The sequence below is a fragment of the Streptomyces griseocarneus genome (genome assembly GCF_014655595.1).
In the GTDB taxonomy this organism is placed as follows: Bacteria; Actinomycetota; Actinomycetes; order Streptomycetales; family Streptomycetaceae; genus Streptomyces; species Streptomyces griseocarneus.
This window is the reverse complement of record NZ_BNBL01000006.1, coordinates 56,653-113,017: the sequence shown is the minus strand read 5'-3', so window position 1 is coordinate 113,017 and position 56,365 is coordinate 56,653. Positions and strand designations below refer to the sequence as shown.

Annotated in this window: 54 protein-coding genes (2 of these 54 running past the window's edge); 28 read left to right on the top strand and 26 right to left on the bottom strand. The window is 71.8% G+C overall.

Annotation, left to right across the window (positions count from 1 at the left end; translation table 11 throughout):
- Positions 1-230 carry the 5' portion of a two-component system sensor histidine kinase PhoR gene (gene phoR, locus IE295_RS17085; RefSeq protein WP_190064517.1) on the bottom strand. 1,060 nt of this gene lie to the left of the window's left edge, so the window shows 230 of its 1,290 coding nt (coding positions 1-230); it begins with the start codon at positions 228-230; its stop codon lies beyond the left edge, outside the window.
- A gap of 223 nt (positions 231-453) precedes the next feature.
- On the opposite strand from phoR, the gene phoU reads away from it, so the two are divergent.
- Positions 454-1,149 (top strand): phosphate signaling complex protein PhoU, encoded by a 696-nt coding sequence (gene phoU / locus IE295_RS17080; RefSeq protein WP_190064516.1) that lies wholly within the window; start codon positions 454-456, stop codon positions 1,147-1,149.
- A gap of 316 nt (positions 1,150-1,465) precedes the next feature.
- On the opposite strand, the gene IE295_RS17075 is transcribed toward phoU, so the two are convergent.
- Positions 1,466-2,227, bottom strand: coding sequence for a phosphoglyceromutase (locus tag IE295_RS17075; RefSeq protein WP_099199152.1), 762 nt, complete (start codon positions 2,225-2,227; stop codon positions 1,466-1,468).
- Positions 2,228-2,366: 139 nt separating this feature from the next.
- On the opposite strand from IE295_RS17075, the gene IE295_RS17070 reads away from it, so the two are divergent.
- A complete protein-coding gene (locus IE295_RS17070) occupies positions 2,367-3,647 on the top strand; it encodes an MDR family MFS transporter (RefSeq protein WP_190064515.1) in 1,281 nt (426 codons plus the stop codon).
- Between the two features lie 32 nt (positions 3,648-3,679).
- On the opposite strand, the gene IE295_RS17065 is transcribed toward IE295_RS17070, so the two are convergent.
- Positions 3,680-4,183: a type III secretion system chaperone family protein gene (locus IE295_RS17065; protein ID WP_190064514.1), complete on the bottom strand. Its 504-nt coding sequence runs from the start codon at positions 4,181-4,183 to the stop codon at positions 3,680-3,682.
- Positions 4,176-5,537 carry a D-inositol-3-phosphate glycosyltransferase gene (gene mshA / locus IE295_RS17060; RefSeq protein WP_372478822.1) on the bottom strand — a complete coding sequence of 454 codons (1,362 nt, stop codon included), beginning with the start codon at positions 5,535-5,537 and terminating at the stop codon, positions 4,176-4,178. The genes IE295_RS17065 and mshA overlap by 8 nt, the downstream gene beginning before the upstream one ends.
- 235 nt (positions 5,538-5,772) lie before the next feature.
- Between mshA and IE295_RS17055 the strand changes: the two genes are divergently transcribed.
- Positions 5,773-6,570 (top strand): class I SAM-dependent methyltransferase, encoded by a 798-nt coding sequence (locus tag IE295_RS17055; RefSeq protein ID WP_190064513.1) that lies wholly within the window; start codon positions 5,773-5,775, stop codon positions 6,568-6,570.
- A 51-nt stretch (positions 6,571-6,621) separates the two neighbouring features.
- Here IE295_RS17055 and IE295_RS17050 read toward each other — a convergent pair whose 3' ends face one another.
- The 7 genes from IE295_RS17050 to mshD all read right to left on the bottom strand — a co-directional run bounded on the left by IE295_RS17050 (position 6,622) and on the right by mshD (position 14,110).
- Positions 6,622-7,038, bottom strand: a complete 417-nt coding sequence (locus IE295_RS17050; RefSeq protein WP_190064512.1) for an NUDIX hydrolase — start codon at positions 7,036-7,038, stop codon at positions 6,622-6,624.
- A gap of 32 nt (positions 7,039-7,070) precedes the next feature.
- A complete protein-coding gene (locus IE295_RS17045) occupies positions 7,071-8,141 on the bottom strand; it encodes a CHAD domain-containing protein (RefSeq protein WP_372478829.1) in 1,071 nt (356 codons plus the stop codon).
- Between the two features lie 55 nt (positions 8,142-8,196).
- Positions 8,197-10,434: an RNA degradosome polyphosphate kinase gene (locus IE295_RS17040; protein WP_224323081.1), complete on the bottom strand. Its 2,238-nt coding sequence runs from the start codon at positions 10,432-10,434 to the stop codon at positions 8,197-8,199.
- 276 nt (positions 10,435-10,710) lie between these two features.
- Positions 10,711-11,736 carry an ABC-2 membrane transporter-related protein gene (locus IE295_RS17035; RefSeq protein ID WP_190064509.1) on the bottom strand — a complete coding sequence of 342 codons (1,026 nt, stop codon included), beginning with the start codon at positions 11,734-11,736 and terminating at the stop codon, positions 10,711-10,713.
- Complete coding sequence (locus IE295_RS17030) at positions 11,733-12,674, bottom strand: ABC transporter ATP-binding protein (protein WP_190064508.1); 942 nt, start codon at positions 12,672-12,674, stop codon at positions 11,733-11,735. Before IE295_RS17030 ends, IE295_RS17035 begins: the two co-directional genes overlap by 4 nt.
- Positions 12,671-13,099 carry a GntR family transcriptional regulator gene (locus IE295_RS17025; protein WP_190064802.1) on the bottom strand — a complete coding sequence of 143 codons (429 nt, stop codon included), beginning with the start codon at positions 13,097-13,099 and terminating at the stop codon, positions 12,671-12,673. The genes IE295_RS17030 and IE295_RS17025 overlap by 4 nt, the downstream gene beginning before the upstream one ends.
- Positions 13,100-13,186: 87 nt before the next feature.
- Positions 13,187-14,110 carry a mycothiol synthase gene (mshD, locus tag IE295_RS17020; protein ID WP_190064507.1) on the bottom strand — a complete coding sequence of 308 codons (924 nt, stop codon included), beginning with the start codon at positions 14,108-14,110 and terminating at the stop codon, positions 13,187-13,189.
- Positions 14,111-14,256: 146 nt separating this feature from the next.
- On the opposite strand from mshD, the gene IE295_RS17015 reads away from it, so the two are divergent.
- Positions 14,257-16,077, top strand: a complete 1,821-nt coding sequence (locus IE295_RS17015; protein ID WP_190064506.1) for a bifunctional metallophosphatase/5'-nucleotidase — start codon at positions 14,257-14,259, stop codon at positions 16,075-16,077.
- Between the two features lie 17 nt (positions 16,078-16,094).
- On the opposite strand, the gene IE295_RS17010 is transcribed toward IE295_RS17015, so the two are convergent.
- Positions 16,095-18,731, bottom strand: a complete 2,637-nt coding sequence (locus IE295_RS17010) for a hypothetical protein (RefSeq protein ID WP_190064505.1) — start codon at positions 18,729-18,731, stop codon at positions 16,095-16,097.
- 479 nt (positions 18,732-19,210) lie between these two features.
- Positions 19,211-21,862, bottom strand: a complete 2,652-nt coding sequence (locus IE295_RS17005; protein ID WP_190064504.1) for a hypothetical protein — start codon at positions 21,860-21,862, stop codon at positions 19,211-19,213.
- 361 nt (positions 21,863-22,223) lie between these two features.
- Here IE295_RS17005 and IE295_RS17000 point away from each other — a divergent pair, with 361 nt between their 5' ends.
- The 3 genes from IE295_RS17000 (at position 22,224) to IE295_RS16990 (ending at position 23,475) form a co-directional block, all read left to right on the top strand.
- Positions 22,224-22,448: a hypothetical protein gene (locus IE295_RS17000; RefSeq protein ID WP_190064503.1), complete on the top strand. Its 225-nt coding sequence runs from the start codon at positions 22,224-22,226 to the stop codon at positions 22,446-22,448.
- Between the two features lie 86 nt (positions 22,449-22,534).
- Positions 22,535-22,732 (top strand): hypothetical protein, encoded by a 198-nt coding sequence (locus tag IE295_RS16995; RefSeq protein WP_190064502.1) that lies wholly within the window; start codon positions 22,535-22,537, stop codon positions 22,730-22,732.
- A gap of 227 nt (positions 22,733-22,959) precedes the next feature.
- The gene (locus IE295_RS16990) at positions 22,960-23,475 is read left to right on the top strand and encodes a GNAT family N-acetyltransferase (protein ID WP_190064501.1); all 516 of its coding nucleotides are present in this window, start codon (positions 22,960-22,962) and stop codon (positions 23,473-23,475) included.
- 36 nt (positions 23,476-23,511) lie between these two features.
- Here the strand turns inward: IE295_RS16990 and IE295_RS16985 are convergent, their stop codons facing one another.
- Positions 23,512-24,153: a TetR/AcrR family transcriptional regulator gene (locus tag IE295_RS16985; RefSeq protein ID WP_190064500.1), complete on the bottom strand. Its 642-nt coding sequence runs from the start codon at positions 24,151-24,153 to the stop codon at positions 23,512-23,514.
- A gap of 146 nt (positions 24,154-24,299) precedes the next feature.
- Between IE295_RS16985 and IE295_RS16980 the strand changes: the two genes are divergently transcribed.
- Together IE295_RS16980 and IE295_RS16975 are read left to right on the top strand one after the other, a co-directional pair.
- Positions 24,300-24,689, top strand: a complete 390-nt coding sequence (locus IE295_RS16980; RefSeq protein ID WP_190064499.1) for a VOC family protein — start codon at positions 24,300-24,302, stop codon at positions 24,687-24,689.
- A gap of 175 nt (positions 24,690-24,864) precedes the next feature.
- On the top strand, positions 24,865-25,761 hold the full coding sequence (locus IE295_RS16975) for an MBL fold metallo-hydrolase (protein WP_224323080.1): 897 nt from the start codon (positions 24,865-24,867) through the stop codon (positions 25,759-25,761).
- 27 nt (positions 25,762-25,788) lie between these two features.
- On the opposite strand, the gene IE295_RS16970 is transcribed toward IE295_RS16975, so the two are convergent.
- Positions 25,789-26,643 (bottom strand): LysR family transcriptional regulator, encoded by an 855-nt coding sequence (locus IE295_RS16970; RefSeq protein WP_190064497.1) that lies wholly within the window; start codon positions 26,641-26,643, stop codon positions 25,789-25,791.
- Positions 26,644-26,711: 68 nt separating this feature from the next.
- Between IE295_RS16970 and IE295_RS16965 the strand changes: the two genes are divergently transcribed.
- Positions 26,712-27,698, top strand: coding sequence for an EamA family transporter (locus IE295_RS16965; protein WP_190064496.1), 987 nt, complete (start codon positions 26,712-26,714; stop codon positions 27,696-27,698).
- Positions 27,699-27,736: 38 nt separating this feature from the next.
- Here the strand turns inward: IE295_RS16965 and IE295_RS16960 are convergent, their stop codons facing one another.
- Entirely contained in the window at positions 27,737-28,168 is a 432-nt protein-coding gene (locus tag IE295_RS16960; RefSeq protein WP_190064495.1) for a hypothetical protein, read from the bottom strand.
- A gap of 404 nt (positions 28,169-28,572) precedes the next feature.
- On the opposite strand from IE295_RS16960, the gene IE295_RS16955 reads away from it, so the two are divergent.
- A complete protein-coding gene (locus IE295_RS16955; protein ID WP_190064494.1) occupies positions 28,573-29,970 on the top strand; it encodes an LmeA family phospholipid-binding protein in 1,398 nt (465 codons plus the stop codon).
- A gap of 15 nt (positions 29,971-29,985) precedes the next feature.
- On the opposite strand, the gene IE295_RS16950 is transcribed toward IE295_RS16955, so the two are convergent.
- From IE295_RS16950 to IE295_RS16920, 7 genes are all read right to left on the bottom strand, one after another.
- The gene (locus IE295_RS16950; protein WP_190064493.1) at positions 29,986-31,380 is read right to left on the bottom strand and encodes a sensor histidine kinase; all 1,395 of its coding nucleotides are present in this window, start codon (positions 31,378-31,380) and stop codon (positions 29,986-29,988) included.
- Complete coding sequence (locus IE295_RS16945) at positions 31,377-32,111, bottom strand: response regulator transcription factor (RefSeq protein ID WP_190064492.1); 735 nt, start codon at positions 32,109-32,111, stop codon at positions 31,377-31,379. The genes IE295_RS16950 and IE295_RS16945 overlap by 4 nt, the downstream gene beginning before the upstream one ends.
- Positions 32,112-32,302: 191 nt before the next feature.
- Complete coding sequence (locus IE295_RS16940; RefSeq protein WP_190064491.1) at positions 32,303-33,307, bottom strand: S1C family serine protease; 1,005 nt, start codon at positions 33,305-33,307, stop codon at positions 32,303-32,305.
- Positions 33,308-33,426: 119 nt separating this feature from the next.
- The gene (locus IE295_RS16935; RefSeq protein ID WP_190064490.1) at positions 33,427-34,419 is read right to left on the bottom strand and encodes a LacI family DNA-binding transcriptional regulator; all 993 of its coding nucleotides are present in this window, start codon (positions 34,417-34,419) and stop codon (positions 33,427-33,429) included.
- A 24-nt stretch (positions 34,420-34,443) separates the two neighbouring features.
- Complete coding sequence (locus IE295_RS16930; protein WP_224323077.1) at positions 34,444-35,259, bottom strand: response regulator transcription factor; 816 nt, start codon at positions 35,257-35,259, stop codon at positions 34,444-34,446.
- 423 nt (positions 35,260-35,682) lie between these two features.
- Positions 35,683-37,704, bottom strand: coding sequence for an ABC transporter ATP-binding protein (locus IE295_RS16925; protein WP_372478821.1), 2,022 nt, complete (start codon positions 37,702-37,704; stop codon positions 35,683-35,685).
- Positions 37,701-39,434, bottom strand: coding sequence for an ABC transporter ATP-binding protein (locus tag IE295_RS16920; protein WP_190064489.1), 1,734 nt, complete (start codon positions 39,432-39,434; stop codon positions 37,701-37,703). The genes IE295_RS16925 and IE295_RS16920 overlap by 4 nt, the downstream gene beginning before the upstream one ends.
- Before the next feature lie 165 nt (positions 39,435-39,599).
- On the opposite strand from IE295_RS16920, the gene IE295_RS16915 reads away from it, so the two are divergent.
- The 6 genes from IE295_RS16915 to IE295_RS16890 all read left to right on the top strand — a co-directional run bounded on the left by IE295_RS16915 (position 39,600) and on the right by IE295_RS16890 (position 44,202).
- On the top strand, positions 39,600-39,887 hold the full coding sequence (locus tag IE295_RS16915) for a MoaD/ThiS family protein (RefSeq protein ID WP_190064800.1): 288 nt from the start codon (positions 39,600-39,602) through the stop codon (positions 39,885-39,887).
- 10 nt (positions 39,888-39,897) lie between these two features.
- Positions 39,898-41,277: a hypothetical protein gene (locus IE295_RS16910; RefSeq protein WP_190064488.1), complete on the top strand. Its 1,380-nt coding sequence runs from the start codon at positions 39,898-39,900 to the stop codon at positions 41,275-41,277.
- 191 nt (positions 41,278-41,468) lie between these two features.
- Positions 41,469-42,182: an LmeA family phospholipid-binding protein gene (locus tag IE295_RS16905; RefSeq protein WP_190064487.1), complete on the top strand. Its 714-nt coding sequence runs from the start codon at positions 41,469-41,471 to the stop codon at positions 42,180-42,182.
- Between the two features lie 470 nt (positions 42,183-42,652).
- Positions 42,653-43,495 carry a sulfurtransferase gene (locus IE295_RS16900; protein ID WP_190064486.1) on the top strand — a complete coding sequence of 281 codons (843 nt, stop codon included), beginning with the start codon at positions 42,653-42,655 and terminating at the stop codon, positions 43,493-43,495.
- 32 nt (positions 43,496-43,527) lie between these two features.
- Entirely contained in the window at positions 43,528-43,818 is a 291-nt protein-coding gene (locus IE295_RS16895; protein ID WP_190064485.1) for a DUF1416 domain-containing protein, read from the top strand.
- Positions 43,819-43,929: 111 nt separating this feature from the next.
- Positions 43,930-44,202 (top strand): DUF3099 domain-containing protein, encoded by a 273-nt coding sequence (locus IE295_RS16890; RefSeq protein WP_190064484.1) that lies wholly within the window; start codon positions 43,930-43,932, stop codon positions 44,200-44,202.
- Between the two features lie 25 nt (positions 44,203-44,227).
- Here IE295_RS16890 and IE295_RS16885 read toward each other — a convergent pair whose 3' ends face one another.
- Entirely contained in the window at positions 44,228-44,593 is a 366-nt protein-coding gene (locus IE295_RS16885; protein WP_190064483.1) for a DsrE family protein, read from the bottom strand.
- Positions 44,594-44,907: 314 nt separating this feature from the next.
- Between IE295_RS16885 and IE295_RS16880 the strand changes: the two genes are divergently transcribed.
- The 6 genes from IE295_RS16880 (at position 44,908) to ygfZ (ending at position 50,043) form a co-directional block, all read left to right on the top strand.
- Entirely contained in the window at positions 44,908-45,504 is a 597-nt protein-coding gene (locus tag IE295_RS16880) for a heme-binding beta-barrel domain-containing protein (protein ID WP_086569295.1), read from the top strand.
- A 259-nt stretch (positions 45,505-45,763) separates the two neighbouring features.
- The gene (locus tag IE295_RS16875; protein ID WP_190064799.1) at positions 45,764-46,774 is read left to right on the top strand and encodes a FecCD family ABC transporter permease; all 1,011 of its coding nucleotides are present in this window, start codon (positions 45,764-45,766) and stop codon (positions 46,772-46,774) included.
- Positions 46,774-47,541, top strand: coding sequence for an ABC transporter ATP-binding protein (locus tag IE295_RS16870; protein ID WP_190064482.1), 768 nt, complete (start codon positions 46,774-46,776; stop codon positions 47,539-47,541). The genes IE295_RS16875 and IE295_RS16870 overlap by 1 nt, the downstream gene beginning before the upstream one ends.
- A 7-nt stretch (positions 47,542-47,548) precedes the next feature.
- Positions 47,549-48,595, top strand: a complete 1,047-nt coding sequence (locus IE295_RS16865; RefSeq protein WP_190064481.1) for an ABC transporter substrate-binding protein — start codon at positions 47,549-47,551, stop codon at positions 48,593-48,595.
- A gap of 19 nt (positions 48,596-48,614) precedes the next feature.
- Complete coding sequence (locus IE295_RS16860) at positions 48,615-49,052, top strand: Fur family transcriptional regulator (RefSeq protein WP_190064480.1); 438 nt, start codon at positions 48,615-48,617, stop codon at positions 49,050-49,052.
- Between the two features lie 10 nt (positions 49,053-49,062).
- Positions 49,063-50,043 carry a CAF17-like 4Fe-4S cluster assembly/insertion protein YgfZ gene (gene ygfZ / locus IE295_RS16855; protein ID WP_190064479.1) on the top strand — a complete coding sequence of 327 codons (981 nt, stop codon included), beginning with the start codon at positions 49,063-49,065 and terminating at the stop codon, positions 50,041-50,043.
- Between the two features lie 45 nt (positions 50,044-50,088).
- Here ygfZ and dtd read toward each other — a convergent pair whose 3' ends face one another.
- Positions 50,089-50,514, bottom strand: coding sequence for a D-aminoacyl-tRNA deacylase (gene dtd / locus IE295_RS16850; RefSeq protein ID WP_190064478.1), 426 nt, complete (start codon positions 50,512-50,514; stop codon positions 50,089-50,091).
- 207 nt (positions 50,515-50,721) lie between these two features.
- Between dtd and IE295_RS16845 the strand changes: the two genes are divergently transcribed.
- The 4 genes from IE295_RS16845 (at position 50,722) to IE295_RS16830 (ending at position 54,451) form a co-directional block, all read left to right on the top strand.
- Positions 50,722-51,294: an RsiG family protein gene (locus IE295_RS16845; protein WP_190064798.1), complete on the top strand. Its 573-nt coding sequence runs from the start codon at positions 50,722-50,724 to the stop codon at positions 51,292-51,294.
- 53 nt (positions 51,295-51,347) lie between these two features.
- Positions 51,348-52,358 (top strand): asparaginase, encoded by a 1,011-nt coding sequence (locus IE295_RS16840; protein WP_190064477.1) that lies wholly within the window; start codon positions 51,348-51,350, stop codon positions 52,356-52,358.
- 193 nt (positions 52,359-52,551) lie between these two features.
- Positions 52,552-53,802, top strand: a complete 1,251-nt coding sequence (locus IE295_RS16835; protein ID WP_190064476.1) for a GNAT family N-acetyltransferase — start codon at positions 52,552-52,554, stop codon at positions 53,800-53,802.
- Between the two features lie 58 nt (positions 53,803-53,860).
- Complete coding sequence (locus tag IE295_RS16830; protein WP_190064475.1) at positions 53,861-54,451, top strand: NADPH-dependent FMN reductase; 591 nt, start codon at positions 53,861-53,863, stop codon at positions 54,449-54,451.
- Between the two features lie 70 nt (positions 54,452-54,521).
- Here the strand turns inward: IE295_RS16830 and IE295_RS16825 are convergent, their stop codons facing one another.
- Positions 54,522-55,283 (bottom strand): SDR family oxidoreductase, encoded by a 762-nt coding sequence (locus tag IE295_RS16825; protein WP_190064474.1) that lies wholly within the window; start codon positions 55,281-55,283, stop codon positions 54,522-54,524.
- 85 nt (positions 55,284-55,368) lie between these two features.
- On the opposite strand from IE295_RS16825, the gene IE295_RS16820 reads away from it, so the two are divergent.
- Positions 55,369-56,365 carry the 5' portion of an AfsR/SARP family transcriptional regulator gene (locus IE295_RS16820; protein ID WP_190064473.1) on the top strand. It continues 2,246 nt past the right edge of the window, so the window shows 997 of its 3,243 coding nt (coding positions 1-997); the start codon lies at positions 55,369-55,371; the stop codon falls past the right edge of the window.

Below are 56,365 nucleotides of genomic sequence, written 5' to 3'. Positions count from 1 at the left end.
GCCGAGCTGGCCTTGACGACGGCGTCGGCCTCGTCGAGGACGACGGCCGAGGAGCGCAGGACCGACAGCACGGTGTCCACGCCGGGCGGCAGGACGGCGTCGGTGTGCAGGGAGCTGCGGGTGGGGCGGGCCTGGTCACGCTCGCTCCAGCGGAACGCCAGCATGGCGATCACGCCGGTGCACACTCCGGCGATCGCCGCCGCTGCGGCGAGTGCCGCGTCCAGGTTCATGTCTCCAGGTTATGCGGGTGGCGGGCCCCGGCCACAGCCAAATGGGTACCGCCTCGAACACACGTTGCCGAGAGTTCACCTTGAGGTCGGCGCCGGTTCACTCCTGCGGTCTTCGGGCGTCGGGTTCCGGCCGGAACGTGGAGACTACGGGGAAGGCTGCCGGACGAACGCGGTCCTCTCCACGGCAGTACCGGTAGTACTCGAGGCGAGAGAAGGTCAGGCAATGCGGGACGCGTACCACGAGGAGCTGGATTCGATCGGCGAAGGCCTGGTCGAGATGGCCCGGCTCGTCGGCTCCGCGATCGGGCGCGCCACCACGGCGATCCTGGACGCGGACCTCAAGCTGGCGGAGTCCGTGATCGCGGCGGACACCAAGGTCGACGACCTGCAGCGGGACCTCGAGGCGCGGGCGATCGCGCTCCTGGCCCGCCAGCAGCCGGTGGCCACCGACCTGCGGATCGTCGTCACCTCGCTGCGCATGAGCGCGGACCTGGAGCGCTCGGGCGACCTCGCCCAGCACGTGGCCAAGCTGGCCCGGCTGCGCTTCCCCGCGACGGCGGTGCCGCGCGACCTGCACGCCACGATCCTGGAGATGGGACAGCTGGCGCAGCGGCTGATGGCCAAGGCGGCCGAGGTGATCATCACCAAGGACGTCGACCTCGCGCTGCAGCTGGAGCAGGACGACGACGCGATGGACCTGCTGCACCGGGCCCTGTTCCAGCACCTGATGGACGACCGCTGGCAGCACGGCATCGAGACGGCCGTCGACGTCACGCTGCTGGGCCGCTACTACGAGCGCTTCGCCGACCACGCGGTCTCGGTCGCCAAGCGCGTGGTCTACCTGGTCACCGGCGAACACGCGGACGAGCTCACCCAGGACGCCGGCCGCCCCGGGGCGGGCCAGGCGGAGCCCGCGTAGCGGCACGCGCCCCCGTCGCCCGGGCGGAATGCTCCAACGCGCCCCCGGCGCGCCCGTACATGCGTACGCGAAGGGCATTGACGGTCGGAGCGTGCGGTCCTTGACTGGTGGACAGGCAGACACCCTTCTAGGAGGTAACCGAATGAGCGGCTGTCAGTGTGGTCCCGGGTGCTCGTGCGGCTGCCAGAACGGCGGCTCCTGCCAGTGCGGCGGAAGCTGCAGCTGACGCGTCCGGCATGTCACTCACACGTACGAGGTCGGCCCCCGTCCGGTTAGCTACCGGACGGGGGCCGACTTTCTGCGCACGTGAGTGCGGCTACTTCTTCTTGCCCTGGTTCTTCACGGCCTCGATGGCGGCCTTGGCGGCCTCCGGGTCGAGGTACGTGCCGCCGGGGACGACCGGGCGGAAGTCGGCGTCGAGCTCGTAGGCGAGCGGGATGCCGGTGGGGATGTTCAGGCCCGCGATGTCGGCGTCGGAGATGCCGTCGAGGTGCTTGACCAGGGCGCGCAGGCTGTTGCCGTGGGCGGCGACCAGGACCGTGCGGCCGGCGAGGAGGTCCGGGACGATGCCGTCGTACCAGTACGGCAGCATGCGGACGACGACGTCCTTGAGGCACTCGGTGCGCGGGCGCAGCTCGCTCGGGATCGAGGCGTAGCGCGGGTCGTCGCTCTGCGAGAACTCGGTGCCGTCCTCGAGCGCCGGCGGCGGGGTGTCGTACGAGCGGCGCCAGAGCATGAACTGCTCCTCGCCGAACTCGGCCAGGGTCTGGGCCTTGTCCTTGCCCTGCAGGGCGCCGTAGTGGCGCTCGTTCAGGCGCCAGGAGCGGTGGACCGGGATCCAGTGGCGGTCGGCGGCCTCCAGGGCGAGCTGCGCGGTGCGGATCGCGCGCTTCTGCAGGGAGGTGTGGACCACGTCCGGGAGCAGGCCGGCGTCCTTGAGCAGCTCACCGCCCCGGACTGCCTCCTTCTCGCCCTTCTCGTTGAGGTTGACGTCCACCCAGCCGGTGAACAGGTTCTTCGCGTTCCATTCGCTCTCGCCGTGGCGGAGGAGGATCAGCTTGTACGGTGCGTCGGCCATGCCCTTGAGCGTAATCGACGCGCCGAGGCGCCCGCGCCCGGGACGTTTGACGGCAATCGTCAATTCATTGGCGTGCACACGCCCACGTGAGTAAGTTGCGGAGAGTTAGAGAGCCACTTACGCCCGGGGGGCCCGCGGAATGTCCGTAGCAAGCGTCAGACAGGCCGTGAGAAGGAGCGTCGCGGGGCTGCCCCGCGAGTTCTGGTGGCTGTGGACCTCCACGCTGATCAACCGGATGGGCGCGTTCGTCGCCACCTTCCTGGCCCTCTACCTCACCCTCGACCGCGGCTACTCGGCCGTCTACGCCGGCCTCGTCGCGGCCCTCCACGGCCTGGGCGGGGTGATCTCCTCCCTCGGCGCCGGCGTGATGGCCGACCGGCTGGGGCGGCGGCCCACGCTGCTGATATCCCAGCTCTCCATGGGCGTCTCCGTGGCGCTGCTGGGCTTCATGGAACACCCGGTGGCCATCGCGGCCGTCGCCTTCCTGGTGGGCATGGCCAGCGCCGCCTCGCGCCCGCCCGTGCAGGCGATGATGGCCGACATCGTCGCCCCCAAGGACCGGGTACGGGCCTTCGCCCTGAACTACTGGGCCATCAACATCGGCTTCTCCATCTCCTCGCTCGCCGCCGGCCTCGTCGCCGAGCACAGCTACCTGATCGGCTTCCTCGGCGAGGCCGCGATGACCCTCGCCTGCGCCCTCCTGGTCTTCTGGAAGCTGCCCGAGTCCCGGCCGGAGCCGACGGCCGTCAAGGACGGCGCCGCGGCGGACGAGGAGCCCATCAGCCTGATGACGGTGCTGCGCGACCGGCGCTACATGGGCGTGGTGTTCCTGTCGTTCCTGATGGCCTTCATCTTCATGCAGCACTCGGTCGCCCTGCCGGTGGCCATGGGCGCCGACGGCTTCTCCCCCGGCGACTACGGCACCGTCATCGCGGTCAACGGCGTGCTGATCGTGGCCCTGCAGATCCCCGTGACCCGCTTCATCGAACACCGCGACCCGCGCACGCTGCTGATGGTCTCCGCGCTGCTCGCGGGGTACGGCTTCGGGCTCACCGCCTTCGCCGGATCGGTCGGCGTCTACGCGCTGACCATCGTCGTCTGGACGCTGGCCGAGATCATCAACTCCCCCACCCAGATGGGCCTCGTCGTGCGGCTCTCCCCGGCCCAGGGCCGCGGGCGCTACCAGGGCATGTTCACGCTGTCGTGGCCGGCGGCCGCGCTCGTCGCCCCGCTGGTGGGCGGCTGGCTGATCGATCAGTACGGGGCGGACACCCTGTGGGCGACGTGCGCCGCCGTCGGCACCGTAGCCGCCGCCGGGTACTGGCTGCTGATGCGCGACCTTCCGCCGGCCGACGCCGCTGCGGGCGACACCACCGCGAGCCCGGCCGCCGCGGGGGAGGCGGAGCCGGCGGCGGTCTGAGCCGCCACGCCGTACGAGGAGGGCGACGGGTCCTACGACCCGTCGCCCTCCTCGCGCGTCAGGCGCGCGAAGGCGTCCAGGTTGCGCGTCGACTCGCCGCGCGACGTGCGCCACGCGTACTCCTTGCGGATCGCGCTCGCGAAGCCCATCTCCAGCAGCGTGTTGAAGCTGCCGTCCGCGTGCTCCAGCACCTGGCCCAGTATCCGGTCGATCTCCTGCGGGGTCACCGCGGCCAGCGGCAGCCGCCCCACCAGGTAGACGTCACCGAGCCGGTCGACGGCGTAGGCCAGGCCGTAGAGCTTGGTGTTGCGCTCCAGCAGCCAGCGGTGCACGGCCTCGTGGTTCTCGTCGGGACAGCGCACGACGAAGGCGTTGACGGACAGCGAGTGGTTGCCGACGACCAGGGAGACGGTCGTCGAGAGCTTGCGCGTGCCGGGGAGCTTCACGACGTACGTGCCGTCGGCGCCGGCCGGGCTCTCCCACTCGAGCTCCGCCTCCCGCAGCGCCTGCTCGATGGTGGTCTTCGCGTCAGACATGAGCAGAGCGTAGGCGACGCCGCCGCTCGGCCATCGCCGCGGTGTACACCTCGGCCGTGCCGGCGGCCGCCGTGTCCCAGCCGAAGGAGCGCGCGTGCCGGGCGGCCGCCTCGCCCATCCGGTCCGCCAGGTGCGGGTCGTCGGCGAAGCGGCCGAGGGCGGTGGCGTAGTCGGCGGGGTCGTGGCCGTCGACGAGGAAGCCGCTGACCCCGTCGCGCACGGCCACCGGCAGGCCGCCGACCGCCGCCGCGACGACCGGTGTGCCGCAGGCCTGGGCCTCGGCCGCCACCAGCCCGAAGGACTCGCTGTGGGAGGGCATCACGAGCACGGACGCGGCCCGGTACCAGTCGGCGAGGCTCTCCTGGCCGACCGGCGGGCGGAAGCGGACGACGTCGGCGATGCCGAGGCGGGCGGCCAGCTTCTGCAGGCCCTCGGGCCGGGCGAGGCCGCTGCCGCTGGGGCCGCCGACGACGGGCACGACCATCCGCGAGCGCAGCTCGGGCCGCCGCTCCAGCAGCTCGGCCGTCGCGCGCAGCAGCACGTCGGGCGCCTTGAGGGGCTGGATGCGGCCGGCGAAGAGGGGGATCAGGGCGTCGGCCGGCAGCCCGAGCCGCTCACGGGCGGCGGCGCGGCCGTCGGCGGGACGGAAGCGGTCGAGGTTCACGCCGGGGTGCACGACGGCGACCTTGGCGGGGTCGGCCTGGTAGTGGTGGACGAGCTCGGCGGCCTCGCCCTCGGTGTTGGCGATGAGCCGGTCGGCGGCGCGGACGATCTGGGTCTCGCCGATCACCCGGGCGGTGGGCTCGGGGGTGTCGCCCTCGGCGAGGGCGGCGTTCTTGACCTTGGCCATGGTGTGCATGGCGTGGACGAGCGGGACGCCCCAGCGTTCGGCGGCGAGCCAGCCCACGTGGCCGGAGAGCCAGTAGTGGGAGTGCACGAGGTCGTAGTGGCCGGGCCGGTGGCCGGCCCAGGCCTGCATCACGCCGTGCGTGAAGGCGCACAGCTGCGCGGGCAGCTCCTCCTTGGCCAGCCCCTCGTAGGGGCCCGCGTCGATGTGCCGCACGAGCACGCCGGGGGCCAGCTCCACGGTGGGCGGGAGGGCGCCGGTGGTGGCGCGGGTGAAGATCTCGACCTCGATGTTGATCGCGGCGAGCCGCTTCGCCAGCTCCACGATGTACACGTTCATGCCGCCCGCGTCGCCCGTGCCGGGCTGGTGCAGGGGGGAGGTGTGCACGCTGAGCATGGCCACGCGCCGGGGGCGCCGGGGACTGCCCAGACGCAGTCGCTGGGGCTTGGGGAAGGGGCCGAGCGTACGGCCGCGGCGGGCGCCGAGCCGGGTTGCGTACTGGCTCACCGTGCGTATCCTCCGTCCACCGTCGAGGGCTGTCCGCCCCTGGGGACGTGCTCCGTGCCGTGCTGCGTGCTGGTCCTGCGTGCTCTCCCCCCTGCCAACGCGACGAGGGCGGGCTGCCATTTCCACTTTGCCAAAGCGTGATGAAGCCCGGCGCACCGGCCACCGTGCCGGCCCTCCCGGCGGGCACCGTCCGGCGGCCGGAGGGCCCGTTCCGGGCGCCCGGTACGGTATTCGCATGATGTCCGTCCGGTCCCGCCCGATCGGTTCCGCCACCCGGGGGACCACCAACCCCAACCGGCTGCGCCGCATGGACCGCTGGATCGCCGCCGCCCACGCGGGCGCGCTGCGGCGGGCGGCCGACCCGGTCGCCGTGGACCTCGGGTACGGCGCCGCGCCCTGGACGGCCGTCGAGCTGCTCGGGCGGCTGCGGACCGTCCGGCCGGACGCGCAGGTCGTGGGCGTCGAGATCGACCCGGCCCGGGTCGCGGCCGCCAAGCCCTACGAACGCGACGGCCTGTCCTTCGCGCACGGCGGCTTCGAGGTGCCGCTGCCGGGCGGGCGGCGGCCGCTGCTGATCCGGGCCGCGAACGTCCTGCGGCAGTACGACGAGGACCAGGTCGACGAGGTCTGGGCGCGGCTGTGCGCGCGCCTCGCACCGGGCGGCCTGGTCGTCGAGGGCACGTGCGACGAGATCGGCCGCCGCCACGTGTGGGTGGCACTCGGCCCGGAGGGCCCCCGCACGCTGACCTTCGCGGCGCGGCTGGGCTCCCTCGGCACCCCCTCCGACCTCGCCGAACGCCTGCCGAAGGCGCTCATCCACCGCAACGTCCCCGGCGAGCCCGTGCACGCCTTCCTGCGCGACTTCGACCGGGCGTGGGCGGCGCTGGCTCCGTACGGGGCGCTCAGCGCGCGCCAGCGGTGGATCCGCACGGCCGCCACGCTGCGCGCCGACTGGCCCGTCGTGGACGGCCCCCACCGGTGGCGCCAGGGGGAGCTGACCCTCCGCTGGGACGCGCTGGCGCCCCGGGGCTGAGGCCGGTTCCAGGGCTGAGCCCGGTCCCGGGGCCGGGGATCGGGCCGGGGTTCAGCCCAGCTCGGCGAGCAGCGCGTCGACCAGCGGCCGGTCCCGGTCGTGGGTGAGCCACAGCCTCGCGTCGGCCGGCGGCAGCCACACCACCTCGTCCACTTCCTTGTTCGGGGCGAACGCACCGCCCACCGCCTCCGCCAGCCAGTAGTGGACCTCCTTCGGCCGGCCGTCCACCAGATACCGCGACGTCTCCAGGGCCGCCCCCGGCACGCACCGCATCCCGGTCTCCTCCAGCACCTCGCGCACCGCACACCGCAGGGGGTCCTCGCCGCGCTTGAGCTTTCCCTTCGGCCAGGACCAATCATCATATTTCGGCCGGTGTACCAGCGCGACCTCGATGGGGTGCCTCTCGCCGCGCCGCCACAGCACGCACCCCGCCGCGCGCACCAGGCCGCCGCCGCCCCGCTCGTTCACGCCGTCACCCCGGCACACGTCGTCACCCCGCCTCACGTCGCCACCCGCTGCCAGATCCGCCCGAAGGCGTAGCGCGCCGACTCCACCTCGTGCCGCTGGTCGGCGTGCAGGACGCCGAGGGCGTACGCGGTGGCGGGGGCGATGCGCGGGGTGCGGGCGGCGGACGCCGCGGCCGCGGCCGCCTCGGCGGCGTCGCGGTGCCGGTCCAGCGCCTGCCCCGCGCCCAGCAGCCGTACCGACAGCGAGGGCTCCGCCTCGCCCTGCTCGTGCTCGTCGAGCACCTCCTGGGCGTAGCGCCGCAGCCGGATCAGCCGGCGCGCCTGGTGCCAGGGCGCGTCCTGGCGCGACTCGGCGGGCGGCGAGTCGGCGGACGGCGTCGCCGCCAGGCCGTGCACCAGCGCCTCCGCGTTGTACGGGCGGCCGGCCACGCCCAGGGGCAGCGTCTCCACCGCGTCGGTCAGCCGCCGCTGCGTCTGTTCGACCAGGCAGGGCAGCGCCTCCCGGGCGAGCAGGTCGCGGGCCGCCGGGTCCAGCGGTACTTCGGAGGCCAGCACGGCGACCGCGTCGGCCAGGGCGTGGAAGCGGGACGAGCCCAGGGCCTGCAGGGCCGCCGAGTGGGAGCGGGTGCGGGCGAGGCTGAGCTGGCGGTCCAGCAGGGCGCCGGCCCGCGCCGCCCCGACCGTCAGCGTTCCGGGGCCGTCCGGCTCCCCGTCCGCCCCCGACAGCCGGTGCAGCGCCCCCCGAAGTCGCGCGAGTCGCGCCGCGTACGCGTGCTCGCGCCCCAGCACGCCGGTCAGCCACACCAGTTCGCCGCGGAGCTGGTCCGTCCACGCGGTGTCGGTGAGGGGGCGGTAGACGTGCAGCACCCCGGCGATGCGGCGGGCGGAGCGCCGCAGCATCCGGGCGGCCTCGCTCGCGTCCTCCGCGGCCGCGCCGCTCTCCGCGTGCAGCCGCAGGCTGCGCAGGAACTCCGCGGCCTGCCCGTGCAGATACCCCGAGAGCACGTCCCCGGCGGTCGCCGTGCCCGCGGCCACGGACACCGACACGGGTACGGACACGGGCACTCCGGCCGGCCCGGCCGGACCGTACGGATTCGTCATCATCATTTCCTGCCCCCCAGCGGCAGCGGCGGCCGGTACCGCGCCCGTAACCGGCGGGTCATGAGGTCGCTGAGCCACGCCGGCGCCTCCGGGCGTCAATGAGCATTTCCTGCACGTTCCGCAGCGGCTGCCCGTCGGCGTCCGTGGCGTGCCGCGTCCAGTTGCCGTCCGGGCCCAGGTGCCAGGAGGCGGTGCGGTCGGACACCCCGAGCTCCAGCAGCTTGCTGAGCGAGGTGCGGTGGGCGGGGTCGTTGACCCGCACCAGCGTCTCGATGCGCCGGTCGAGGTTGCGGTGCATCATGTCCGCGCTGCCCAGCCAGACTTCCGGCTCGCCGCCGTTGCCGAAGGCGAAGACGCGCGAGTGCTCCAGGAACCGTCCCAGCACGCTGCGCACCCGGATGTTCTCCGACAGCCCCGGCACGCCCGGCCGCAGCGCGCAGATGCCGCGCACCCAGATGTCCACCGGCACCCCGGCCCGCGCCGCGCGGTACAGGGCGTCGATCACGGCCTCGTCCACCATCGAGTTGACCTTGATGCGCACGTACGCGGGCCGCCCGGACCGGTGGTGCGCGACCTCCTTGGTTATCCGGGAGACCAGCCCGTCGCGCAGCGATCTGGGCGCGACCAGCAGCCGCCGGTAGGTCTCGCGCCGCGAGTAGCCGGAGAGCCGGTTGAACAGGTCGGAGAGGTCCGCGCCCACCTGCGCGTCGGCGGTCAGCAGCCCGAAGTCCTCGTAGAGGCGGGCCGTCTTGGGGTGGTAGTTGCCCGTGCCCACGTGCGAGTACCGGCGCAGATTCTCGCCCTCCTGCCGCACCACCAGCGACAGCTTGCAGTGCGTCTTGAGCCCCACCAGCCCGTAGACCACGTGACAGCCGGCCTCCTCGAGCTTGCGGGCCCACTTGATGTTGGCCTGCTCGTCGAAGCGCGCCTTGATCTCGACGAGGACGAGGACCTGCTTGCCGGACTCGGCGGCGTCTATGAGCGCGTCGACGATCGGCGAGTCGCCCGAGGTGCGGTACAGCGTCTGCTTGATCGCCAGTACGTCCGGGTCGGCCGCGGCCTGCTCGAGGAAGGACTGCACGGAGGTGGAGAAGGAGTCGTACGGGTGGTGCAGCAGCACGTCCCGCTCCCGCAGCGCCGCGAAGATGTCCGGCGCGGAGGCCGACTCGACCTCGGCGAGGTCGCGGTGCGTTCCGGCCACGAACTTCGGGTACTTGAGCTCGGGCCGGTCCAGCGAGCCGATGGCGAAGAGCGCGGTGAGGTCGAGCGGCCCGGGCAGCGGGTAGACCTCGGCGTCGGAGACCTTCAGCTCGCGCACGAGCAGGTCCAGGACGTACGGGTCGATGGTCTCCTCGACCTCCAGCCGCACGGGCGGGCCGAAGCGGCGCCGCATGAGCTCCTTCTCCAGGGCCTGCAGGAGGTTCTCGGCGTCGTCCTCCTCGACCTCGAGGTCCTCGTTGCGCGTCACCCGGAACATGTGGTGCGCGAGGATCTCCATGCCGGGGAAGAGCTCCTCGAGGTGCGCCGCGATCACGTCCTCCAGCGGGACGAACCGCTGCGGGGACGCCTCCAGGAAGCGCGGCAGCAGCGGCGGCACCTTCACGCGCGCGAAGTGGTCGTGCCCGCTGACGGGGTTGCGCACCACGACGGCCAGGTTCAGCGAGAGCCCGGAGATGTACGGGAAGGGGTGGGCGGGGTCGACGGCCAGCGGCGTCAGCACGGGGAAGATCTGCTGCCGGAAGAGGGTGAAGAGCCTGCCCTGCTCCTTGTCGGTCAGCTCGGGCCAGCGGATCAGGTGGATGCCCTGCTCGGCGAGCTCGGGGGCGACGTCCTGGTGGTAGCAGGCGGCGTGCCGGGCCATGAGCTCACGGGAGCGGGTCCAGATCAGCTCCAGCACCTCGCGGGGCTGCAGCCCGGAGGCCGAGCGGGTGGCGACGCCGGTGGCGATGCGGCGCTTGAGGCCGGCGACGCGGACCATGAAGAACTCGTCGAGGTTGCTGGCGAAGATCGCCAGGAAGTTCGCCCGCTCCAGCAGGGGGGTGGCCGGGTCCTCGGCCAGCTCCAGCACCCGCTCGTTGAAGGCCAGCCAGCTGCGCTCGCGGTCCAGGAAGCGCCCCTCGGGCAGCGCCTCGGCCGACCGGTCCTCCGCCGGGGCCACGCCCTTGAGCTCGTACGCGTCCAGCTCGTCCCCCAGCTGTGGCACGCCCGCCACGACAGCCGCGTTCGGCCGGTGGGCCGCGATGAACCCTACCGAGTCGGTGTTGTCGTGCGCACGTGCGCCGGACGACCGGTCCATGTCTTCATTGTTCCGCTTCCCGGGCAGCACCGGCGCGTCGGCGGTGGACGCGGGGGCGGCGCGAAGCCGTCGTTCGGGTGCGCGAGGCGTTGCGGGCTGCATTGGGCAAGGCTCGCAACCGAGGTTGAATCACGGGTAACGCGCACGTGACGTGGAGGAATCGCCGGACGGGCCGGATGCGGCGGCCCGCCCGGCGGGGAACCGGGGTTTTCGGGTGTCTCAGGAGGTGCGTGCGGCTGTTCTCAGGGGTACGCGCGCGTGCCTCATGGATGCGCCTCAGGGGTACGTGCGGCGGATCAGCCACACGGAGGCGGCCGCCGTCAGCGCGGCGAGCGCCACCGCGATGCCGGCCTCCGTCCACTGCAGGGTCCACAGGTGCGACGACGGGTGGTAGTCGAGGTACCACCCGGTGGCACCGTGCTGCTCGGCGCAGCGCGCCGGCTCGACGCCCACCCCGCAGTCCGGCTCGGGGATGCGGCCCCCCGACCGGGCGATCAGGCCGCGCTCGACGATCCAGGCGTCCCCCTCCCCCTTGATCAGCCCCGGCATCTCGGCGGAGAGCTCGGTGACCGTGCCGGTCAGCCGGGGCCGCAGCGACTGCAGGCCCCACACCAGCGCGGAGTAGGTCACGAGCGTGCCGCCCATGGCCGCCAGGGTGCGCTTGACCGCCAGGCCCACCAGCGCGCCCACGGCCACCGCGAGCAGCGCGTGCGCGACGGGGACGACGCCGAGCATGTCGTACGACCGGGACCACCACTCCTCCGGCAGCGTCCCCACGGGCACGGCCCGCCAGGTCCAGGTGTAGGCGGCGGACAGCAGCGAGAGCCCGGCCAGCACGGCCACGGCCGGGACCGCCAGCCTGACCGCCAGCCATCGCGCCGGCGAGACGGACTGGGTCCAGGCGAGCTTGTACGTACCGCTCTCCATCTCCCGCCCGATCATGGGCCCCGCGACGAACAGCCCGATCACCAGCGGCAGGAATTCGATCAGCCGGCCGGTGTAGTGCAGCGGGTCGCCGAAGGCGTCGCGGAAGGCGTTGGCGGCCTCGCTCGAGAAGCCGCAGCCCCAATCCGCCACGCAGCGGGTGTCGAGGCGGTGGGTGCGGACGTGGTCGACGATCGCGGCCCGCAGGAACACCAGCCCCACCAGGAGCGCGACCAGCGTGCCCAGCGCGGCCCACGCCGTGGCGCGGTGCCGGCGCAGCGTCAGCCGGACGAGCCCGGCCGTCCCGGAGCCGCCCTCGGCGTCGCCGCCCTTCCGCATGCCCGGGGAGGGCGCGCCCGGGGCGGCCTCCGTGCTCATGCCGCCCACCTCGAGGCCGGCATGCGCGGCTCGGCGCTCGGCGCGATGAGCGCGGGGGCGCCGGGCGCCCGTAGATGGCCGAGGAGCAGCTCCTCGAGGGAGGGTTCGGTGATCTCCCACGTGCCGCTGATGGGCCCCTCGGGGCGTATGAGCGCGGTGAGCTGACGGCCCGTCGTCCGCGCCTCCACGATCGTGTGGGCGGCGAACTCGCGGGGCGTGCCGACGTCCTCGTAGCGGCCCATGACGAGCCGGTGCGCGGAGATGAGGTCCTCGACCTCGCCCGCGAGCCGGACCCGGCCGTCGGCTATCAGCAGCAGGTAGTCGCAGGTGCCCTCGAGCTCGCTGAGGATGTGCGAGGCGATGACGACGGTGGTGGCGTTCTCGGCGGCCTCGGCCATCAGGGCGGCCATCATCCCGTGCCGCATGAGCGGGTCGAGGTCGCTCATCGGCTCGTCCAGCAGCAGCAGTTCGGGCCGCTTGCCGAAGGCGAAGGCCAGAGCAACGCAGGTGCGCTGGCCGCCGGAGAGGGAGCCGACGCGCGCGTTCAGCGAAAGGTTTCCCTCGCGCACCAGCCGCTCGGCGACGGCCTGGTCCCAGCGGCCGGGGTTCAGGGCGCGGCCCATGCTCAGGGTCTCGGCGACGGTGAAGTGCGGGTAGAGCGGCTTGTCCTGGGCGAGGTAGGCGACGCGGGGGCGTACGGCGGGGTCGCCCGGGGTGCCGCCGAGGACGCGCAGCCGGCCGCCGGAGGGGCGGCGCAGCCCGGCCGCGACGGCGAGCAGCGTGGACTTGCCCGCGCCGTTGGGGCCCACCAGGGCGCACACCCGGCCGGCCGGCACCCGGAAGGTGCACTCGCGTAAGGCCTCGCGCCTGCGGTACCTCGCCCGCAGCCCGACCGCCTCCAGGGCGGTCCGGTCGGGGAGGAAGGTCAGTTCGGTCATGCAGTCCCCTCACTCGCGTGGTGTCCCGCCGGCACGTGGTCCCCGAAGCCCTCCCTCAGGACGGAGGCGACCAGCGCGGCCACGTCCTCCCGGTCGAGCCCGGCCGCGCGGGCGCGTGCCATCCAGTCGGCCAGCTCGGCGCGCAGCGGGGAGTCGGCGGCCGCGCCCGCGCGCGCCAGCGACTTCCGTACGAACGTTCCCAGTCCGGGGCGCGCCTCGACCAGGCCCGCGCGGTCGAGCTCGCGGTAGGCCTTCAGGACGGTGTTGGGGTTGATGGCGGTGGCCGCGACGACCTCTTTGGCGGTGGGCAGCTTGTCGCCGGGTGCGAGCAGGCCCAGGCGCAGGGCCTGCTCGACCTGGTGCACGATCTGGAGATAGGTGGCGACTCCACTGCGCCGGTCGATGCGGAACTCGACCACGCACATCACCCTTTCACTATTTGACTAGTGAAAGGGTGATGGAAGGGTGTGTGCCTGTCAATCAGCGGCCCGGCAGCGCCGCTGACAGGAGGGTCAGCTCTCGGTCCGGTACATCAGGTCGGTCTCGTGCGTGGCGAACCCCAGCCGCTCGTAGACGCTGACGGCGGCGGCGTTGTCGGCGTCGACGTAGAGCATCGCCGTCGGCAGCCCCTTGTCCGCCAGATGCCGCAGGCCGATCGTGGTCAGCGCCTTGCCGAGCCCGCCGCCCTGGGCGCCGGGCCGCACGCCCAGTACGTAGACCTCGCCCAGACCCTCGTCGGCGTGCACCTTCGTCCAGTGGAAGCCGACGATCTCGCCGCCCTTCTCGGCGAGGAAGAAGCCGTCCGCGTCGAACCAGGCCTCCGCCTTGCGGTCGTCCAGGTCCCGCTGCGTGAGCGACCCCTGCTCCGGGTGGTGCGCGAACGCGGCCGCGTTCACCGCCAGCCACGCCTCGTCGTCCTCGCCCGGCCGGAAGGCCCGTACGGTCACGCCCGCCGGCAGCACCGGCTCCGGCAGCTCCAGGTCCGTCAGCGGCCTGCGCATCTGGCGCAGCTCGCGGAACAGGCTCAGCCCCAGCACCTGCGCCAGGTGCCGGGCGGCCGGGTGGCCGCCGTGCGCCCACACCCGCAGCCGCTTGCCGGACTCGGTCAGCAGGGCGTTGCCCAGCGCCCGCCCGTGCCCGTGCCCCCGGTGGTCGGGGTGCACCACGAACTCGCCGGCCGGCGCCTCCACCGGGTCGTTCGCCTCCAGCTGGCCGTACGCCACCAGCTCCTTGTCCATGGCGCGCAGCAGGACGTGCAGCACGCCCGCGCGCCGCCCCTTGAGCTGCAGGCGCCCCTGTTCGGATACGGCCGGCTGCCCGTCCGCGGCGGCGGCCTCCCCGATCAGGCGCAGCACGTCCGCCACCTGCCCGGGCGCCAGCTCCTCCAGCACCTCGATGCGCCGCTGTCCGCTCACGTCGTTCACCACGTCACTCATGAGGTGAGCCTACGACTTGGCCGCCGCCCGGGATGCGGCACAAGTCACCCGTCCTTTACCTCACCCCACCTGCCGGGCTACGCGCGTCGACCGTATGCTGCGCCCGACCTGATACACCCCCAGCACTTTCACCAAAAGGGGAACACATGCCCGCGAAGCCGCCGCCGCGCAAGCGCAGCACCATCAGACGGCTGACCGCCGCCACCGCCGTCCTCGCCGCCACCGCCGGCGCCCTGACCGCCGGCACCGCCGCGGCCGGCGCCTCGGACGCGTACGGAAAGGGCCGCGGCCGCACGGTGGACGTGCAGCTGCTCTCCTTCAACGACCTGCACGGCAACCTCGAGCCCCCGCAGGGCTCCTCGGGCACCGTCACCGAGACCCAGGCCGACGGCACGAAGAAGGTCATACCGGCGGGCGGCGTCGAGTACCTCGCCAACTCGCTGCGCACCGCCCGCAAGGGCCACGAGTACTCGATCACCGCGGCGGCCGGCGACATGATCGGCGCGAGCCCGCTGATGACCGGCCTCTTCCACGACGAGCCGACCATCGAGGCGCTCAACAAGATCAAGCTGGACGCGACCTCCGTCGGCAACCACGAGTTCGACGAGGGCCGCGCCGAGCTGCTGCGCATGCAGCGCGGCGGCTGCCACCCCAAGGACGGCTGCTTCGAGAAGGGCAAGACCTTCAAGGGCGCCGACTTCCCCTACCTCGCGGCGAACGTCACGGACGAGAAGACCGGCAAGCCGATCCTCAAGCCGTACACGATCTGGCAGCACAAGGGCGTGAAGATCGGCATCATCGGCCTCACCCTCGAGGGCACCCCGGACGTCGTCACGGCCGAGGGCGTCAAGGGCCTGAAGTTCCGCGACGAGGTCGAGACGATCAACAAGTACGCCAAGGAGCTCGACCGCCAGGGCGTGAAGTCGATCATCACCCTCGTCCACGAGGGCGGCATGCCGGCGTCCGGCTCGTACAACTACGACTGCGACACCCCCGGCGCCGGCGCGGGCATCTCCGGCCCGATCGTCGACATCGCCAAGCAGGTCACGCCCAAGGTCGACGCCATCGTCACCGGCCACACCCACCAGGCCTACGCCTGCACCATCCCCGACCCGTCGGGCGCCCCGCGCACGGTGACCTCGGCCGCCTCCTTCGGCCGCCTCTACACCGACACCACGCTGACGTACGACCGCCGCACCAAAGACATCGTGCGCACCAGCGTCAAGGGCCCCCGCGCCACCAACCACGTCGTGGACCGCGAGCAGCCCAAGGCCGCGGACATGACCCGCCTCATCGACCGCTGGAAGACCCTCGCGGCCCCCGTCGCCAACAAGCCGGTCGGCTACATCACCGCCGACATCAACGGCCGCGGCTCGGAGGACTACGAGAAGCCGCTCGGCGACGTCATCACCGACGCCCAGCTCGAGGCCCTCGCGCCCAAGGACAAGGGCGGCGCCCAGATCGCCTTCATGAACCCCGGCGGCATCCGCTCCGACCTCGCCCACAAGGCCTCTGGCGGCGAGGGCGACGGCGTCGTGACCTACGGCGAGGCCTTCACGGTCCAGCCCTTCACCAACCTCATGCAGCTCAAGGACCTCACCGGCGCCCAGGTCATCGCGGCCCTGCAGCAGCAGGTCAGCGGCCCCAACGAGCCCAGCCCGAAGATCCTGCAGGTCAGCAAGGGCCTGACCTACACCCTGGACCTGACGAAGAAGGGCGCGGACCGCGTCGTCGCCTCCTCGGTCAAGCTCAACGGCGCCCCCATCGACCCGGCCAAGACCTACCGCGTCGCGGCCAACGAGTTCCTGATGGGCGGCGGCGACGGCTTCCCCGCCTTCAAGGAGGGCACGAACAAGCTCGTCGCGGCCTCGGACCTCGACGTCTTCGTCTCCTACCTGCAGGCCCACTCCTCCCCCACCTCCCCGCTGGCCCCGCCGAAGGCGGAGCGGATCACGGTGGTGAAGTAGCGGCGGTGAAGTAGCGGCTACGGGCTCGGACGCCGCCTCCTTCGGGGGGCGGCCCGAGCCCGCATGAAGGGCCAGGGCTTCGGCGGCGCCCGGAGGTTTCGCACCGCAGCCTGCAAGGGTCCTTCCTGCGGCCGACCCATGATGTCCTGCTCCAACTCAAAGTTGAGCTCTTCGCCCAGTGCGTGCCATGCCTCCTCATAGTCCCAGCACACATGCCACGCAGCACTCCGCGGCGCCACTATGGAGAGGGTCGGATTTTCTCTGACCGAAGTGAGCCATTGCTCGCTGCGGATTATCGGGGAGTTAGAGTTCTTGGCCCCATTCCGCTCTACCCGCAGGGCACTACTGAGGTCATCAAGGCGTTTCACTGTTTTCCCCACGAGCTCCTCGACTCGGTCTCTGGCCCCATCAGGCGCGAACCGAGCTGCCTCGTCGAGGAGATCATCCAGTTCAGGCAGGCTGGGCGGCAGCCCGTACTGACTCAGAAGGTGTGGCTCGGCGATGCGCCGGAGTTCCTGCAGCAGTCTTTCCCTGTCTCTCCAGTCGCTTCCCCCGTTCTTGGCGAATTGATAAACACAGTCCCACATCTCGCGGTCGCTACTGAACCACTCGGCAACCACATGCGGCTCGGCAAGAAGTTGCTTCCTTCTGAGGCGCCACATATGCTCCATGACCTGCGCGGCGTTCTGAAGTATCCGACGGTGATAGGCCGTTATTTCAGCTGCCACCGGCAACACCTGACGATGATGGTCAGGAGAAGAATGCGGGTATACCTCGCGCTCAAACCGAATGAAGCGGGGCTCTTGCGCTTTCCTCAGCAACACCAGATCGGGGTCGTGCACGAGCAGCCATGACCGCATGACAGAGTGGGAGCCGCGTCGATCAACCCGTGCCGCGTCTTCCAACTCACCCACGGCCCACACTGCGAGGGGTTCACGATCGCACTCCGGGAGATTCATCGCTGCCGCATATACGCACGCCGTGTTGTAACTGTCCTGCCAGGGTCGGCGCGGCCAGGGGATGCAATCTCTCATCCACTGCTTCAGTGGATATGCGGGCCCGTCCCGGACGCGACGCACCCGTCTGTCCAGCTGCTTTGCATCGCCGATCCATCTCGGCGCGCGCGGCATTCCGGCTATCGAACTCACCTCCTTCGGCCTACCGTCGCCCCAAGCCCAAGCCAGTCGCAGGGGCGCCCACACCTTACGGTTGAGGCGGAGTGACGTGCGGGTGAGCGTGCCACGGTAGCGACTGCGGCCGAAGGGGAGCAGGTGGAACCAGGGAATATCCCAGGCAAGTCGCTGCATCTCCTCAACACATGCCTGCTGAAAGACGAGCCGAATGAGCCATTCCTCTTCATGCCTTTTCAGTAGGCCTATCAACCATTTTCTGATCCTCTCCGCCTCGTCCTCCTCAGGTGATTCCTTGGTGACACGCGTCCAACCTCTGAATGCCTTCCAGTGCCGATCGGCGATAGCCGGTGTCAACGCTTGGCGGATCTCGTTGCGCGCATGAGCCCGTTTGTCGGAATCACTGCACCAGTGCATCGCCAACTGTTCGCCAACACCGAGAACTATGGCGTAGCGGTATCGGACCTCGAGAAGCCCTTCGTGCCATCCTCGATACCGACGCCGCAACAGGCTGCGCAGGTCCCGCCGCCCTCTCGCCAAGAACCGCTGTCGCTGCCTGTTGGTGCACCCGTCCAGGAGCATCGCCCCGTGATAGGTCTCGAGGGCGTCCATGAACAACCACAGCTTCTCCTGGATACCCGCTACCTGCGTCCGCAGGTAGAGGTTTGCGGGGTCGTACCGCAATGCCATGTAGAAGCGCTCCAGCGCATCGTCGAACTTCCGCTCTTCGCTGAGGCGCCGACCGTCCTGATATGCGGCGAACAGCTCAGGCTTGAGGTCCCGTCCTCGCCATGCCTGCCAGGGTGGCCGAGTGCCGGCCCGAGTCACCGGCACGAGCGAGGCCATCACCCAATTCCCCGCCGCACGCACCACAGCGTCCCATGTGTCCTCCCAGAGCGTGTCCGTACGGCTACCTCGCATCGCGTACGACGTCACCGTGATCGTCACACCGCACTTCGGTTCCTGTGACTTCTCGCGCAGCACTCCATGGACCGTGTAGGCAACTTTGGGTCGCAGTTGACTGAACAGCCGCAACAGGCTGGTGCCAAGCTTCTTCGGCTCCAGGTCAACATCCCCGAGCAGATCGATGAAATTTTCCGCCGGCGCCTCAGCTGGCAGAGCAGCCGGAGGATAGAGGTTGGTCTCGGACAAGTACTTACGCAACTGCGCAGTGAGACCCTCGACTTGCGGTTCGACCTCCTTGCTGGAGGCGACGAGCTTCCTCACATCGACCGGACCAGGCCGGTAGGCATTCCGAGCAAGCATCGCCCGGCGCCAGAAGACAAACGTGAGCACGAGCAGCAGCAGGCACCCGACACGCACGCTGAGCGACGCCCCGTCGGGCGCGCTTGTCATCAGTCGCGCGACCCCGGCAACGCACTGCATCACGACAGCAGAAATCACCTCGAGCGGCCGCCACCAGTTCCCCGTGACGTGCCATGCGGGCTTTCGCTGCCCAACCGCGTGAACCGCGGACACCAATGCCAGAGCCGCACACACCATGAAAACCACCGCCCGCTTCACGTGCGGCACCGGCAGCAACGAGGCTTCAGTGGCAGCGTGTCTCTCATGGCGAGACAACATGTCGACCCCCAACCGCTCGGGTCGTCACTTCCAGTCTTCTACGGATCCTGTAGCAGGCAAATCGGGCGGTCCTTCACCGCACTGACGCGCCGATGTCACACCTCGTGGCACCCTGACCACGTGGATGGCGAACTCATCAGCACCCAGGAACCGCCCCACCCGTCACGGGCCCGGCCAAGGTCGTGCGCCCCGCCCAGGGAGCGGAGCAGCAACCGCGCGACATAAGTGATCAATGGTGAACCCCCGAATTCCACCCGACTGGACCGGTGTTCGAGCAAGAACTCGGCGACCTGGCTCGCCGACGATGAGAGCGATTCGCGCGGACCTGGATGCGTTCGTCACCTACCTGCAGACCCACGCCTCGAAGGCGCCTGCCGCCGCCCGACGGCAGGCACACGGAGGCGGCATCCCGTCAAGGCCTACGGCGGCTCCCGAAGGCGGAGCAGCGCCTCCCTCAGGGGGGCGTCGTCCTCGCCCCTCTCGGGATCGAGATGTTCGTCGAGCGCGCGCCACACGGCCTCAAAGTCCCAGCACACCTGCCAGGCCGCACTCCGCGGCAGCAAAGCGAAGGAGGCGGGATCCCGTCTGATCGCGGCAAGCCACTGCGCGCTGCGGTGAACCGGTGAGACGCAAGGATTGCCGTCCGAACGCCCGGTATCCACGTACTCCCCGACGCTGTCCAGGAGTTCCTTCGTGCGTTCGCTGGCCTCTTTGACCCGCTTCTTGGCGTTCTGGGGTTCGGACCGGCTGGCGTCGTCCAGGAGGTCGTCCAGCTCGGGCAGGCCGGGCGGCAGCCCGTAGCGGTCCCAGAGGGCCGGGTCGGTGATCCCGCGGACGGCTTGCAGCAGCCTTTCCCGGACCCGCCAGTCACGCCCCCCGTTCCTGGCGAACTGGTAGACGCAATCCCATGCCTCGCGTTCACTGGCGAACCACTGGGCGACGACGTCCGGCTCGGCGAGGAGCTGCTTCCTCCTGACGCGCCAGGTGTGCTCCATCACCCGTGCCGCGGTTTGGAGAATCCGTCGGTGGTAGGCCGTGGTCTCTGCCGCGACCGGCTCCATCGGGCGGTGGTGATCAGGAGTGGCATGCGGATAGACCTCACGCTCGAACCGGATGAAACACGGCTTGCGGCGCAGCATGTTCAGGTCGGGGTCCTGCATGAGCACCCATGAACGCATGAGGGAATGAGAGCCGTTCCGGTCAGTCCTGGTCGCGTTCTCCAGTTCGGTCACGGCCAGCCGAGCGAGGCGGTCCTGTTGGGGTTTGAAGGGGCGGTAGTTCATCGCCGCCGCGTAGACGCAGGCCGCGTTGTAGCTGTCTTGCCACGGCCGCCGGAGCCGGAACCAGGAAAGCCAGTCCCTGGCCCACTGCTTCAGCCAGTGCAGAACTCGCCGGTCCAGCACGTACTGGACCCGTTTGTCGAGCTGCTTCACATCGTTGAGCCACGTCGGGTTCGGGGGCACCCCTGCCAGCTTGACACCGAACCACGGCGATCCGTGCGGGCGGACACGGTCGGCCCAGGCGAGCCGCAGAGGTGCCCACACCTTGCGGTTGAGCCGGAGCGAGGCCCGGGTGAAGGTTCCGCGGTGGCGGGTATCGACGAGGGGTAGCAGGTGTGACCACGGAGAATCCCGGGCTATCCGCCGCATCTCGTCGACACAAGCCTGCTGGAAGACGAGCCGGATGAGCCACTCCTCCTCACGCGCCTCGAGGAGCTTGGTGAGCCAGCCCTTGATCCTCAACTCCTCCTCCAACTCCGGCGCCTGCGGTGTGACCCTCGTCCAGCCCTTGAAGGCCCGCCAGTGCCGGTCGGTAAAGGCAGGGATCAGCGCTGCCTGGATCTCGCGGCGGGCGTGTGCCCGCTGCGGGAAGCGGTTGTTGTCGGAGTCGCTGGTGCACCACTCACTGGCGAGCCGTTCACCGACACCCAGCACGACGGCGTAGCGGTAGCGGACCTCGAGAAGCCCCGCACGCCACCCCCGGTACCGCCGGATCCACCTGCGGATGTCCCAGGGCCCCAGGCCGAGATACTGCTCCCGTTGCCGGTTCGTGCACCCGTCCAGCATCATCGCCCCGTAATACGTCTCGAGGGCGTCCATGTGCAGCCAGAGCTTCTCCTGAATGCCGGCGATCTGAGTCCGGAAGTAAAGGTTCGCGGGATCGAAGCTCAGCGCCGTGTAGAAGCGCTCCAGCGCGTCGTCGAGCCTGCGCTCCTTGCTGAGGCGTCTGCCGTCCTGATAGGCGGCGAACAACTCCGGTTTCAGGTCCTGGCCGTGCCACGCCTGCCACGGCGGCCGCTTGCCGGCCCGGGTCACCGGCACGAGGGAAGCCATCACCCAGTTCCCGGCCGAACGCACAACGGCGTCCCAGGTCTTCTCCCAGCGCGTCTCCGTACGGCTGCCTCTCATGGCGTACGACGTGACGGTGACCGTCACACCGCACCGGGGCTCCTGCGCCCGCTCCCGCAGCACGCCGCGCACCGTGTAGGCGACCTTGGGCCGAAGCCGGCTGAAGAGCCGCAGCAGACTCGTGCCGAGCTTCTTCGGCTCGATGTCGACGTCCCCGAGCAAATCGATGAAGTTCTCGGCAGGTGCTTCGGCCGGGAGCGCACTCGGCGGGTAGAGGTTCGTCTCCGACAGGTACTTGCGCAGCTGCGCCGTGAGCCCCTCGACCTGCTGCTCGACTTCCGGGCTCGACGCGACGAGCTTCTGCACGTCCACCGGGCCCGGCCGGTAGGCGTTCCGGGCAAGCATGGCCCGTCGCCACAGCACGAAGCAGACAATGAGCAGGAACAGACACCCGAGGCGCACGTTCAGCGGGGCCCCGTCGCCCTCGCTCGTCACCAGCCGCGCGACCCCGACGACGCACTGCATCACCCATTCGAAGAGCCCCTCGAACGGCCCCCACCAGTCGCCTGTGACGTGCCACGCAGGCTTCCGCTGTCCGACCGCGTGAACGGCGGACAACAACGCCAGGGCCGCAAACCCCGTCCAGACCGCCGTCCGCCACACATGCGGCAGCGGCAGCAGCGAAGCTTCGGTGGTGGCGTGCCTCTCAGGCCGAGAAGACATGTCGACCCCCGGTGATTCGGGCCGTCACTTCCAGTCTTCTACGGTTCCAGCGGAGGGCAAATCGGCCGATTTCCAGCACCTGCGATACCGTCGAATGAAGGGCACGCGAATGGAGAGGCCATGGAGCGTGCAGTCGTCCTGATCGGTGTGCGCACCACCGGTGAACTGCCCGAACTACAGGCGGTCGACCGCGGGCTCACAGCCATGCGGGGCTGGGCGGGGCGCCAGAACATCCCCGAGTCCCTGCTCACGACGTTCTCGGACGCAGACGCCGGTCCGGTCCGGGTGGCCGCCGTTTTCGACGCCGTAAAAGCGTTTGTGGACCGCCCTTCCCTCGAGCGGCCGCACGCCCGGCGCGGTCGTGATCGCGCACCTCGGGTGTGCGCTGCGCGAGTGGCTGGTCGTGAGCGGCCCGGAGCGGGGGCGGGTCTGGTCGGACGGCCGGGCGGACGGCGTGGACCTCGCGCCGCTGCTCGACGACAAGCTCGGCGACAAGGGTGAGCCGGTGACGTTCACGCGCTGGTACCTGGCCTGGCTCGAGCAGGCCGAGCAGCGGCAGTTCGCCTCGGCCGCGGGCGACGGCTGAGCCCGCTCGGGGCGCGCGGTGGTGCGGGGTGGCGCTCGCGCGCGGAGGAGGCATGACGGGGATTCGACGCCGGTAAGGAGCACCGCATGAAGTTCATCCCTCGCATGCTCACCGCCCTCACCGCGACCGCCCTGTTCTGCGCGGCCGGTGCCGCCCTGGCCGCGCCGGCCCAGGCCGACGTCGACGTGCACGTCGTCCTCGTCGACGCTCACCTCGACGGGACCATCGGGCTCAGTGCGGGAGGGATCCAGGTGATCTCGCTGCCGGACCCGCTGGATCTCTAGCGCACGGTCGGCCGGATTTCCCCCCCCCATGGCGTTGCGCGGGTCGCCCGCCCTCCTGAGGTCCTACCCCCGCGTCGAGGTCCGCTACGGCAACCCCGACGAGCCCCGCAGGGCCCGCGTCGTCGCCACCGCCACGACGCTGATGTGAGCGGGGCCCCGTAGCCGAAATGTGCGCGTAACAGCCCACGGGTAGCGTCCCGCGCCAGGAAGGCGGCGAGGGAGCACTGATGCGCGACAGCACGACGGCGACGCGGGTCCGGCCGGGGACGTACGACGATCTCGTCGCGCTCACCGGCATCTACAACCACTACGTGGCCCACACCCCGATCACCTTCGACATCGCCCCCGTCGGCCTCGAGGCCCGCCGCGCGTGGCTGGACGCGCACCCCGCCACCGGCCGTCACCGGCTCCTGGTCGCCGAGGAGGCCGGCACGGTCCTCGGCTACGCCACGAGCGGCCCCTTCCGCGACAAGCAGGCCTACGAGACGTCGGTCGAGACCAGCGTCTACCTCGCCCCCGAGCACACGGGCCGGGGCCTCGGCGGCCTGCTCTACGACGCCCTCTTCGAGGCCCTGGCCACCGAGGACGTCCACCGGGCGTACGCCGGCATCACCCAGCCCAACGCGGCGTCCATGCGGCTGCACGAACGATTCGGTTTCCGCCCGGCCGGCGTACTCGAGCAGGTCGGGCGGAAGTTCGGCACGTTCTGGGACGTGGCCTGGCTGGAGAAGAGGCTCCGCTAGACCACGTCCGTTCGGGCCGCTTCGGTCCGGGCCGGGTCAGTGGGCGCGGGTGGCGTAGTGGGCCAGGGAGGGCTCCAGGAGGCCGAAGACCGCCCCGGCGTCCGCGCCGACGAGGGCGGCGATACGGGCGTTGTCGTACCCGGCGAGGGTGAGCTCCTGGATCCGCTGGAACAGGACGCGGTGCGCGGCGCCGAGCTGGGCCGCGGCGGCCCTGGGAACGATGTCGCCGGGGGCGGCGTCGGTGGCGGCCGCCAGGGCGTGGGCGAGGGCTTCCTCGCGCTGGTCGTGGAGGTCGCGGAGCCGTGCGGTGAGCGTCGGACTGTCGGCGATCATGCGGGAGAAGTCCGGCCCGGCGAAGCCCGCGACGGGGTCCTGGTCCTCGACGGCGCCGTCGAAGGCGCGGCGCAGTGAGTCCAGGGCCGATTCGCCGGGGTCGCGGTCGTCGACGGCCCGGGCCAGGCTCGTCACGAACTCCTCGTGGTGGTCGAGGGCCAGGTCTTCCTTGCGCGGGAAGTAGTTGGTGACGGTCTTCTTCGCGACCCGGGCCGCGGCGGCGATCTCGGCGATGGTCGTGCTCTCGAAGCCCTGCTCGATGAAGAGCCTGGTCGCGTGAGCGGAGATCAACTGCCTGGTCTCCTGCTTCTTGGACTCCCTGAGGCCCATGGGTTCACTGCGCATGGAGGAATCTTACATCCGACGTAAGTTTTCGCTTGACGCATGGAATCGCCTGGGGTTAACTTTACGTTCGTAGCAAGATTACGCGGTGGGTACGCATTTCCCGCTCGCCGCCCACCCGGACCGCGACAGCCCTGCCAAGGAGCCCCATGAACGTCACCGCTTCCGCCGTGTCCCTGACCGTCGACGACGTCGCTGCCTCCCGGGACTTCTTCATCACGCACTTCGGCTACGCGCAGACCATGGCGGCGGACGGCTTCGCCTCGCTGTCCCGCGACGACGCGGCCGTCGACCTGGTCCTGCTGCAGCGCGGCATACCGGTGCTGCCCGCCGAGCAGCGCGACCAGCGCGCCTCCGGCCTGATCGTGGCGTTCGTCGTGACAGGCATCGAGGAGCAGGAGCGCCGGCTGCGCGCCGAGGGCGTCACCCTCACCATGCCGCTGCGCGAGGAGCCCTGGGGCGAGCGGCTCTTCCAGGTCACCGACCCCAACGGAGTCGTGGTCCAGCTCGTCGAATGGGCTGCCCCCGCCGGCGCCTGACGCCCCCGCTCAACGGCCTCGGCGGAGCCGCGCGTGCGGCTGCGCCGAGGCCCGTGAGAGCGGGTCCCGCCGGAAAGCACAAGGGCGGGCGGGCCTTTCGCCTTCCGGCCGACGCGGGCTTCACTGGTTGATGCGTGCTGACACCACGCAACGAGCACCTCGTGAGGAGAGTCCCGTGGAAACAGCGTCACCCCAGACCGGCGGATGGTACGTCGACTCGCGGTGTACGAACTGCGACGTCGCCCGGCAGCTCGCGCCCGGCCTCATCGGCGAGGTCGACGGGCGCGCGGAAGTGGTGCGGCAGCCGCGTACGGAGGCGGAGGTGCGGCAGATGCACACGGCCGCGTACGCGTGTCACACCCGTTCCATCCGCCACGCCGAACACCGCCTCGACCCCGGTCTGGATCCGTTCCCCCTCGCCCTCGACGACACCGTCTCCCTCTGCGGGCACAACTCGCCCCACACCGCCGCCGCGAACTCGTATCTGCTCCGGCGACCGTCCGGCACCACGATGATGATCGACACCCCGCGCTGGAGCTCCGCCCTGGCGGACCGCTACGAGGCGGCGAGCGAGGGGCCCATCACCGACGTCCTGCTCACACACCGGGACCACGCCGCGCACGGGCGCCAATACGCGGACCGGTTCGGGGCCCGGCTGTGGATCCATGAGGGCGACCTCGACGCGGCGCCCGACGCCGACCACGTCCTGCGCGGGACCGATCCGGTCGAGATCGCCGAAGGGGTGGTCGTCCACCCGCTCCCGGGGCACACGCTGGGCAGCGTGCTCTACGTCGCCGACGACCGGTACTGCTTCAGTGGCGACAGCTTCTACTGGTCGCGCACGACGGGCGACCTGGAGGTGGCGGACAACGTCGTCTGGTACTCGGTCGTGGAGCTCGCCGCCTCCCTGGTCCGTACGGCCGAAAGGCTGCGCTTCGAGTGGGTGCTGCCGGGCCACGGCGACCGCAAGCGGCTGTCCGCGCCGGAGATGGGCCGGCGGCTGCGCGGCCTGACGGCTCGTACCCAGGCGCTCGAGCCCCGGCCCGTCGACTTCACCGCCATGCGCTGGTAGCGCGCGGCCCGCCCCGGCAGGAGGCTCTCAGGCCGCGAGGATCTGGTGTGCGAGTGCCACCAGGTCGGGGATGGCCGGGTGTCCCAGTCCGTCGCGCCAGGCGAGGACGACGGGAACGGCCGGCGCGTCCGCGAGCGGGCGGTAGACCAGCGAGGGGTGCGTGTGGTTGCTGGGGGTGGCCGACGTGGTGACCCCCATGGCGCGGCCCGCGGCGATGGCGATGAGCCATTCGTCGGTGTTGGTCACCTCGATGGTCGCGGCGGGCCGGGCCGTCGGCGGCCACAGGTCCTTCGTCGTGGTGCCGGAGACGGTGTTGAGGGCGATCGGATAGGCGGCGAGGTCTGCGAGGGTGACCCGGGGAAGGGTCGCCAGCGGGCTGTCCGCCGGCATGACCACCACCCGCTCCTCCCACAACAGCGGCTCCGTGCGGAGCCCGGCCGAGGTGACCGGGCCGCGCAGCAGGGCCGCGTCGACCTTGCCCTGCGTGAGGCCGGCCGTGCGGTCGTCGACGCGGAGCAGCTCCAGCGGTACGTCGGGGCGTGTTTCGTCCCAGCGGCGCAGCAAGGGGACGGTGTGGTCGCCGAGCGCCGCCCAGGTGTGGCCCAGGCGCAGGGGCCGGCTTCTCAGTCCCCTGGGGTCGAGGGCGGTCTCGACGGCGGAGAGGGCCGCGAGGGCTCTGTCGCGGAAGGCGTGGCCTTCGGCGGTGAGCTCGAGGTGGTGGGTGGAGCGGTCGACGAGGCGGGCGCCGAGGTGGTCCTCGAGCTGGCGCAGGGTGCGGGAGAGCGCCGGCTGGGTCAGATGGAGGTGGGCGGCGGCGCGGGTGATGGTGCCCGCCTCGGCGATGGCGAGGAAGGCACGCAGGTGCCGCAGCTCGATGGTCATGCCTCGGAAGCATAACCGCGCCGACCTCGGCATTTCACACGGCGTAGCCGGATTCCTAGCGTGGGGGCATGACCTCCCCGGTGCACACCTCATCCGCGACGACGGCCGCGCCTGCCGCCGTTCGTCACGACGTTCCCCATCACGACATCCCCCGTCACGTCGCCCCTCGTCACGTCGTCCTTCGTCACGCCGCGGGGCGCGGCGCGCTCAGCGGTATCGGCCTGGTGCTCGCCGGCACGCTGTCCGTTCAGTTCGGGTCGGCCTTCGCCGCGCTGCTGTTCCCCCGGGCCGGGGCGCTCGGCACGGTCGCGCTGCGGGTGACGTTCGCCGCGGCGCTGCTGCTGGCCGTCACCCGGCCCCGGCTGCGCGGACATTCGCGCGCCGACTGGGCGGTGGTCTGCGGGTTCGGCCTGGCGCTCGGCGGCATGAACATCCTCTTCTACCAGGCGATCGACCGCATCCCGCTGGGGGCGGCGGTCACCCTCGAGGTGCTCGGGCCGCTGCTGCTGTCGGTCGTCGCCTCGCGCCGCGCCGCCGGCCTGCTGTGGGCAGCTCTCGCGCTGGCCGGGGTCTACCTGCTGGGCCGCGACGGCTTCGGTGAGCTCAGCGCCGCGGGCGCGGCCTTCGCCCTGGGTGCCGGGGGGATGTGGGCGGCGTACATCGTGCTCAACGCCCGTGCGGGCGCGCGTTTTCCGCGGCTGGACGGTCTGGCCATCGCGATGGCCGTCGCCGCGCTGGTCAGCCTCCCGCTCGGCGTCGGGGCATCGGGCGGGGCACTGCTGGAACCGGGGGTACTCGGTCTGGGGCTGGCGATCGCGGTGCTGAGCTCGGGCGTGCCCTACACCCTGGAGCTGCTCGCCCTGCGCCGGCTGCCGACGGCGACGTTCGCGGTGCTGACGGCTCTGGCGCCGGCCGTCGCCGCACTGGCGGGCTATCTGGTGCTGGGCCAGGGGCTGTCGCTGCCGCAGTGCGCCGCGATCGCCATGGTGGTCATGGCGAGCGCGGGCGCGGTGCGTACGGGCGGCAGGGCCAGCGGCGAAGGCGAGGGCGAGTGAGTCGCTCGGCGTCGCCCGGTCGCGGCTAGAAGTCGCGCCTAGAGGGTGACGACCTTGTCCTGCTTGAAGAAGCTGAAGCCGTCGCTGTCGAAGTAGAAGACGGTGAACTTCACCTGGTCGCCCTGCTCGAACCGCGAGCCGGCCTGCGTGCGCAGGTTCAGCGTGGCGGTGTGGAGCGTGTAGTCGCAGGTGAGCTTGTCGGCCTTGATGAGGCCCGAGGCGTTCGCCTCGTCGTGGCCCGTGACGTTGAGCTTGGTGGCGTTGACGACCAGCGCGTAGTCGTTGTGCTCGTCGCAGGAGTACGCGACCTTCGCCGCCAGCGCGTTCTGCCCGCTCAGCGAGCCGCTCTCGAACGCCAGGTCGTACCCCTTGGCGGCGGCCGGAGACGCACTGGCCAGCGCACCGGCGCCGGCCAGGACGAGCGCGGCGGCGGCGCCCGCGGCGCGGCGCCCGAAACGGGATGACGTCATCAGGATTCCCTCCCCCTGCGCCACCACCCCGGTCCGCTGCGTCGCGGTCCGCTGCGTCGCGGTCTACGACGATGCGGGCGGTAATGGCGATCGCGAGTTATTGATCTTGGTTGGGAATCCTACGGGATGCTCGTACACAGATTCGAGCACATATGAGCCTTTGTTCCGGCCCGTCACTGCCGCACATGTCGCGTGGTCGTCGCGACTCCCCCGAGCGCGTGTCATGTAGGTCACGCTAGAGCGCCCGGTCGGCCAAGGAGAAAAACCCCGGCCCAACGGCTGAAAACCGCCCCGCTTTTTGCTCGTATTGGTGCTAAGACGCGCGTTCGAACTGGCGCAAATAATCCGTGAGTACCGGGGGTAGCCCTTGCGTTCGAGGGCATTCGCCGTGTTGGGATAGAGCGATGCGGACCCCCACCGGCATATCCGCCCACCCCACCGGTCACCGCGATGACCTGGTGTCACTCGCCGACCCCGAATACGAGCATCCCGCCGAACCACCCCTCTTACTCGGCGTCCACAGCGAAGGCGACCCCGGCCTCGGCACCGGCCTCGACGCCGGCCCCGAACCACCGTCCGGCCTCTACGCCGTCCCCGAAGCACCCCCCGGCCCCGACGCCGCCCCCGAAGCGCCCCCCGGCCCCGACGCCGCCCCCGAACCACCCCCCGGCCACCGGCGACGGCGACGGCCCCGCCGGGCCCGCCCGCCCCACCGCCCCCGTCGGCACGCCGTCCGGCGGAGACGCCGCGCTCGCAGCCACGGCCGGCGGCGCCCGCCCAGCCCCCTGCGGACCTACCGCCGGGCCACCAAGCTCCTGCTCGCCCTCCTCTTCGGCACCGCCTTCCTCCTCCTCGCCGACCGCTGCGCGGTGATGTACGCGGAGAAGAAGGCCCAGCAGAAGCTGCAGCAGGCGCTGCACCTCGAGGCCCAGCCGCAGGTGGACATCAGGGGCTTCCCCTTCCTCACCCAGGTGCTGACCAAGCACCTGCGGCAGGTCGACGTCACCGTCCCCGACGTCGCCGCCGACCGGGTATCGCTCGCCAAAGTGCGGGCGAGCGCGCGCGACATCCGGCTCACCGGCAGCCTTCCGGCCGGCATCCGCGGGGCCGTCGTCGGGCAGCTCGAGGGCAACGTCCTGCTCGCCTTCGACGACATGAACCGCGAGCTCGGCGCCTCCCAGGTCAGATTCAGCGACCTCGGCGACAACGCGATCGGCGCCAAGGGGCGACTGTCCGTCGCCGGGCAGGAACTGGTCCTGCGGGCCCGGGCCCGGCTGCGGCGCGACGGCGACCGCGCCGTCTCCACCGCCGTCGACGACATGAGCCTGGACCTCCCCCGCGTCGCCACCTACCGGCCGGGCCCCGGCGAGGGCCGCACCCTCACCCTCCACCCCGAGGCGGCCGAGCGCATCAGCCGCGATGCCGCCCGCGTGAAGGCGCTGCTGTCCGTGCCCGCCATCGCCGCCCGGCTCGGGGTGACCGACGAGGACGTCGCCCTCGCCCTGCGCAGCGAGGAGCGGCTGCACGAGCTCACCGGCGCGCCCCGCTTCGTCGAGCAGCTGACGAAGATCAACCTCGTCGACGTGGTCGTCGACCATCCGTGGCTGCTGGAACGGCTCGGCATCGACCCCCACTTGGTCACCGCCCTCACCCGCCTCCAGCCGCCCGCGCTCGCCGACCGGCTCGCGCTCTCCTTCCGGCTCCCCCCGCAGGCCGAGGACCTGCACCTGCGCGCCGTGACGGTCCAGCGGGACGGCATCCGGGTGGAGCTGACGGCCGCCGGCCTACCGGTGGGGAAGTAAGGGCTCGCGCCGGCCTCACAGCCGGGGCGGCTCCGTCGCCGCGCCCGGCAGCCGGACGGAGGCGATCGTGCCGTCGCCCTCGGCCGGGGCCAGCGTGACCTCGCCGCCCGCCTGCCGGACCGTATGGGCGACGATGGCCAGGCCCAGGCCGCTGCCGGGCAGGCTGCGGGCGGTCGGCGAACGCCAGAAGCGGTCGAATACGTGCGGGAGTTCGTCGGCCGGGATGCCCGGCCCGTGGTCGCGAACGGTCAGTTCACCGTTCACCAGGCGCACCTCGATCACACCACCCGGAGGGCTGAACTTCACGGCGTTGTCCAGGAGGTTGACCACCGCCCGCTCCAGCGCGGCCGGTTCGGCGCGTACGTACCAGCTGCCGAGCTCCGCGTCGATCGACAGCCCCGCTCCGACGGCCCGCAGCCGGGCCCGCCCCACCGCCCGCTCGACGGCCTCGTGCAGCGCGATCACCTGCAGCGGGCCGCCGCCGGCCGGGCCGTCGGGGCGGGAGAGTTCCTGCAGGTCCCCGATCAGTCCGGCCAGCTCCGCCATCTGGGCCTTGACGCTCTCCAGCAGCTCCTTGCGGTCCTCCGGCGGAATCGCCCGGCCCGTCGCCTCGCTCCGCACCAGCAGGTCGATGTTCGTGCGCAGCGACGTCAGCGGGGTGCGCAGTTCGTGCCCGGCGTCCGCGATGAGCTGCTGCTGGCGGTCGCGCGAGGAGGCGAGGGCGGCGGTCATGGCGTTGAAGGACGCGGACAGCCGGGCGATCTCGTCCTCCCCCTCGACGGGGATGCGGACGGCCAGGTCCTCCGTGCGCGCGATGTGCTCGACCGCGCCGGTGAGCCGGTCGACGGGCTTGAGCCCGGCCCGGGCGACCCACAGTCCGGCCGTCGCGGCGCCCAGCACCCCGAACCCGGCCACCGCCGCCAGCACGAGGGCCAGCGCGTTCAGCGGCCGGTCGATCTCGCTGAGCGGCTGGGCGATGGACACGGCGGTGCCGGGCACCGGGCCCTGGGACGTCGCGACCCGCATCCACGTGCCGTCGTTCGCCCGCGCGTCGTGCAGCGCCTGTCCCCGCTGCTGCCGGGCGACGAGGAGGTCGTCGGCCTCGACCTTGATCGGGGACGTGCCGACCGTGCTGCAGATGAAGCCCTCGCTCGTGATGATCTGCACCGTGTAGGGCCGGAAGAGGGCGGAGGGCCCGGTGGGTGCCGTGCCGCAGTTGCGCAGCAGTCCCTTGACCGTGGTGTCGTCCGCCCGCACGCTGGTCAGCGTCGTGTCCCGCTGGTGGGCCAGCTCCTGCCGGGTGACCAGCCAGCACGCGACCGCCGCGACGGCGACCGCGACGGCCACGGCGGCGGCGGTCAGCAGCGCCAGCCGCGAGCGCAGCGGCAGCCGCCGGAATCTCGTGATCATTCGGCTCCGCCGTCGGCTCGCAGGACGTACCCCACCCCGCGCACGGTGTGCACCAGCCTCGGTTCCCCGCCCGCCTCCGTCTTGCGGCGCAGGTACATCACGTACACGTCCAGCGAATTGGACGAGGGCTCGAAGGCGAAGCCCCACACCGACTTCAGGATCTGTTCCCTCGTCAGCACCTGCCGGGGATGCGCCATGAACAGCTCCAGCAGCGTGAATTCCGTGCGCGTCAGACCCACCGGCCGCTCGCCGCGGGTCACCTCGCGGGTCGCCAGGTCCATGCGCAGGTCGGCGTAGGACAGCGTCCGCGCGTCGGCCGCGGCGGAGGCGGGGGCCGCGTAGGAGCTGCGGCGCAGCAGGGCGCGGATGCGGGCGAGCAGCTCGTCCAGTTCGAAGGGCTTGACCAGGTAGTCGTCGGCCCCGGCGTCGAGTCCGGTCACCCGGTCCCCCACGGTGTCGCGGGCGGTCAGCATCAGGATCGGCACGGTCACCCCGGAGGCGCGCAGCCGGCGTGCGGCCGTCAGGCCGTCCATGCGCGGCATGAGCACGTCGAGAACGATCAGCTCCGGGTCGTACGTCCCCACCTTCTCGAGCGCGTCCAGCCCGTCGACGGCGGACTCCGTCGCGTAGCCCTCGAAGACGAGGCTGCGGCGCAGCGCCTCGCGGACGGCGGGCTCGTCGTCCACGATCAGGATGCGGGCGGGCTGGTCGCCGTGCTCGGCGGGGCTCATCGGCGGTACCTCACGGGTGTACGTCATGGGCGGCGGACGCTCTCAGCGTCGCATGCGACCGGGGCGGCGGGTGCGGTCCGCGGTGTCGTCGCCGGGCACGTGATGCGGCCGGCACGTGATGCGGTCCGGCACGTGATGTCGTCCGGCAGCGGTGTCCTCCGGCCGTGACGCGTCGCGGCCGGGTGCGGCGCTCAGCTGCCGCTGCCGCCCGCCCGGAGCTTGGCCAGGTCCGCCTTGACGGTGTTGACCGGGATGGCGAAGCCGAGCCCCACGCTGCCCGCGGAGTCGCTCGAGCCGCTCCCGGAACCGGAGGCGTACATCGCCGAGTTGATGCCGATGATCTCGCCGCTCATGTTGATGAGCGCGCCGCCGGAGTTGCCGGGGTTGAGCGAGGCGTCCGTCTGGATGGCCTTGTACGTCGTCTTGGACGAGCCCGTGTCGCCGTTGTACTGGTTGCCGCCGAACTCGAACGGCCACTGCGGGACGCCGCGCTGCTGCTTGCCGCGGCCCTCCTCCTTGGAGACGGTGACGTCGCGGTTGAGGGCGGAGACGATGCCGCTGGTCACGGTGCCGGTGAGGCCCTCGGGCGAGCCGATGGCGACGACCTGTTCGCCGACCTTGAGCCTGCCGGAGTCGCCGAGGGTGGCGGCCTTCAGGCCCTTGGCGCCCTGGATCTTGACGAGGGCCAGGTCCTTGGCGGGGTCGGTCCCGACGACCTTGGCGGTCTTCGCCGTGCCGTCGCTGAGGGTGACCTGGACGGTGTCGGCGCCGGAGACGACGTGGTTGTTGGTGACGACCTCGCCGTCGCCGGTGACGATCACGCCGGAGCCGGTGGACTGGCCGGTGCCGGTGGCGGCCTTGATCTCCACGATGCTGGGGCTGACGGCACCCGCCACGGCCGCGACGCCGCTGCCCTTGGAGGAGACGTTCTGCACGGGCGTGGCCCGGTCGCTGCCGTGGGAGCCGCCGGTCAGCTCGCCGACGAGCGCGGCGGAGCCGCCGCCGACGAGGGCCGCGACGAGGGCGCAGGCCGCGATGAGCGTCGCCGGGCGACGGGCCCGGGGGGCGCGGTGGGCGTGGGGCTCGGCCGGTGCGGCCGGCGCCGGCTCGGCGAACTGTGCGTACGGGGCGTACGCCGGGGGCGCCGGGTAGGGCCGCGGCTGAGGCTGCTGGTGCGCGTCAGGGGTTTCCGTCATGTCTATGACTGTGCTCCGGGTTCATGAGAACAGTCTGAGTGCGCCCTGAAAAGGTGAGCAAAAGCATGTTCATACCGGATAAGCACCGCCCCGCGCGATCGCCCGGGGCGGGCGGGGCGTCAGCCGCCGCAGCCGCAGGACCTGCGGACCACCAGCCGGGACGGGAACTGCTTCAGGCGCTCGCGCCGGCTGCCGGCCACCCGCAGGCCGTCGTCCAGGACCAGGTCCACCGCCGAGCGGGCCATGGCCTGGCGGTCCGAGGCGACGGTCGTCAGGGGCGGGTCCGTCAGGGCCGCCTCCTTCACGTCGTCGAACGCGGCGACCGCCAGCTCGCCCGGCACGTCGATGCGCTGGTCGTCGGTGGCGCACATCAGGGCCGGCGGCCGGTCCGGTCCGGCCAGCAGCTCGAGGGCGACCTTGTAGGCGTCGTAGCGGTTGTACGGGGCGTGGAAGAGGCGGCCCTCGATGGACTGGCCGGCCTCGCGCATGGCGCGGCGCCAGCCCTCGACGTGGTCGGTGACGGGGTCGCCCACCGTGGGCGTCTCCTCCGTGCCGCCGAGGCAGGCCACGTAGGGGTGGCCGTGCTCGAGGAGGTGGCGGGTGGCGAGCTGGGCGCCGCCGACGTCGTCCGTGACCACGGCCACGTCGTCGATGGCGTCGGGCCTGCGGTGCATCAGGACCACGCGGGCGTCCCAGGCGTCGATCTCCAGCGCCGCGGTCTCGCTCGGTCCCTGGCTGATCAGGATCAGGCCGGAGACGCGCATGCCCAAGAAAGCGCGCAAATAGTGCACTTCGCGCTCGTCGAGGTAGTCGGAGTTCCCGACGAGGACCATCTTCCCGCGCTCGGCCGCCGCCTGCTCGACCGCGTGCGCCATCTCCGCGAAGAAGGGCTGGCGCGCGTCCGGGACGATCAGGCCTATGAGGTCCGTCCGTCGCGACGCCATCGCCTGGGCGACCCGGTCGGGGCGGTACCCCAGCTCCTTGATCGCTGCCAGCACCCGCTCCCGCGTCGCCGGTGCCACCGGGCGCGGTCCGTTGTTGATGACATAGCTGACGACCGCGGTCGACGTCCCCGCAAGTCTCGCCACATCGTCCCGCGTCACCTTGGCCACGCGCGGCAGTCTACGCGGGTCCACCTACCGTTTCACCGGGCGTACGGCCTCGGCTTCGGCCGCCTCCTCCTTCCGGGGCCGCGCCCGCCCGCCGGCGCCCGTCGACGCGGCCTCGCCCCCCGGGCGGTCGATCTTCTCCGACGCCTTCTCGGACGTCTTCTCCGGCGCCTTCTCGGGCACCACGAAGCGGTAGCCGACGTTGCGGACGGTGCCGATCAGCGACTCGTGCTCGGGGCCGAGCTTGGCGCGCAGCCGCCGCACGTGCACGTCCACGGTGCGGGTGCCGCCGAAGTAGTCGTAGCCCCAGACCTCCTGGAGCAGCTGGGCCCGGGTGAAGACCCGTCCGGGGTGCTGGGCGAGGTACTTCAGCAGCTCGAACTCCTTGAAGGTCAGGTCCAGGACCCGGCCCTTGAGCTTGGCGCTGTAGGTCGCCTCGTCCACGGAGAGGTCGCCGTTGCGGATCTCCATGGGGCTGTCGTCCATGGTGATCTGCTGGCGGCCCATGGCCAGCCGGAGCCGGGCCTCGACCTCGGCCGGGCCGGCGGTGTCGAGCAGGACGTCGTCGACGCCCCAGTCGGCGGTGACGGCGGCCAGGCCGCCCTCGGTGACCACGAGCAGCAGCGGACAGCCGGGGCCGGTGGAGCGCAGGAGCTGGCAGAGGCTGCGGACGTGCGGCAGGTCACGGCGGCCGTCGATCAGTATGACGTCGGCGCCGGGGGTCTCCACCAGGGCCGGGCCCTCGGCGGGGGCCACGCGCACGCTGTGCAGCAGCAGGCCGAGGGCGGGCAGCACCTCGGTCGACGGCTGGAGCGCGTTGGTCAGGAGCAGCAGGGAGCTCATCGGCCGCCACCCGCCTCGGTCGTCGTCGGCCCCGTACGGCCGGCACGGGGATCGGTCTCTTGTCGTGCGCTTCGCTCGCCCATTACGTCGGTTCCTCCTCGGTCCCTGCGAGGACGGTTGGGGCACTGCTCGTCGTCCGAATGCACAAAAGGACCCGGGGGCTACTCTGCCCGGATCCTCTCTGCCCAGCAGAATAACCCACCTGACTTTCGGAGGGGCCGACGATTTTGCACGACCTTGTGTTTCGTCGATCACTTCGAGTGGTGATCGCATCCCACTCTTGACGGCTCTCCGTGGCTCTCCGATGGGACCAGTCTGCCCCGCCGCCGGCCCGTCCGGCCAGCGGCACGACGGGCCCCGGAAACACACCGGGGGGCCTCCGGATCGGAAGCCCCCCGGCCGCACGGTGCGTGCGTACGGCGCCTACGGCACCTCGTCCGCCACCGGCTGGGCGAACTGCGCCTCGTACAGACGGGCGTACGCGCCGTTCTCCGCCAGCAGCGCGTCGTGCGTGCCCTGCTCCACGATCCGGCCGGATTCCATCACCAGGATCACGTCGGCGTCCCGGATGGTGGACAGCCGGTGCGCGATGACGAAGCTGGTGCGGCCGGTCCGCAGGCGGCCCATGGCCTGCTGGATCAGCACCTCGGTACGGGTGTCGACCGAGCTCGTCGCCTCGTCCAGGATCAGGATCTCGGGCTCGGCGAGGAAGGCGCGGGCGATCGTGATCAGCTGCTTCTCGCCGACGCTGACGTTCGAGCCCTCCTCGTCTATGACCGTGTCGTAGCCGTCGGGCAGGGTGCGCACGAAGCGGTCGACGTGGGTCGCCCTCGCCGCCTCGACGATCTTGTCCATCGAGATGTCGGTGGCGGCGCCGTAGGCGATGTTCTCCGCGATCGTGCCGCCGAAGAGCCAGGTGTCCTGCAACACCATGCCGATGTGGGAGCGCAGCTCCTCGCGCGAGAGGGAGGCGATGTCCGTCCCGTCGAGCGTGATGCGGCCCCCGCCCACCTCGTAGAACCGCATCAGGAGGTTGACCAGCGTGGTCTTGCCCGCGCCGGTCGGCCCGACGATGGCGACCGTCTGGCCCGGCCGCACGGTCAGCGACAGGTCCTCGATGAGCGGCTTGTCCGGCTCGTAGCGGAAGGCGACCTTCTCGAAGGACACCTCGCCGCGCACGTGCTCCGGGACGACCGCGTCGGCGGCGTCCGGCGACTGCTCCTCGGCGTCCAGCAGCTCGAAGACGCGCTCGGCCGAGGCCACGCCCGACTGCACCAGGTTGGCCATGGACGCCACCTGGGTGAGCGGCTGGCTGAACTGGCGCGAGTACTGCACGAAGGCCTGCACGTCACCGATCGACAGCGAGCCGCTCGCCACCCGCAGGCCGCCGACCACGGCGACCAGCACGTAGTTGAGGTTGCCGATGAACATCATCGCGGGCTGGATGATGCCGGAGATGAACTGCGCCTTGAAGCCGGCGGCGTAGAGGTCCTCGTTCTCCTTGCGGAAGGTCTCCGCGGACTCCTTCTGGCGGCCGAAGACCTTCACCAGCGAGTGGCCGGTGTACATCTCCTCGATGTGGGCGTTGAGCTTGCCCGTCGACTTCCACTGCGCCACGAACTGCGGCTGCGCCCGCTTGCCGATCTTCGTCGCCACGACGACCGAGACCGGGACGGTGATCAGCGCGACCAGCGCCAGCAGCCAGGAGATCCAGAACATCATGGCCAGCACGCCGACGATCGTCAGCAGCGAGGTCATGATCTGGCTCAGGGTCTGCTGCAGGGTCTGTGCGATGTTGTCGATGTCGTTCGTGGCGCGGGAGAGGACCTCGCCGCGCTGCTGCTTGTCGAAGTAGCTCAGCGGCAGCCGGCCCAGCTTCTCCTCGACGTCCTCACGCAGCCGGAAGACCGCCCGCTGCACGACGTTGGTGGCGATGCGGGCCTGGATGAACATGAACAGCGAGGCGCCGACGTAGATCAGCGTCACCCACAGCAGCACCACGCCGATCGCGTCGAAGTCGATGCCCTGGCCCGGGGTGAAGTCCACGCCGGAGAGCAGGTCGGCGATCTTGTCGTCGCCCCGCTGCCGCATCCCCTCCAGCACCTCGGCCTTGGTGCCGCCGGAGGCCGTCTGCCGGCCGATGACGCCGGCGAAGATCAGGTCGGTGGCGTGGCCGAGGACCTTGGGCCCTATGACGGTCAGCGCGACGCTGGCGACGCCCAGGAAGAGCGCCACGGCGATGATGGTGCGCTCGGGTCGCAGCAGGGCCAGCAGGCGGCGGCCGGAGCCGCGGAAGTCCATGGACTTCTCCGTCGGCTGTCCGCCCATGAAGCGCGCGATGCCGACCGCGGGGGCCGGCCCTCTGCGCTGCTGCCCGGCACCCTCGCCGGCGCCCTTGGCGTCGCCGCCGCCGGGCTTGCCGCCCGGCTTGTCGGGGGACGTCACGCCGCCTCCTCCTCGGTGAGCTGGGAGAGCACGATCTCCCGGTAGGTCTCGTTCGTCCCCATCAGTTCCGTGTGGGTGCCGGTGCCGACGACGCGGCCCTCGTCGAGGACCACGATGCGGTCGGCGTCGCGGATCGTCGAGACCCGCTGCGCGACGATGAGCACCGTCGCGTTCTGCGTCTCGTCGGCCAGCGCCGCCCGCAGCCGGGCGTCGGTGGCGTAGTCGAGGGCGGAGAAGGAGTCGTCGAAGAGGTAGATCCCGGGCTTGCGCACCAGGGCCCGGGCGATCGCCAGGCGCTGGCGCTGGCCGCCCGAGACGTTGGAGCCGCCCTGGGCGATCGGCGCGTCGAGCCCGCCGTCCATCGCCTCGACGAAGTCGCGGGCCTGGGCGGTCTCCAGGGCCTGCCACAGTTCCTCGTCGGTGGCGTCGGGACGGCCGTAGCGCAGGTTGGAGGCCACGGTCCCGGAGAAGAGGTACGGCTTCTGCGGTACGAGCCCCACGGCGTCGGACAGCAGGACCGGGTCCAGGTCGCGCACGTCCTGGCCGTCGAGGAGGACCGCGCCGGCGGTGGCGTCGAACAGGCGCGGGATCAGGCCCAGCAGCGTCGACTTGCCGCTGCCGGTGGAGCCGATGACGGCCGTGATCTCGCCGGGCCGCGCGACGAGGGAGACGTCCTTGAGGACCGGCTCCTCGGCGCCCGGGTAGCGGAACTCCACCCCGCTGATCTCCAGGTGGCCGCGGCGGCGCAGCTCGGTGACCGGCGCGAGGGGCGGGACCACGCTGGAGTCGGTGGTCAGCACCTCCTGGATGCGCTCGGCGCACACCTCGGCGCGGGGCACCATCATGAACATGAAGGTGGCCATCATGATGGCCATCAGGATCTGCATGAGATAGCTGAGGAACGCGGTCAGCGCACCGATCTGCATGCCGCCGTCCTCGATGCGGTGGCCGCCGAACCACACGACGGCGATCGAGGAGAGGTTCACGACCAGCATCACGGACGGGAACATCGTCGACATCAGCCGGCCGGCCCGCAGCGAGACGTCCATCAAGTCGTCGTTGGCGGAACGGAATCGTTTCCGCTCGTGGGTGTCCTTGACGAACGCCCGGATGACCCGGATGCCGGTGATCTGCTCGCGCAGCACGCGGTTGACGGCGTCGATGCGCTCCTGCACGCCCCGGAAGACCGGGCGCATGCGCCAGATGATCACGCCCACGATGGTCGCCAGCACCGGGACGATGACCAGCAGCAGCGCCGACAGCGGCACGTCCTGCTCGAGCGCCAGCACGATGCCGCCGACGCACATGATGGGCGCCGAGACCATGAGCGTGAACGTCATCAGCACCAGCATCTGGACCTGCTGGACGTCATTGGTGGTGCGCGTGATCAGCGAGGGGGCCCCGAACTGCCCCATCTCCCGCGCGGAGAAGGACTGCACGCGGTCGAAGACCTCGCCGCGCAGGTCACGGCCGACCGCCATGGCCGTACGGGCGCCGTAGTACACGGCGCCGATGGCGCAGACGATCTGCGCCAGGGTCACGGCGAGCATCAGCCCGCCGGTGCCCAGGATGTAGCCGGTGTCGCCCTTGACGACGCCCTTGTCGATGATGTCCGCGTTGAGGGTGGGCAGATAAAGCGTCGCGAGCGTCTGCACGAGCTGCAGCAGAACAACCGTCGCGATCGCTCCGGAATAGGGCCGCACATAAGCCCGGAGAAGTCGTACCAACACACAGGCAGCCTATGCGAGCACCCCTCCGCACGGCCCCACCTTTACCGGCTGGGGACCGCGCCCCGTCCGGCACCCGTCATCATGGAGGACGGCAAGATGCCGGAAAGAACGGAAGGGGTCGCCGTGGCGACGACACACACGGCACGACCGGCGCGGCCGGCTCGGCTGCCGGCACAGCCGGGGCCGCCGGAACCACCGGCCGGCACCATCCGGTACTGGGCCGCGGCCAAGGCCGCCGCCGGCACGGCCGAGGAGCCGTACGCCGCGGTGACGCTGGCGGACGCGCTCGCGGCGGCCCGGCACCGGCACGAGGCGAAGCCGGAGTTCGCGCGGGTGCTCTCGCGCAGCTCGTTCCTCGTGGACGGCGACCCCGTCGGCACGCGCGACCACTCGACGGTCCAACTGGCCGAGGGCGGCACGGTCGAGGTGCTCCCGCCCTTCGCAGGAGGGTGACCCCGGCAGCATGAGCGATCAGCACCACCACAGTCCGTACGAGCCGTATGAGCCGTACGAGCGGCAGGATCAGTACGCGCCGTACGAGCCCTACGCGCCCTACGACCCGCAGGCGGCCGACCGGCAGGCCCCTCCCGCGTACGACTACGGCTACGACCCGCAGGGCCAGGGCCAGCACCAGGCTCACGGCCAGCACCAGGCCCCGCACCAGACGCATGGCCAGCACCAGGGCCAGCCTCAGCACCAGGCGCACGGACAGCACCAGGGCCACCCGCAGTCCGCCGCTCCCGCCTGGCCGCAGCCGCAGCACGGGTTCCCGGGGCACGAGGAGCCGGATACGCAGACCTGGCAGACCCAGAGCTGGGACGCGCGGGCCTGGCAGCAGCAGGCGGAGCCGGCGCACGACGCGCCGTGGACCGGCGGCGGCACGGGCGCCGGGGCGGATGCCGCGGCGGGTGCCGCGGACTGGGACCGGCCGCAGCCGCAGACGCGACAGCCGTACCACGCCGCCGCTGCCCCGGCGCCGGTGGCGGAGCCCATGCCCGTGGCGGGGATGCCCCCGTCCGCGGCCCCGCTGTCGTACCCCTCGCACCCCGAACTGGACGCCGAGGCCGCGCCCGTCGCCGAGCGGCCCATGACGGCCGCCGAAAAGGCGAAGGCCGAGGGCCGGCCGCAGATCCTCTCCCCCGGCTTCCGGCCGGCGCTGATCACGGCCGTGCTGGCGGCGCTGCTGGCGGCCGCGGCTCCGCTGGCGGAGGCCGCGCTGGCCGTGCCGGTGGTGCTGCTGCAGGCGGTCACGGCGGCGGGCTGGTTCCGGCTGAACGGCATGTGGCCCGCCCGGCAGGGCATCGCGCTGGCGTTCCTGGGCGGTGTGGTCGCCGACGTGGCCCTGCTGGCCACGGAGGCGAGCAAGGCGCCGACCGTCCTGCTCGGCACGCTCGGCGTATGGATTCTGCTGGTCGTCGTCCTCCAGCTGCGCAGCCACGCCTCGCCCGACGAGCGGCTGTACGGGCTGACGGCGGCCACCGCCTCGGCGGCGCTGGCGGTCGTGGCGGCCGGTCACCTGGCGGCCGACCCCGACGCGGTGGTCGTGGGCGCGGCCGGCGTGGCCGCGGCCGTGCTGGCGCGGGCGCTGCCGCTGCCGTCGGTCGCCGCTCCCGTCGTCGCCCTGGTCGCGGCCGCGGGCGCGGGAATCGCGGGCGGCCAGCTGACCGGCATGGGCACGCCGGGCGCGCTGCTGGGCCTGGCGGCCGGGGTGTGCGCCCTGGTGGGCCTGCGGGTGGCGAGCTACGACTACCCCTCGCGCTTCGTGCACATGACGGCGGGCGTCGCCCTGCCGCTGGCGCTGGCGGCACCCGCCGTCTATGTGCTGGGCAGGGCGCTCGGCTGACGGACGACTCCCCTACCGATCACTTACTGATCAAGAGTGATCAACACGCGCTGGATCGGTTACAGATCAGTTACGGACCGACCCGGTGTTTGTCCGATCGGCCCGGTTAGGCTCGCGGGACAGGCCAGGGCGGCCTGACCCGAACCGGGCCGACCGGCCTGCCGATCAACTTGTGGGGGGACCGACAAGCCGTGCGCGCTCTACGAATAACTCTGATTGTCGCCATCGTTCTCGGCGGCCTGTTCGTGGCCGCCGACCGGGCGGCCGTCTACTTCGCCGAGAACGAGGCGGCCGAGAAGATCCGCAACAGCCAGGGGCTCTCCGGGACCCCCGAGGTGTCGATCAAGGGCTTCCCCTTCCTGACCCAGGTCGCCGGCTCCGAGCTCGAAGAGGTCGACATCAAGCTCGACGGCGGCATCACCGCCAACGCGGGCGAGCGCTCGATCAAGGTGAGCGGCTTCGACGCCCAGCTGCACAACGTCCGCATCGACAGCAGCTTCTCGTCCGCGATCGCGGGCCGCGCGACGGGCACCGCGCACATCTCCTACGAGGACCTGACCAAGGCCACGGCCGACCCCGGCGTCAGCGTCGCCTACGGCGGCAAGGGCGGCGCCGAGCGCAGCAGCCAGGTGAAGGTGACGGGCACGGTCCCGGTGATGGGCCAGCCGGTCACGCGCAGCGTGGTGTCCACCGTGACCGTGGTGAACGGCAACACGATCCGGGTGCGGGCCGACGAGATCCCGGCGCAGGGCATTCCGGGGCTGGAGCAGGCGGTCCGCGCGAAGACCGACTTCGACCGGCAGATCACGGGCCTGCCCAAGGGCCTCAAGCTCGACAAGGTCGTCACGACGCCGACCGGCGTGGACGTCACACTGACCGGGACGGACGTCAACCTGGCGGGCTGAGCCGGGCCGCGGGCGGGGCGGAGCGAGGGCCGGGACAACCCCTGGTCCCACGTTCCGAGACGCTCGCGTCCGTACATCAGTCCATGGGGCCGGATCCCGGGCCGTACGGGCCCCCGCGGGGCCCACGGGGCGGCCCGGACCTTTCCTCGTCCCAAAATACGGAATCTCGCGTCTCATTATGTGGCGCCCCCGTGACAGGGCCCGCCGCCCTCCCTACGATCGCCCCTATGAAGCGACAGGCGGATCTCACGAAGCGGCGGGCAGTTGACCTGTGCCGCGTTTCCGCCATGCTGTGTCGCCGTGTCTGACAGGAAGCCGTTCTTCCGGTTTCCTTCCGGCCTCTCCGGCCGCCTCCCCGCACCACCCGCATCACCCGTTGCGCGGCGCCGCGCTCGCTCGACCGACCGATCGACCGCCGCGCACCCCGCACACGCTGGCGCACATCCGCGACTGCCCCGGAGGAGAACAGCATGAGCCGCAGTGACGTCCTGGTGGACGCCGACTGGGTCCAGGCCCGCATCGACGCAGGCGACCCGAAGACCGTCATCGTCGAGGTCGACGAGGACACCTCCGCGTACGACAAGAACCACATCAAGACCGCCATCCGCATCGACTGGAAGTCCGACCTCCAGGACCCGGTCCGCCGCGACTTCATCGACCAGGCCGGCTTCGAGAAGCTGCTGTCCGACAAGGGCATCGCGAACGACGACACCGTCGTCCTCTACGGCGGCAACAACAACTGGTTCGCTTCCTACGCCTACTGGTACTTCAAGCTCTACGGCCACCAGGACGTGAAGCTCCTCGACGGCGGCCGCAAGAAGTGGGAGCTCGACTCCCGCGACCTCGTCGCCGACGTGCCGCGGCGCCCCCGCACGGAGTACAGGGCCCAGCCGCAGGACACCTCGATCCGTGCCTTCCGCGACGACGTCGTGGCCGCCATCGGCAGCCTCAACCTCGTCGACGTCCGCTCCCCCGACGAGTTCAGCGGCAAGCTGCTCGCCCCGGCGCACCTCCCGCAGGAGCAGTCGCAGCGCCCCGGTCACGTGCCGAGCGCCCGCAACATCCCGTGGTCGAAGTCGGCCAACGACGACGGCACGTTCAAGTCCGACGACGAGCTCAAGGAGCTCTACGAGGGCGCGGGCGTGGACCTCGCCAAGGACACCATCGCGTACTGCCGCATCGGCGAGCGTTCCGCGCACACCTGGTTCGTGCTGCACGAGCTGCTCGGCCGGCCGAACGTCCGCAACTACGACGGTTCCTGGACCGAGTACGGCTCGCTCGTCGGCGTGCCGATCGAGCTCGGCGCCAACTGACCCTTCGCCCGCGACAGTTAAGGATCACGCACATGTGTGGAGCAAAGGCCGGCGGCCCGGACGCCTCGACCGCCAAGCCCGGCGAGACCACCATCCAGGGCTCGCTGACCCGCGACGGCCAGCCCGTCACCGGTTACGTGCGGCTGCTGGACTCGACCGGCGAGTTCACCGCCGAGGTGCCCACGTCCGCGACCGGACAGTTCCGCTTCTACGCCGCCGAGGGCACGTGGACCGTCCGGGCGCTGGTGCCGGGCGCCACGGCCGACCGTACGGTCGTCCTCGCCGAGAAGGGCGCGCTGGCGGACGTCGCCATCGCCGTCTGAGGCGCGCATCGCCGCGCGCCTGAGGTCCGCGGAGGGCCGCACCCCGGGTTGGACGCCGTGAGGGGGGTGCGGCCCTTCGCATCGCTCGGGCCGCCGTCGTACGGTGAAGGTGTGTACGCGCGGCGTAGGCACCTCTACTTCGCCATGATGGGCACGTGCATCGGCATGTTCGTCCTGGCGTGGGCCGTGGTGCGCCTGTGGTCGGTGCCGGCGGCCGTCGGCATGTGCCTGTTCGCCATGGTCATCCCGCCCGTCGCCGCCATCGTCGCCAACCGCCGGGGCCCGGACGACCGCTGGTGGGACGACCCCTCCGGCGACCCGAAGTCGGACGAGTGGTGGGACGAGCTCGACGGCAAGCGCCGCCCGCGGTCACACGACCAGTGACCACGGGCGACCGGTGCGCCCGCGGTCAGTAGACGAGCGCCTGCACGCCGTCGCCCATGGCCTCGCTGACGAAGACCTGCGCGCCGGCGATCCGCGCGCCCTCGATCAGGTCCTTCTCCTCGATGTCACGACGCGCCGCGCACTGCGTGCACACCGTGATCATCCCGCCCCCGGCCCGGATGCCGTCGATCAGGTCCGGCAGCGGCGCGGCGTGCGGCAGCTCGAACTCCGCGGCCCTCCCCGGCAGCGCGAACCACGACGACTCGCCGGTCAGCCACAGCGACACCTCCACCCCGCTGGCCACCGCCACGGCCGCCACCGTGAACGCCTGCGAGCACCGCTCGGGAGCGTCGGCCCCCGCCGTCACCTTGATTACGAGCTTCTTGGCCATGCGCGCCACTCTAGGGGCCACGGCGGCACTCCGGGCCACGGCCACGCTCCGGGCCCACGGCGGCACTCCGGCCCCACGGCCACGATCAACCTCACAGCGCCGCTCACGGCACGGCCGACTAGACTCGACCCGGTCCGTAAATCCATCACCTCACTCCGACCGAGGAGCGCGCTCGTGCTTGAGGCAGTCTTCACCACCCTGCTGGTCCTGGTCGCCGTCGGCGTCGTCGCCTTCGCGGGCCTGACCTGGAAGAAGCTGTACCAGGGCCAGCGCTGACCCGTTCGTTCCGCACCCTCTACAGATCGCCTGAGCTCATGATTGAGATTCCGTCCGACCTCCATCCCGACCTCGTGCCCCTGGTCTTCCTCCTCGGCAAGTGGGAGGGCGCCGGCGTCGCGGACTTCCCCGGCGAGGAGAAGTGCAACTTCGGTCAGGAGGTCACCTTCTCCCACGACGGCCGTGACTTCATCGAGTACACCTCCCACACGTGGGTGCTCGACGGCGAGGGCAAGATGGTCCGCCCGCTGGAGACCGAGGCCGGCTTCTGGCGCATCGACAAGGACCGGAAGGTCGAGGTCGTCATGACCCGCCACTCCGGTGTCGCCGAGGTCTGGTACGGCGAGCTGGCCGACCAGAAGCCGCAGATCGACCTGGCCACGGACGCCGTCGCCCGCACCGAGGCCTCCGGCCCGTACTCCGGCGGCAAGCGCCTCTACGGCTACGTCAAGGGCGACCTGATGTGGGTCGGCGAGAAGGCCACCCCCGAGGTGCCGCTGCGCCCGTACATGTCCGCGCACCTGAAGAAGGTCGGCACGCAGCAGAGCCTGCAGGAGTGGGCCGAGAGCCTGCCCGAGGACCTGCCGGACGGCGTGTCCTTCTTCCGCCAGGACGGCACGCCCTACAACCCGTAGGCAGCACCACCCCATCTCGCCCCGCGGGGGAAGTCCGGTGACCATCCCGGCGCTGACCCGCAACGGTAAGGCGGAGGGCCCCTCCAGGGCCCTCCGCGAGCCCGATCGCCCGCGGCGGTGAGCGTCCCTGCCCAAGCTCGCCGTGGACTGCGAGAGGACCCTCCCCGTGTCGACCGACACCCCGGCCCTCGTCCCGAGGACGCCGGGACCGGCGCCCTGCACCGCCGCGCCACCCCGGCGGCTTCCCCTGCCGCCGCTCATGGCCGGGCTCACCGCCGCCCTGCTCCTGTCGCTGCTGTGCTGCGTGGCGCTCGGCTCCTCCGGCATCGGCTGGGGCGAGACGCTGCGCCACCTGCGGGCGGGACTGACCGGAGGGACCATCGCGCCGGACGAGGTCTCGGCGTACACCATCGTCTGGGAGCTGCGCTTCCCGCGCGCCCTGCTGGCCGCCGTCGTCGGCGCGGGGCTGTCCGCGATCGGGGTGGGCGTACAGGCCATGGTCCGCAACGCCCTCGCCGACCCCTTCACCCTCGGCATCTCCTCCGGCGCCGCCGTCGGCGCCAACGCCGTGCTGCTGTTCGGGGCCTTCGCCTCGCTCGGCGTCTGGGCCCTGTCGGGCGCCGCCTTCGTCTCCGCGCTCGCCGCCATGGTCCTCGTGTACGCGGCCGCCCGCACCGCCCAGGGGCTGACCCCGCTGCGGCTGGTGCTGACCGGCAGCGCCATGTACTACGGCTTCTCCGCCATCACCACGCTCATGGTCTTCAGCGCCTCCCGGGGCGAGGCGGCGCGCTCGGCGATGATGTGGCTGCTCGGCAGCCTGGGCGGCGCCACCTGGTCGTCCGTGCCCATCGCCGCCGCCGTCGTGCTGGCCGGGCTCGGCTACCTGCTGTGGTCGGCGCGCGGCCTGAACGCGCTGGCCATGGGCGACGAGACGGCGGCCGCGCTGGGCGTGGACGCCGAGCGGCTGCGCCGGGTGCTGTTCGTGGTGACGGCGGCCGTCACCGGGGCCGTCGTGGCCGTCAGCGGCGCCATCGGCTTCGTGGGGCTGATGGTCCCGCACGTCACGCGCATGCTCGTCGGGGCCGACCACCGCCGGGTGCTGGCCGTGGCGCCCCTGCTGGGCGCCGTGCTGCTGCTGTGGGTCGACGTCGTCTCCCGGCTGCTGCTGGCGCCCGTGGAGCTGCCGGTCGGGGTCATCACCGCACTCATCGGCGTGCCCTGCTTCGTGGTGCTGATGCGGCGGCGCGGCTACACCTTCGGAGGCACGTGATGCGGGTCGACGTCGAGGACCTGTCGGTGGAGATCGCGGGCGCCCGGCTCGTCGAGGACATCACCCTCCGGGCCGGCGACGGGCAGGTCGTGGGCCTGGTCGGGCCCAACGGCAGCGGCAAGTCGACGCTGCTGCGCTGCGTCTACCGCGCGCTGCGGCCGGCCGCCGGGCGGGTGCTGCTGGACGGCGACGACCTGCACGCCCTGACCGCCCGCGAGGGGGCGCGCCGACTGGCGGCGCTGCCGCAGGAGACGGCGGGCGAGTTCGGCTTCACCGTCGACGAGGTGGTGGCCATGGGGCGGCTGCCGCACCAGAGCGCGGCCGGGCGCATCACGGCGACGGACCGCGAACGATGTGCGGCGGCGCTGCGGCGGGTGGGCGCGGACCACCTCGCCGACCGGGGCTTCCTCACGCTCTCCGGGGGCGAGAAACAGCGCGTCCTGATCGCGCGCGCCCTGGCCCAGGAGCCGGAGGTGCTGGTGCTGGACGAGCCGACGAACCACCTGGACATCGCCCAGCAGCTGGAGGTCCTGTCGCTGGTGCGCTCGTCGGGCCTGACGGTGCTGGCCGCGCTGCACGACCTCAACCTCGCCGCCACCCACTGCGACGCCCTGTACGTGATCGCGGGCGGCCGCATCGTCGACTGTGGCCCGCCGCACTCCGTGCTGACGCCCGAGCTGCTCGCCGAGGTCTTCTCCGTACGGGCGCACCGCGTTCCGCACCCGGCCTCCGGTGCGCCGCAGCTGCTCTTCGACCGCCTGCCCTAAGGACTCCATGCGTACCGCCGCCCGTACCGCCCGCATCGCGCTCGCCCTGCTCGCCGCCGTCACCCTCACGAGCTGTGGCGCGAAGGTTTCGGACGCTACCGACGACAAAAAGAGCGAGGCTTCCGGCTCCCCGGGCCACTACCCGGTGACGGTCTCGAACTGCGGTGTGAAGACGACGTATGACAGGGCCCCGCGGCGCGTGGTGACCAATGACGTCGGCATCGCCGAGATCATGTTCGCGCTCGGCCTCGAGGACCACATGGCCGGCTACGTGGCGCCGGACTACCGCAGCAGCCGGGACGACAAGGGCGCCGCGCCCTGGAAGGGCGGCTACGACAAGGTGAAGTGGCTGTCCAAGAAGGAGATCAACAAGGAGCTGGTCCTCGACGCGAGGGCGGACCTCGTCTTCGCGGGCTGGAACTACGGCTTCGGCGAGGGCACCGGCTTCACCCCCGAGGCCCTGAAGAAGGTCGGCATCGGCTCGTACGTCCTCACCGAGTCCTGCCACAACGGCGGCAGCGGCACGTCGCGCGGCGTGATGCCGCCGCTGGAGGCGCTGTACACCGACCTCCGCACGCTGGGGAGGATCTTCGACGTCGAGGACCGGGCGGAGAAGCTCGTCACCCGCTTCCAGCGGCGCGTCGCCGAGGCGCAGGCGACGGTGCCGAAGGACGGCGCGCGGCCGCGGGTGTTCCTCTACGACGACGGCCGGGACAAGCCCTTCACCTCGGGCGCGTACGGCGGGCCGCAGGACATCATCACCCGGGCCGGCGGCGACCACGTGATGAAGGACCTCAAGGACTCGTGGGTCCAGGTCGGCTGGGAGACCGTCGTGGACCGCGACCCCGAGGTCATCGTCATCAACAACTACGGCGACGTCACGGCCGAGGAGAAGAAGAAGTTCCTGCTCTCCTACCCGCCGCTGGCCAACGTCTCGGCCGTGAAGAACAAGCGCGTCCTCGTCCTCGACTACGTCGACCTCGTCGAGAGTCCCCGCAACCCCGAGGCCGTCGCAGCGCTCGCCGGGTATCTGAACGGGGTACGCGGGCGCTGATGCTGCCTAGACTGGGAGCGTGGTGGACACCGACTGGCAGAGCGATCTCCGTAAACGCGGCTACCGGCTGACCCCGCAGCGCCAGCTCGTCCTCGAGGCCGTCGACCGGCTCGAGCACGCGACGCCGGACGACATCCTCACCGAGGTCCGCAGGACCGCGGGCGGGGTGAACATCTCGACGGTCTACCGGACGCTGGAGCTGCTGGAGGAGCTGGGCCTGGTCAGCCATGCCCATCTCGGGCACGGCGCGCCCACGTACCACCTCGCCGACCGGCACCACCACATACACCTGGTCTGCCGGGACTGCACGGACGTGATCGAGGCCGACCTGGAGGTGGCCGAGGCCTTCACCGCGAAGCTGCGCGAGGACTTCGGCTTCGACACGGACATGAAGCACTTCGCGATCTTCGGCCGGTGCTCCGGCTGCCGTTCGAAGGCGTCGCCCCCGGCGCCGTAGGCTGGTCGCCATGCTGCGTCAATCGAAGAGCCCTCTGCTGTCGCTGCCCGGCGCCGTCCCCGCCGAGGGCCCGGACGAAGGGGTCGCCGCGCACTACGGCGACCTGTTCCGCGAGCAGCGCGCGCTCGCGGACGGCTCCGGGTTCGTGGACCTCTCCCACCGCGGTGTCGTCACCGTCACCGGCCCCGACCGGCTGAGCTGGCTGCACCTGCTGCTCACCCAGCACGTGAGCGACCTCCCGCCGCACCGGGCCACGCAGGCGCTGATCCTCTCCCCGCACGGCCACATCGAGCACGCGCTGTACCTGGTGGACGACGGGGAGACGACCTGGGCGCACGTGGAGCCCGGCACCCAGGACGACCTGATCGCGTACCTGGAGAGCATGAAGTTCTTCTACCGGGTCGACGTCGCCGACCGCACGGACGACATCGCGGTGACGTACCTGCCCGCCGGCTCCGTCACGGCCACGCCGGAGGGCGTCGTGGCGCGCGAGACGGCGTACGGCCGGGACCTGTTCCTGCCCCGGGAGCGGCTGGCGGAGTTCGCGGCGGAGAACGGCCCGGCGGCGGGCGTCCTGGCGTACGAGGCGCTGCGCGTCGAGGGCCACCGCCCCCGGCTGGGCCTGGAGACCGACCACCGCACGATCCCCCACGAGCTGGGCCTGATCGGCGAGGCCGTCCACCTCCAGAAGGGCTGCTACCGCGGCCAGGAGACGGTCGCCCGCGTCCACAACCTGGGGAAGCCGCCGCGCCGCCTGGTCTTCCTGCACCTCGACGGCAGCGTGGTGACCCTCCCGGGCCACGGCGCCCCGGTCCGCCTGGCGTCGGACGGCCCGGAGGGCCGTCAGCTGGGCTTCGTGACGACGGCCGTCCGCCACCACGAGCTGGGGCCGATCGCGCTGGCGCTCGTCAAGCGGAACGTCCCGGTGGACGCGACGCTGCTGGTGGGCGAGGCGACCGCCGCCTCGCAGGAGACGGTGGTCGAGCCGTAACGCCCGCGGCCGGGCGGGTCCGGGGGCAGGCCCCCGGACGGCCGGTCAGACCTCCAGCAGCACCGTGAACGGGCCGTCGTTCGTCAGGGACACCTTCATGTCCGCGCCGAACCGGCCCGTCTCGACGTGCGCGCCCAGCTTCCGCAGCTGCGCCACGACCTCGTCGACGAGCGGCTCGGCCACCGGGCCGGGGGCCGCCGCGTTCCACGTGGGCCGCCGGCCCTTGCGGGCGTCACCGTAGAGGGTGAACTGCGAGATCACCAGTAGTGGCGCCCCGACGTCCGAGCAGGACTTCTCGTCCTTCAGCACCCGCAGGGACCACAGCTTGCGGGCCAGCTGGGCGCAGCGTTCGGGGGTGTCCTCGTGCGTCACGCCGACCAGCACGCACAGACCCTCGCCGATGATCTCGCCGACCACCTGGCCGTCCACGGCGACGCTCGCCCCGTCCACCCTCTGCACCACAGCACGCATACGGACCATGATGCCCTGCGCCCGTACGGGTTCGTTGCGGTGGAGAGACCCTGCGGCCGGGGCATGCCCAATGGCACGATGCGTGCAGGCGGTGCCTTTTGCGGGCAACGGCGGGACGCTCCGGCCGCACACCGCCCGAGGGGACGGAACCGCATGACCACACCGACCGAGGATGGCCGAACGCTCACGGCGGCGGACCGCACGGCCATGGAGCTCCGCGCAGGCGGAGGTGAAGCGTTGCACGCCAGACCACCGACCCAGCGCTCCGGACGGCTGGCGGACGTCCCCGGCCGCCGGATGAACGAGATGGGCCTCGCGGAGCTGCGGTCGATGCGGCGCGAGGCCCAGCAGGAGGAGGCCGACCTCAGCTACGTCCGCCGGCTCCTGCAGGGCCGCATCGACATCCTGCGGGCCGAGCTGGCCCGCAGGGCGGCGCCGGAGTCCCCGGCGGTGGAGCGGCTGCTGGTCGACCGGCTGACGGAGATCCTCTCCGACGGGCCCTCCGCGCAGCGCTCCTCGGCCCGCCACGTGACGCTGCGCACCCCGCACAGCGAGGAGCACCGGCGGGTGGTGGAGGACATGCTGGCGGAGGTCGGGCTGTCGGACCTGGCGGCCCGCACGGACGGCGAGCTGCGGGACGGCATGGCCCGCCTGGCGGGGTACGAGCGGCAGGTGTCCCTGCGTCGTCAGGGGGTGCAGCGCACCGCCGACGATTGCAGTGCCGAAATCGCGCGCAGGTACCGTGAAGGAGAAGCACAAGTAGACGACCTGCTCTCGTGATCTCCTGACAGGACCACCGGGGGGCGGTCGCGCACCACCCCGGAAGGCCGACGATGACCTCCTCGACCCCTGCCCCGCCCGCGAACGCCGCCGCCCCGGCCGACGGCGCCGGCATGTCCGGCGGCCTGTCCCCGGTCCTCGCCGAGGTGGTCCGCTCGGGCTTCGTCGAGGGCGTGCACCGCGGCTCGCTGGTCGTGCTGGCTGCGGACGGCGGCGTGGAGTTCGCGCTGGGCGACCCCGCGGCCCCGGTCTACCCGCGGTCGGCCAACAAGCCGATGCAGGCGGCGGCCGTGCTGCGCGCCGGGCTGGAGCTCTCCGGGGAGCGACTGGCGCTGGCGGCGGCGAGCCACTCCGGCGAAACGTTCCACCTCGATCTCGTCCGCACAATGCTCACCGAGTTCGGCCTCGCCGAGGACGGCCTGCAGACCCCGCCGGACCTCCCGCTCGACCCCGTCGAGGCGGAGGCCTACCTGGCCTCCGGCCAGGTGCGCGACCGGGTCACCATGAACTGCTCCGGCAAGCACGCGGCCATGATCGCCGCCTGTGCCGCCAACGGCTGGGCCACCGACTCCTACCTCGACCCCGCGCACCCGCTGCAGCGCCTGGTGCTGGACGTCGTGCAGCGCACGAGCGGCGAGCCCGTCGCCCACGTGGGCACCGACGGCTGCGGCGCGCCCCTGATGGCGCTCTCCCTGACCGGCCTGGCCCGCGCCTTCCGCAGCTTCGTGGTGGCCGCCCCCGGCACGCCCGAGCGCGCGGTCGCCGACGCCATGCGCGCCCACCCCGAGTACGTCGCCGGCACCCGGCGCCCCGACACCTGGCTGATGCGCGAGGTGCCCGGCGTGCTGTCGAAGATGGGCGCCGAGGCCGTCCAGGCCGTGGCCCTGCCCGACGGCCGGGCCCTGGCGTTCAAGATCGACGACGGTGCCGGGCGGGCGCTGGGCCCGGTGCTGGCCCGCGCGCTGCGGATGATGGGCGTCGAGGCTCCCGTCCTCGACCGCATCGCCGAGCAGCCGCTGCTGGGCGGCGGCCGGCCGGTCGGCGAGATACGCGCCGCGTTCTGAGGGCGTATCTCACCGTACTGACGCAGGAGCGCCGGAGCGCCCGAGCCCCTGAGCGCGGGGCGCCGGTTTCGGCCGTGCGCGCCGTGCGGGCGGGCGCGCACGGCGCGGACGCCGCCATGCGCCGCGTACCGGCCTCCTGACGACCGTAAGAAATGGCGTGCGTCCTGCTTTGGGCGGCACCTAACGTGCTGTCATGAGCCTCGAGGTCCGCACGATCGACGACACCGACCTGCCCGACTGGCTGCGCGCCATGCGCATCGGCTTCCTCCAGCCCCCCGTGGTGCCCAAGGAGGAGATCGAGATACGCCGGGCGGGCATGGACTTCGAGCGCACGCAGGGCGCGTTCGACGCCGCCACCGGGCGCTGCGTCGGTACGTTCCGCAGCTTCACCCAGCGCATCACCGTGCCCGGCGGCGCGTCCGTGACGACGAACGCCGTCACCAACGTCACCGTCGCCCCCACCCACCGCCGGCGCGGGCTGCTCAGCCGCATGGTGGACCGCGACCTGCGCGCCGCCAAGGAGCGCGGCGACGCCGCCGCGACGCTCCTCTCCGCCGAGTACCCGATCTACGGGCGGTACGGCTTCGGCCCGGCCACCTGGGTCACCGAGTGGGAGGTGGACGTGGCCGGCGCCCGCCTCGACGCGCGCTACGCGGGCCCGGACGGCGGCGGCCGCATCGACCTCGTGGACAGCGCGGGCGTACGGGAGTTCGGCCCCGGCCTCCACGAACGGCTGCGCACCCTCCGGCACGGCGTCGTCGACCGCACCGACCGCTGGTGGCGGTTCGCCACGGGCGAGCTCGCCCTCCACACCGAGGCGTCCTGGACCGAGCCGTTCCACGCCCTCTACCGCTCCGCCGACGGCACCGTGGAGGGCCTGCTCACCTACACCGCCGATGACGTGTGGGAGGCCAAGCGCTCACGGACCACCGCCACCGTGCGCAGCCTGATCGCGGTGTCGGCCGAGGCCGAACGCGCCCTGTGGCACTACCTGTTGTCGGTCGACTGGGTCACCCGCGTGATGACCGGGCTGCGCGCCCCCGACGACCTCCTGCCGCTGCTGCTGCCCGACCCGCGCGCCGCGAGGGTCACCACCCACGCCGACCACCTGTGGCTGCGCCCCCTCGACACCCCCGTCCTGCTCGAGGCCCGTACGTACACCGGCGCCGGCTCGCTCGTCCTGGAGGTCGACGACCCCGCCGGACTGGCCGGCGGCCGCTTCCTGCTGGAGGCCGGCCCCGACGGCGCGAGCTGCGTGCCCACCACGCGCCCGGCCGAACTAGCCCTGGGCGTAGGGGAGTTGGGGGCCCTCGTCCTCGGCGACGAGTCGGCCGTGCGCCTCGCCGCGCTGGGGCGCGTCACCGAGGAGCGGCCGGGAGCGGCGGAGCGGGCGGAGCTGCTGCTGCGCACCGCACGCCGGCCGTGGTGCCCTGACCAATTCTGATCACTCCTCACGGGCCCGGCTTGACCTCAACCAAACTTGAGGTAGCAGATTGTTCCCCATGAAGACCTCGTACCGCCTCGCCGTCATCGTCTCTTCCACCCGTGAGGGCCGCTTCGGCCCCACCGTCGCCAACTGGCTGGCCGAACAGACCGCCCAGCACCCGCAGATCGAGGTCGACGTCATCGACCTCGCCGAGCACCCGCTGCCGGTGAACCTCTCCGGCAAGCCCGGCCCGGAGGACGCCGCCGCCCTCGCCGCCGTGTCCCCGCGGCTGGCGGAGGCGGACGCCTTCGTCGTCATCACCCCCGAGTACAACCACAGCTACCCCGCGAGCCTGAAGCACCTCATCGACTGGCACTACACCCAGTGGCAGGCCAAGCCGGTCGCCTTCGTCTCCTACGGCGGGCTCTCCGGCGGCCTGCGCGCCGTCGAGCACCTGCGCCCGGTCTTCGCCGAGCTGCACGCCGTCACCATCCGCGAGACGGTCAGCTTCCACAGCCCGTGGGGCAAGCTGGACGAGACCGGCCGCCACCTGGACGAGGAGGCCGGCACCTCCGCCGCCGGTGCCGCGAAGGCGATGCTCGACCAGCTCACGTGGTGGGCCCTGTCCCTGCGCGAGGCCCGCGAGAAGCGCCCGTACGGCGCATGAGCGGCCGGTGCGGGGCCGGGGGCGCGGGAGCCGGGGCCGGTCCCCCGCACCGGCCCCGGCGTCCCCGCCGCTACTCCGCCGGCGTCAGGCGCTGCCCGAGCCCGCCGTCGACCGCCAGCTTCAGACCGGTGGTGAACGTCGCGTCCGCCGCCAGGTACAGCGCGGCGCGGGCCACCTCGTCCGGCGAACCGTGCCGCCGCATCGGGGTGACCGTGTCGCCCACCACCTTGAAGTGCGCCTTCTCCTCGGCGGACAACCCGGCCACGCCCATGGTCGGAGTGTCGATGAAGCCGGGGCTCACCGCGTTCACCCGGATCCCCGCCCCCACCAGCTCGGCCGCGAGCACCTGGGCGAACGACCACAGGGCGGACTTCGTGCCGGAGTAGACCGACATCCCCGCGTAGCCCCCGGAGTCCGCGATGGACGTGGTGAAGGTGATCGCACCGCCCTCGCGCAGCAGCGGCAGCATCCGCTGCACGGTGAAGAACGCCCCCTTGGTGTTCACCGCGAACATCCGGTCGTAGGACTCCTCGGTGACCTCCGCCACCGGGGTCAGCTCCGAGATGCCGGCGTTCACGAAGAGGTAGTCGACGTGCCCGAGCGTCGTCTCGACCGTCGTGCCGAGCGCCGCGATGTCCTCGAGGCTCGCGGTGTCGGAGCGGACGATGTGGGCGCCCGGTCCGAGCTCGTCGCGCGCGTCCCGCAGGTTCTTCTCGTTGCGGCCCGTCAGCAGCACCTCCGCGCCGCCCTCGACCAGGCGCTTGGCGATGGCCAGTCCCATGCCCATGGTGCCGCCGGTGATCACGGCCTTCTTGTTCGCGTAAGTCGTCATGCCCCGCACTCTGCCGAGACGCTCTGACGATCCGCTGTGGACGGGCTGATGATCCACTGTCAGACCCTTGAGTTACGGTCGGGACATGCGGTTCGGGGTGCTCGGTCCACTGACGGTGTGGGACGAGGTGGGGGATCCGGTCACGGTGCGCGAGGCGAAGGTCCGCGCCCTGCTGGCCCTCCTTCTCGCGCACGAAGGCCGGCCGGTCTCCGCCGACCGGCTCCTCGACCACCTGTGGGGCGAGGCGCTGCCCGCCGACCCCGCCAACGCCCTGCAGGTCAAGGTCTCCCAGCTGCGCCGGACCGTGGGCCGCGACCGCGTCCCGCGCCGGCCCCCGGGCTACCACCTGCAGGTCGCCGCCGAGGAGACCGACGCCGGCCGCTTCCGGGCCCTCGTCTCCCGGGCCGGGGCGGCCACCGGTCCGCGCGAGCGGGCCCGGCTGCTCACCGAGGCGCTCGGACTGTGGCGGGGCCCGGCGTTCGCCGACTTCGCCGACCAGGAGTACGTACGCCCCGCGGCGCTCCGGCTGGAGGAGCTGCGGCTGGCCGCGCTGGAGGACCGGGCCCGGGCACGGCTGGAGCTGGGCGAGCACGACGGCCTCGCCGCCGAGCTGTCGGACCTCGTGGCGCGACACCCGCTGCGGGAGCGGCTGCGCGCGCTCCAGCTCCGCGCGCTGTACGCGGCGGGCCGCCAGAGCGAGGCGCTGGCCTCCTACGACGAGCTGCGCACGCTGCTGGCGGAGGAGCTGGGCCTGGACCCGGGCCCGGAGCTCGTGGCGCTCCACCGGGCGATTCTCGCCCAGGCCCCCGAGCTGTCCCCCGCGCCACAGGCCCCACCGCCGCGCACGAACCTGCCCGCCGCCCTCGGCGAACTCGTCGGCAGACAGCGGACGGTGGCCTGCACGGTCGCGCTGCTGGCATCCGGCAGCCGCCTGGTGACGCTGACCGGGCCGGGCGGGGTGGGCAAGACCGTCCTCGCGACCGAGATCGCGGCACGGCTGCGGGACGGAGAGGGCGAGGACGGCACGGACGGCGTGTGGCTGGTGGAGCTGGCAGGGCAGCGCGGCGACCGCGACGGCCTCG

Coding starts and splice junctions, on each gene's coding strand:
- IE295_RS16930 (WP_224323077.1), bottom strand. CDS start 35,259: ATGAGCTCCCTGCTGCTCCTGACCAACGCGCTCCAGCCGTCGACCGAG.
- IE295_RS16845 (WP_190064798.1), top strand. CDS start 50,722: ATGGAGCTCCGCGCAGGCGGAGGTGAAGCGTTGCACGCCAGACCACCG.
- IE295_RS16950 (WP_190064493.1), bottom strand. CDS start 31,380: ATGATCACGAGATTCCGGCGGCTGCCGCTGCGCTCGCGGCTGGCGCTG.
- IE295_RS17015 (WP_190064506.1), top strand. CDS start 14,257: ATGCCCGCGAAGCCGCCGCCGCGCAAGCGCAGCACCATCAGACGGCTG.
- IE295_RS16955 (WP_190064494.1), top strand. CDS start 28,573: ATGCGGACCCCCACCGGCATATCCGCCCACCCCACCGGTCACCGCGAT.
- IE295_RS17070 (WP_190064515.1), top strand. CDS start 2,367: ATGTCCGTAGCAAGCGTCAGACAGGCCGTGAGAAGGAGCGTCGCGGGG.
- IE295_RS16980 (WP_190064499.1), top strand. CDS start 24,300: ATGAACGTCACCGCTTCCGCCGTGTCCCTGACCGTCGACGACGTCGCT.
- IE295_RS16970 (WP_190064497.1), bottom strand. CDS start 26,643: ATGACCATCGAGCTGCGGCACCTGCGTGCCTTCCTCGCCATCGCCGAG.
- IE295_RS17040 (WP_224323081.1), bottom strand. CDS start 10,434: ATGGACCGGTCGTCCGGCGCACGTGCGCACGACAACACCGACTCGGTA.
- IE295_RS17065 (WP_190064514.1), bottom strand. CDS start 4,183: ATGTCTGACGCGAAGACCACCATCGAGCAGGCGCTGCGGGAGGCGGAG.
- IE295_RS17025 (WP_190064802.1), bottom strand. CDS start 13,099: ATGTGCGTGGTCGAGTTCCGCATCGACCGGCGCAGTGGAGTCGCCACC.
- IE295_RS16995 (WP_190064502.1), top strand. CDS start 22,535: ATGAAGTTCATCCCTCGCATGCTCACCGCCCTCACCGCGACCGCCCTG.
- phoU (WP_190064516.1), top strand. CDS start 454: ATGCGGGACGCGTACCACGAGGAGCTGGATTCGATCGGCGAAGGCCTG.
- IE295_RS17035 (WP_190064509.1), bottom strand. CDS start 11,736: ATGAGCACGGAGGCCGCCCCGGGCGCGCCCTCCCCGGGCATGCGGAAG.
- IE295_RS17045 (WP_372478829.1), bottom strand. CDS start 8,141: ATGATGACGAATCCGTACGGTCCGGCCGGGCCGGCCGGAGTGCCCGTG.
- IE295_RS16830 (WP_190064475.1), top strand. CDS start 53,861: ATGAAGACCTCGTACCGCCTCGCCGTCATCGTCTCTTCCACCCGTGAG.
- IE295_RS16990 (WP_190064501.1), top strand. CDS start 22,960: ATGCGCGACAGCACGACGGCGACGCGGGTCCGGCCGGGGACGTACGAC.
- IE295_RS16865 (WP_190064481.1), top strand. CDS start 47,549: ATGCGTACCGCCGCCCGTACCGCCCGCATCGCGCTCGCCCTGCTCGCC.
- IE295_RS16945 (WP_190064492.1), bottom strand. CDS start 32,111: ATGAGCCCCGCCGAGCACGGCGACCAGCCCGCCCGCATCCTGATCGTG.
- IE295_RS16825 (WP_190064474.1), bottom strand. CDS start 55,283: ATGACGACTTACGCGAACAAGAAGGCCGTGATCACCGGCGGCACCATG.
- IE295_RS17055 (WP_190064513.1), top strand. CDS start 5,773: ATGATGTCCGTCCGGTCCCGCCCGATCGGTTCCGCCACCCGGGGGACC.
- IE295_RS17005 (WP_190064504.1), bottom strand. CDS start 21,862: ATGTCTTCTCGGCCTGAGAGGCACGCCACCACCGAAGCTTCGCTGCTG.
- IE295_RS16965 (WP_190064496.1), top strand. CDS start 26,712: ATGACCTCCCCGGTGCACACCTCATCCGCGACGACGGCCGCGCCTGCC.
- IE295_RS17030 (WP_190064508.1), bottom strand. CDS start 12,674: ATGACCGAACTGACCTTCCTCCCCGACCGGACCGCCCTGGAGGCGGTC.
- mshD (WP_190064507.1), bottom strand. CDS start 14,110: ATGAGTGACGTGGTGAACGACGTGAGCGGACAGCGGCGCATCGAGGTG.
- IE295_RS16895 (WP_190064485.1), top strand. CDS start 43,528: ATGTGTGGAGCAAAGGCCGGCGGCCCGGACGCCTCGACCGCCAAGCCC.
- IE295_RS16880 (WP_086569295.1), top strand. CDS start 44,908: ATGATTGAGATTCCGTCCGACCTCCATCCCGACCTCGTGCCCCTGGTC.
- ygfZ (WP_190064479.1), top strand. CDS start 49,063: ATGCTGCGTCAATCGAAGAGCCCTCTGCTGTCGCTGCCCGGCGCCGTC.
- IE295_RS16960 (WP_190064495.1), bottom strand. CDS start 28,168: ATGACGTCATCCCGTTTCGGGCGCCGCGCCGCGGGCGCCGCCGCCGCG.
- IE295_RS16910 (WP_190064488.1), top strand. CDS start 39,898: ATGAGCGATCAGCACCACCACAGTCCGTACGAGCCGTATGAGCCGTAC.
- IE295_RS16840 (WP_190064477.1), top strand. CDS start 51,348: ATGACCTCCTCGACCCCTGCCCCGCCCGCGAACGCCGCCGCCCCGGCC.
- IE295_RS16885 (WP_190064483.1), bottom strand. CDS start 44,593: ATGGCCAAGAAGCTCGTAATCAAGGTGACGGCGGGGGCCGACGCTCCC.
- IE295_RS17075 (WP_099199152.1), bottom strand. CDS start 2,227: ATGGCCGACGCACCGTACAAGCTGATCCTCCTCCGCCACGGCGAGAGC.
- IE295_RS16875 (WP_190064799.1), top strand. CDS start 45,764: ATGGCCGGGCTCACCGCCGCCCTGCTCCTGTCGCTGCTGTGCTGCGTG.
- IE295_RS16870 (WP_190064482.1), top strand. CDS start 46,774: ATGCGGGTCGACGTCGAGGACCTGTCGGTGGAGATCGCGGGCGCCCGG.
- IE295_RS16940 (WP_190064491.1), bottom strand. CDS start 33,307: ATGACGGAAACCCCTGACGCGCACCAGCAGCCTCAGCCGCGGCCCTAC.
- IE295_RS16985 (WP_190064500.1), bottom strand. CDS start 24,153: ATGCGCAGTGAACCCATGGGCCTCAGGGAGTCCAAGAAGCAGGAGACC.
- IE295_RS16900 (WP_190064486.1), top strand. CDS start 42,653: ATGAGCCGCAGTGACGTCCTGGTGGACGCCGACTGGGTCCAGGCCCGC.
- IE295_RS16835 (WP_190064476.1), top strand. CDS start 52,552: ATGAGCCTCGAGGTCCGCACGATCGACGACACCGACCTGCCCGACTGG.
- dtd (WP_190064478.1), bottom strand. CDS start 50,514: ATGCGTGCTGTGGTGCAGAGGGTGGACGGGGCGAGCGTCGCCGTGGAC.